We start from the raw sequence: 57,671 nt of genomic DNA, 5'->3' as shown, positions 1-57,671 counted from the left end.
GCTATCGCCCAAGTTCCGGGCCTCAAGGTCACGCTGGACAGTGGAAACGTACTCATGGGCGGGGAGAACCCGGCGGACGGTTACCTCAACTCCTGGGAAAACATCATCCACGCGCATTTCAAGGACTGGGAGCTTGCAGAGGATGGCCGGCCCGGTCTGGATGGCCGCCTGTACCGTCCTGCGCTCATCGGAGAAGGCCTTGTGGACCCGGAGCCAGTGGTGCGCGCCATGGCCTCCAAAGGCTACGCCGGTTTCATCGATTTCGAGTACGAGGGCAACGTCTATTCTCCCGAGGAGGCCATGCGCAAGGGCGTGCCGCCGTTGAAGGACCTGATCGCGCGGGTGATGGAAGAAGCGGCGTAGACGACTCAACCCAACTCGCGCAGAACCCTCTGGAGGCGCTGGGCCTGCCTGGCCAGCGCCTCCCGCTCTGCCAACAGCACCAGGGGGTCCTGTGTGAAGTCAGTCAGGTCGCGCAGCACGGTCTCCCGCACACTGGTGAGTACCCGCGCCTCATCGACAAGATACTGATACCGCCCCCCCTGGCGATGGGCCTTGAGCTGGGCGGCCAGATCGTCCAGCAGCGCGAGGAGCTCGTAGTCCTCGATCCCGTCGCGTATGACCTCGAGACGCAGGCTCGGCAATAGTTTCTGACCCGGACCGGGGTAAATGAGCTGCCCGTCGCCGTTGTACCGGCTGAAGGTGTAAGTGTTCCAGGGCACCTCGGGCCAACGCTTACCGTTCCGGAGGGCAGCGAGGGCGTCCGGGTCGTCGTGCAGCACCAGGGAGCTTCCCCCCGTGTCCATGGTCAGCATGTTCGAGGCCCACATAGCGACTTCATAGTAGAAGAAGCCCGTTACCCGGTAGCGGTAGGCAGCCCAGAAGAGAGCGCGCGCATCGATGGCCGGATAGTCGATGAAGAAGTTCCCATATGGATGCCGCGGACCGCAGCAGACGTACCACCACACTTCATCTCCCAGGCGCATGCGCTTGCCTGCGGCGAAGCTGCTGAACTCCGAGGTCAGCGTCCCCCAGATGTTCGCGAGCCCGAAGAGTTCCGATGTGGGCTTCACCGGCGCTGCTCGCCGTAAGCCCGGCGCCAGATCCTTCAACTGCTCCAGTGCCCAGCGCGCCCGCTCCAGGTCTTCGGGGGAATCAAGCCCGAACCCGTACACGTAGCCCATCCCCAGTCTTTGCTTGCCCTGCAGCCACAGGGCCAGGCGGGCTATCTCCCGCAGGCGGTCCGGGCTTGCGGTGTCTAGATTCCCGAGGCAAAGGGCGTTCATCCCCCGTTCATAGCACCAGTCAAAGTCTTCCGGGAGGGGCCAGGTCTCCGGGATATACAGCCCTGCAGGGTTGACGCGATTGTTCAGGAGAAGCTGGTAGAACTGCTTTCGGAAATCTTCCGGCGGGGTGCGCGGCAGGCCGTACCACTGTACCAGGTCTCCATAGTAAGCATTGCCGAAACCGGTCTGGAACCGGCCATGCAGGGGCAGTTCCAGGTCCCACACATCGACCTGCAGGGCGACTCTTTGCGCGGGTTCCTTCTCAGTGGTGACGGTGATCTCCCCCGAATACTGCCCTGGACGTGCATCGGGCGGGATACTCACCGTCACCCACAGTGGCTGGATGCGCCCGGCAGAGACGGACAATGGCTCGACCGGCAGAAGCGGGTCAGGCCATTCGCCGACATACTCCACTTCATATACCGGAGGCCGTGTCTTCACATACCCGACGCGGCTTACGTGAACTGCATCCCGACCGATCCGGGCTCCCTTCGGTCCGATCAGGTCAGTCCAGTCGACCTTCAGACCGTCGATGGTCTGTCCCAGGGAGACGATGACCACCTGGCCGGATGTGCGCTCTCGTCGCCCGCCGGACAGGGCGAGGTTCTGCGCGATGCGATAAGACGCGTCGTCAGGCCTCAGCTTGCGCAGTGCGTGTTCGACCCCCAACGCAAAGCCTGGCAACCGCCCATTTCCCTGCGCCGCCAGCCGGCTCTTGTACTGGGCAATCCGAAGGCGCGGTCCCAGCCCCACGGCCCTCTCATGCAGCGCGTTCCATGCGGTCGGCGAGACGGTGCCGGCGTCGATCAGCGCTTCCGCATCGTCCATTATCGCCGAGGCGTCGCGCCTGGTGGATCGCACCTCGCGCAGGATCTCACGCCTGAGAAGGTCGTTGGCGGCGGTGCGCACGGTCTGGGCTATGTTGTCCAGCGTGGTCACGGCTCGTTCCACCAGCTCCCGCACAGGACGCACCTCGAACCACACGGGCGGGGTAGCGAACCGCAGGCTCCCGTCAGCGGCATCCCGGACCGCGAGCCTGACCGCCGCCCGCCCTTCATCGCGGATCTCGTAACTCATCGCCGCCGCGGAGCCTGACCGAAGAGGGACCCGCGCTTTCGTGTGCGCCCGGCCGTCTCGTATTACCTCGACATCCGCGTGCTGTCCAGGGCTAGCAGAGGTAACGGCGACCCGGAAGTCATTGCGGCCAAGGAAGGGTCTGCCGATGTCGGCCGTGCGGATCACGGGGCTGCCGGCTGGAACCAACCGGCCAAAGTGCTGGAACTCGTGGAGGCTGGCGTTCAGCGGTCCCCAGCTGGTCCACTCACTGGAGGGCGTCTCGGTTCGCGCGAGATTGAAGCGCCAGGGCCTCCCCGCACTTTCGGCCGGCGGCAGGGCGACGGAGATCTCGCACGTCCAGCGATCACTCAGGCGTTGCACGGCGGTCTCGATGTCCGCGTTCCAGCGGACATCGCGCTCCTGCCCCGCATCATAGACGCGTTCGTCGAGTACCGAATTGCCGACAGTGACCACCAGGTGATAGTACTCAACAGCTGGATTACCAGTGGCGATGAAAACGTGCACGCAGTCGTCGGTCCAGGCGCGCGGGTGGTCGCGCCCTTCCGCGTTCGCCGCGACGCAGGACATGCGCCCTTCAAAGCAGGTTATGCCCAGCCACAGCCGGTTGTCTGCCAGCATAACCTGACAAGCGGTGGCTTCAGCGGGCAAGTCATACGTGCCGACCTTTGTCAACGGACCGACGTAGCCCGCGGCGTCCCAGGCGGTCTCGTTCAGGTCGCCATCCAGCAACGGAGGCCAGTCCACGGTAGGACAGACAGCCACGGGCAGCAAATCGACGGCCGGGTCGTCGGCTGCTGCAGTCAGGCATAGCGCCACCAGGAGCACGGCGGCCCAGGCGGTATTCAGCGGAGTATAGCGACGGAATTGTGGTATCATGTAGGTCTTGCCGGACGAGACCGGCGGTCGGTCGCCGCGCACCGGACCAAACAAAACACGCCGTTGGCCCGTGTGGTCAGAAGTGAGTGATTCGAGTGCAGTCTGATATACGCGTTCTCGAGCTTGAGCCGGTTTTCACTGATGAGCAGTTCCGGGTACCCCTCAAATTCGGAACCGGGGTCATCCGGGCAATTACGTCGCTTACCGTACGTGCGCGGGTGGAGACCCGTTCAGGTAAGATTGCCGACGGCTACGGCAATATCCTCCTGAGCGACATATGGGCGTTCCCCAGTGCAGTCTTGCCTCACGAAGTCCGTGATCAGGCCATGCGCGAAATTGCCATTCGCTTCTGTGACTTGTTGGTTACCGATTCCCACTTCGGCCATCCCGTAGACTTGTACATGGAGGCAAAGCCCGGGCTCCTGCAGATCGGCGAGGCGGTGGGCGCTGACCTGGAACTCGGCGAACCCGTGCCGGCTCTGGCCTCTCTCGTCTGCTCAAGCCCGGCGGACGCGGCGATCCACGATGCTTTCGGCAGAGCCAACGGTGTGTGCTGCTACGATGCCTACGGGCCGGAGTTCATGGAGTACGATCTATCGCGCTGGTGCGGCCCTGACTTCGCCGGGCGCTATATCAGTGAGTATATCCTGAACGCGTACAAACCCCAACTTCCGGTGTTCCACCTGGTCGGCGGAATGGACAAGCTGACGGCAGCCGAGATTACCGACGATGACCCGGATGATGGGGTGCCCGTGAGTCTCGATCAGTGGATCGCACGTGACGGGCTTCGCTGTTTCAAGGTCAAGTTGAGGGGCACGGACATCGACTGGGACGTGGCGCGGACGAAGGAAGTCGCCGATGTTATCCAGGCCACTTACAAGCAATTGGGCATGAACGGAAGCTTCTCGCTGTCCACTGACTCAAATGAGATGAACGAGAGCCCTGCCACCGTCCTGGAGTATCTCGACAAACTCAGGAGCGCCTCACCGCTTGCCTTCGATAGTCTTCTGTACCTGGAGCAGCCTACCGAGCGAGATTTAGCGGTGCACCATTTCGACATGTCTGAAGTGGCCTCCATCAAGCCTGTGGTCGTGGACGAGGGGGTCACCGACGTCAGCAAAGTGGACCTTGCCCGGGAGCTCGGGTGGTCTGGTGTTGGCATCAAGACTTGCAAAGGTCATTCATCCTCGTTATTATACGTCGCCAAGGCCCTGGAAGCAGGCATGGTGCTGACCGTTCAAGACTTGACGAACCCCGGTCGCTCTCTACTGCACTCGGTGGGCTTCGCTGCCCGAATCGACACGCTGATGGGTGTCGAGTATAACTCGCGGCAATTCATCCCATGGTCGGAGCCGGATTTCCGCAGCCGCCACCAGCCGCTGTTCAGTGTCATCAACGGGAACGTGTCTACGGAGACCATAGGCGCGTCAGGGCTGGGCTATGACTGAGCCGACCGGTCCCGGCTTCGCAGGATGAGGCTGCGGTGACTTGGCGGGGGGATCCCGCAGAACCTGAATGCTAAGGAGATGGGCGATGTCGGCTCCTACCCGTCACGCCAGGCTGATTGCCTGGGTCGAAGAAGTCGCTGCGATGACCAAGCCGGATCGGATCGTATGGTGCGATGGTTCCCGTGAGGAATACGACCGCTTGATGGCGATGATGATAGAGTCGGGCGCGGCGATACCCCTCAACCCTGAACTGCGCCCAAACTCAGTCCTGTTCCGGTCAGACCCCAGCGACGTAGCGCGAGTGGAGAACCGCACATTCATCGGCTCACTCACCGAAGAGGCTGCCGGCCCCACGAACAATTGGGTTGACCCGACTGAGCTCAAGGACATCATGCGGCGGCTGTATGACGGCTGCATGAAGGGACGCACGATGTACGTGATCCCTTTCAGCATGGGGCCGGTGGGGTCGGACATCGCAAAGATCGGCGTGGAACTGACAGACAGCCCGTACGTCGTGGTCAACATGCACATCATGACCCGCGTGGGCGGGGCGGTCCTGGAAGTTCTTGGCGACGACGGGGAGTTCATCCCGTCCCTGCATTCCGTAGGCAAGCCTCTCGCCGAAGGTGAACTGGACGTTGCGTGGCCGTGCGCGCCCATGGAGAAGAAATACATCTCGCATTTCCCTGAGGAACGACTGATCTGGAGTTACGGGTCTGGCTACGGCGGCAATGCACTCTTGGGCAAGAAAACCCTGGCCTTGCGCATCGCATCGGTGATCGCCCGGGACGAAGGCTGGCTCGCTGAGCACATGCTCATCCTCAAGCTCACCAACCCAGAGGGCGAGAGCAAGTACTTCGCTGCGGCATTCCCCAGCGCCTGCGGCAAGACGAACCTCGCGATGGTCGTCCCCACGCTGCCCGGCTGGAAAGTGGAGACCGTCGGCGACGACATTGCCTGGATGAAGTTCGGTCAGGATGGTCAGCTCTACGCGATCAGCCCTGAAGCCGGCTTCTTCGGGGTCGCCCCGGGTACTTCCATGGACTCCAATCCCAACGCCATGAGGACCATCGCCCGAAACACCATCTACACCAACGTGGCCCTGACCGAAGAGGGCGACGTCTGGTGGGAGGGCATTGACGGCGCGCCGCCGCCCCGGCTGATCGACTGGAAGGGCAACCCGTGGCACCCCGGCATGGAAAGCACCGCAGCCCACCCGAACGCTCGTTTCACCGTCCCCGCCGCGCAATGCCCCGTGATCGCCCCGGAGTGGGAGAACCCTGAAGGGGTGCCGATCAGCGCCATTGTGTTTGGAGGCCGGCGTCCAAGCACTGTCCCGCTGGCATATGAGGCATTCGACTGGAATCACGGCGTCTTCCTGGGGTCGGTCGTCGGCTCGGAAGTGACCGCCGCCGCTCTCGACCTGCAGGCCGGAACCATCCGGCGCGACCCCATGGCGATGCTCCCCTTCTGCGGGTACCACATGGGCGACTACTTCCAGCACTGGCTGAACCTCGGCGCGACCCATGACCGCAGCAAATTGCCCGCGATCTTTTTCGTGAACTGGTTCCGGAAGGGCGATGACGGCCGCTGGCTGTGGCCTGGTTACGGTGAAAACAGCCGTGTCCTTGCGTGGATCTTCGACCGCTGTGCAGGACGCGCCGAGGGCATCGAAACACCCATCGGCATCCTGCCCACTCTCGAGGCGATTGAGCGTCCCGAGAGCGTCTCGGAAGAGGATATGTTGGAGTTGCTGTCAGTGGACATTGAGGGCTGGCTGCACGAGGTGAATCTGATCCGCGAACACTACGCACAGTTCGGCGCGAAGCTTCCGAAGGAACTCACCCGGCAACTGGAGAATCTGGAACAGAGACTGCGCGGGAGTTAGCCTGTAACCCCGCTCCTACGACGTCGTGCCGGGGGGTCTGCGTCGGGCATTGCTCTCGCGGACCCACTGCGACCCACCCGACAAGGAGAGTGCCACATGCCCGATACACAGCGCCCAGTACACGGTCTTGAGCACCACGGAATAAGGAATGTCGGCAGGGTCTACTGGACTCTACCCACAGCCCAGCTCTATGAGCAGGTCATCCGCCGCCGCGAGGGTCTGCTCGCCCACCTTGGTCCCATCGTTGTGCGCACCGGCCACACCACAGGAAGGTCGCCTAACGACAAGTTCATCGTGCAAGAAGAAGTCAGCGGGGACAAGATCAACTGGGACGGAGAGGTCAACCGGCCCATCTCCGAGGAGCATTACCAGAAGCTGTACAACCATATGTTGTCATACATCCAGGGCCGAGACCTTTTCGTACAGGACTGCTACGTCGGCGCCGACCCCCAGTACCGCCTTCCGATTCGGGTCATTACTGAGGACGCGTGGCAGAGCCTGTTCGCCCGGAACATGTTCATTCAGATCAAGGACCGCGAGGAACTGCTCAACCACGTGCCACAGTTCCGGATCATCTCCCTCCCCGGCCTGCACGCCCAGCCCCCCGAAGACTACGGCGTTGCGTCAGAGACATTCATCATCGTGAACTTCAAGGAGCGCACTGTTCTCATCGGCGCCACTCGTTACGGGGGCGAGATCAAGAAGTCGGTTTTCACGATCATGAACTACCTGCTGCCGCAGAGCGAAGTGCTGTCGATGCACTGCTCCGCGAACGTGGGGAACCAGGGCGACGTGGCGCTCTTCTTCGGTCTGTCTGGCACAGGGAAGACAACCCTCTCGGCCGATCCACGCCGTGCTCTCATCGGCGACGACGAACACGGCTGGAGCGAGAATGGGATCTTCAACTTCGAGGGCGGTTGCTACGCCAAGGTTATTCACCTGTCGCGCGAGGCCGAGCCGCAGATCTACGAGTGCACCCGGAAGTTCGGCACCATCATGGAAAACGTGATGGTGGATTTCGAGACACGGCGGGTTGACCTCGACGATGACTCCTTCACCGAGAACACCCGGGCGGCATACCCGTTGACCCACCTGGACAACATCGTCCGCGGGGGTGTGGCCGGGCATCCCAGGAATATCGTCTTTCTGACCTGCGATGCATTCGGCGTCATGCCGCCCGTAGCTCGCCTGAACCCTGATCAGGCCATGTACCACTTCCTGTCGGGCTATACCGCGAAGGTCGCGGGCACTGTTGTCGGCATAAACGAGCCCAAGCCCGCTTTCAGCGCCTGTTTCGGCTCGCCATTCATGGCTCTGCACCCAGGCGTCTACGCGAATATGCTAGGGGAGCGCATCCGCAAACACAAGGTCAATGTCTGGCTGGTGAACACAGGCTGGACAGGCGGCCCGTATGGCGTCGGCCACCGGATCAACATCGGGCTGACGCGCACGATCCTCAACGCCGCCATCAACGGAGACCTCGACGACGTGCCGATGCGCCAGGATCCGTTCTTCGGCTTCGACGTCCCGACACACTGCCCGGATGTGGAGACCCGGCTTCTCGACCCCAAGAACACCTGGGGCGATCCAACGGGGTACGACGAAGCCGCGCGGAAGCTCTGCGCTGCGTTCCGCAAGAACTTCTCCAGTTTCGAAAGCGGCGTCTCGCCCGAAGTGATCGCAGCGGCCCCGCCGGGATAGCTAACCAGTCGGCAAGCTACGCACACAAGAACGCCCGGCCGGAAAACCCAGCCGGGCGTTTGGCGTGCGCCGGTCTGTCGAGGTACTACACGATGCGGGGCATCGCACACCATGCAACGCGGCGCCGATTTACGCCATGGCGGCGCAGATCGCATCGGCCATGTCGCTGGTGCCGACTGCAGTGGGGTCGTCACGGTCGGGCTTGAGGTCGTAGGTGACGGACTTCCCTTCTTTGAGGACCGCCGCAACCGCGTCCTCGAGACGCTGGGCGGCTTCCGTTTCCCCAAGATACCTCAGCATCATAACCCCGGACAGAATCGTGGCGACGGGATTGACCTTGTTCTGGCCGGCGTACTTGGGCGCGCTGCCATGGGTGGGCTCGAACACCGCGCAGTCCGCTCCTATGTTGGCGCCCGGAGCAACCCCGAGACCGCCCACGAGCCCGGATGCAAGGTCGCTGATGATGTCCCCGTAGAGGTTAGGCAGCACCAGCACGTCGTACAGATCCGGCTTTTGAACCAGCTGCATGCACATGTTGTCCACGATGCGATCTTCGAATTCGATGCCGCTGTCTGCGTATTCCTCTTCGGCAACGCGCCGCGCCACATTCAGGAAAAGCCCGTCCGAGAACTTCATAATGTTTGCCTTGTGGACGGCCGTCACCTTGCGACGGTTGTTCTTGATGGCATAGTCGAAGGCAAACCGCACGATGCGCTCTGTGGCAAAGACGGAGATGGGCTTGATGCTGATGCCGGAGTCCTCGCGAAGGCGCACTCCTTCGATGTCCGCGATGGTGTCGATCATCTTCGCAGCTTCGAGAGAGCCCATCTCGAACTCGATGCCGGCGTAGAGGTCCTCAGTGTTCTCGCGTACCACGACCAGGTCGGTCTCCGGGTAGCGAGAACGGACGCCCTCGTAGTATCGGCACGGGCGCAGGCAGGCGTACAGATCCAACTTCTTGCGCAGGGCCACGTTGACGCTGCGGAATCCCCCCGCGACTGGAGTGGTGACCGGGCCTTTGATAGCGACTTTCGTGCGCCGGATCGACTCGATCACATCGTCGGGCAGGGGCGTGCCCTTTTCCTCCAGCACATCAACCCCCGCATGCACGACTTCCCACTCGATCGCGACGCCCGTGGCCTCAACGCACTGCTTCATAGCCGCGCTAACCTCAGGCCCAGTACCGTCGCCGGGGATGAGAGTAACCTTATACATGAGCGAACCACCCTTCGCGGACCGGCTTCAGCCGGCTCAGACTTCGGAGAACCGCATAGTACCAAGGGACACGGGAATCTGCAAGGATTCCGCCAAATGGACGAAGAAGTGTGTATCTGTGCAGTCGTCACCAGACCAGCACTGGAGGCAGACAGTGACCTATTACGACAATGCTTTCGAGGCTCCGCGCGGACTCATCGAGCGCGCTCAGAATGACCGCCAGAGCCTGATGCGCAAGGAGACTGAAGACTTTTTCCGTATCCTGCATGAACACTACGCCGACCGGCAAGCTGCTCACTGGGATCGTGACTACTCATCCGAAGCGGCGTTTCTGCAATCGGTGGACGGCAACCGGCGGCGGTGGCTGGAAGCCGTGGGTGATTACGGCGAGTGTGTCGAGGATATGAACCCGCTGGTGGAGCCGTGGCTGGAAGATGATAGTATGATCGGCTACTGGGTCACCATCGACCTGTACCCCGGTCTGCGCGGACGCGGCACCCTGGTTCTGCCGAAGAACGCCGAAGGACCGGTCCCTCTGGTTATCTGCCAGCATGGTATCGGAAGTTCACCCGAGCGCGTTTTCGGGTTCCTGGATGACGCGATGCTGTACCACGAATACGGACGACGCGTTGTCGAGGCGGGTTTCGCGGTCCTCGCGCCGTGCAATATCACGGAAGGCCCCCCGAGAGCCCGCCAGACGCGACTTGCCAGCCTCCTTGGCAAGACCCTCTGGGGCCTGGAGATCGCGAAAATCAGACGCCTGCTGGACTACGCAGCGACCCGCGAAGAGGTGGACGCCGAGCGTGTCGGCATGTGGGGCATCAGCCTTGGCGGCGCCTACACCCTCTTCACGATGCCCCTGGAAATGCGCATCAAGGCCGGTGTATGCTGCGCCTGGTTCAATCACCGCGTCCGGAAGATGGTCTTTGACGACCCGCGCTACAGCTGCTTCCTGTCGGTGCAGGAAGAACACATCTGGATTCCGGGGTGGTTGCGGGAGTTCACTGACAGCGACCTCGTTTCCCTCATCTGCCCCCGGGCCTTCATGTCGCAGACAGGTAAAGCCGACGGCATCGCCTGGTGGCCCTTCGTCCAGGAGGAGTTCGCCCACGCCCGCAATCACTATGCGAGATTGGGCATCGCCGAACGCATTGAGCTGGATCTGCACGAGGGCGGTCATGAGATCCGGGTGGAGACCGGTCTGCGGTTCCTGCGCAGATGGCTGGTCGAGCACCGATGGTAGGCTGGATGCGAGCCTGAAGGTGCGGCCTGCTCGGTGAGAGCCAGTGCCCTGGGACGGCGCGCCGCGTGCCCCGTCAAACCTCATTTTGTGCGCGAGGACGTCATGAACTACGGAATTGGCGTGATCGGCGTCGGTGTGCGCGGGCAACACTCGTACGAGCTTGCATTGAAGGCTCATCCTTCATGCCGTCTGAGGGCGGTCAGCCAGTACCCGGGAATTTCCGATGCCATGCTGGAGGGCAAGGATCCGAAGGTCCAGGCGACCCAGTATGCCCGGGAGCACGATGCTGTGTACTATGCCGACTACCGTGATCTCCTGGCCCGCGACGACGTGCAGATCATCAGCCTTATGTGCGAGCCCTCCGCCGCGCCTGAACTGGTGGAGGCTTGCTGTGCAGCAGGCAAGCATATCGTTCGGGACAAGCCGATCTGCCTGGACATGGACGGGGCGCGGCGCATTGTGCGAGCCGTCGACGATGCCGGAGTGCGGATGCTGGTCACGCTGGGCACCCGCTTCTCCCCCACTCTGCGGACCATGCGCGAACACGTTGTCAGCGGCGCCGTAGGCGACATCCTGGTCGCGAACTTCACCTTCATCCAGGGTGGCGGGCCGTTGGAGGGTTTCATCGCAAGCCCGGGGTACTTGGAGAGCGTGGGCGGCGGGGAGGTCACCAATTTCGGATACTACGCCCTCGACTACCTGCATTGGATAACGGGCTCCGAAGTGGAATCCGTCTACGCCTCCATGGGCAGTGCGTTCTATCCAGACTACCAGTACGCGGGTCTAGAGGACATGGGCTCATTGAGCCTGCGGTTCGAAAGCGGCGCTGTGGGGCACATGACCACGGGCCGGACAACCACCCAGTCCCCACCGGAAAGCTATTTCCGAGCCGACGTGACCGGGACGGCGGGAACGATCAGCTGCTATTCCGCGGCAGAGCAGGTCACGCTGCACAATGGCGGTGCGCGCAACCTGAGTTTCGCGCCCGAGGCAATTCCAGCCATGATCTCCGCGTTCATCCGCGCCCTGGACGAGGGGTCAGAGTCGCCCATCACAGCACGAGACGGGGCGAGAGTGCTGCGGGTGCTGAAAGCCGCTTATCTCTCGGCGCGGGAAGGACGCGAAGTGCGGCTCCGAGAGATCCCGGGGTTTTGAGCCGCGATGGTCGGTCAAGGAACCTTCTGCAACCTCAGAGCATTCTAGTTTCTGGCTGAGTCTGTCCCACCCTACGGGAGTCCCTCACGTGCCCAACCAGGATGCCACGCGTTTCAATCCCACGTGCCCCCTCACACTCGTGTATGGCACCGCTTCCAGTCTGCGCCAGCGGGTCGTCGACCAGATTGTGGCTGCCAACCTGCCGGAGGCTGAGCGTGAGTGGGGCCTGGTAGCGGTTTCCGCGCCGGATGCGGGCCCGGAGGGCATTGTCAGCATTCTGGGATCCGGCTCGCTCATGGCAGATACCCGGGTTATCGTGGTTCGCGACCTGGACAAGCTCACCAACGCGGCCCAGAAATCCCTGGCGCAAGGCGTAGGCAGCATCCCGCCGGACACCATTCTCGTTCTGGACGCCCAGTCCAGCACCGAGTATTCCCGCAAAGGCCCCCCTGTTGCGGCCGATCTGCGCAAAGCCATCGAGGCAGCCGGTCAGATCATCGAGGCCGGCGCTCCTGCCGACCGCGAGCTTCCCGCGTGGGTCGCCGATGAGGTCGCGGCAAGAGGCAAGTCGATCGAGCCGCCGGCTGCGAAAGCCCTCGTGGAGACTGTCGGCAGCAGTCTCGAACTGATCCTCGGCGAGATTGACAAATTGATTACCTACGTGGGACCGGGCCAGGCGCGGATCAGCCTGGCAGACGTGCAGAACATCGTGGTGGGCGAGCGCGAGAACACGGTTTTCGACCTCGTTGATGCTATCGGAAGGCGGGACGCGCAGACTGCGCTCACCACTCTCCCCGACCTCCTCCCAGCCAGCGGCGCGCAGGGAGCGGCAATGCCGATCCTGGCGATGATCGCTCGACAACTGCGGCTCGTGTGGCAGGCACGGGTTCTCGGGGCGGCCGGCGTGAACCTGGAGCGGCCTGGGGATGCCGTCGAGCGGTGGGCCGACCGGCTGCCTTCGGAACACAACTTCTTCGAGGCCACCAAAGGCCGGCGATTCCTGATTGCAAAGTACCAGCAGCAGGCCCGAAATTTCAGCGACGTGCAGCTGGTCCGCGCCTTCGTGAAGGTTCACGAGACCGACCTTGCTCTCAAAGGGCAGGGCGCGCAGCGCATGGATGACCGGCTGGCTCTGGAGACTCTGATCATTTCCCTCTGCAGGCTGTAGTATGACCCTCCTGACCGCGCCCCTGCTTTTCGCAGCGATCTCCTCCGCCGCATGTCTCGCCGGAAACCGCCTGCTCGCGTGGATGTTCCCGCGCGAAGCAAGCACTCGTGGCGGCCTGCTGTACTCCCTTGCTCTCGGGTTCGGTCTCATCGCCTATCTGCTGGCGCTGGCGGGCATCTTCGGGAAGCTAAATGTGCTCTCCGCGGTGCTCATCCTTCTCTTTTCCGCTCTAATGGGTCTCGGAAGAGCGCGCGTCCTCGCTGAGCTCGTCAGAGGCACCGTCCGCACTGCGACGAACACCTTAGCCTCACCGGGACGGCAGATTGTGCTGCTTGCGGTGCTTGCCTGCATGGCAGTTGTCTTGCCCCTCTCCCTGCTCATTACAGGGGTTGGCGGCAGCTCGGTGCTGTGGATCGCAGCCATTGCGTTGGCGTCTATCGCGGGACTTGCACTGGTGAATCCGAGCTCGGGCATTCCGTGGCTTTTGGTGGTCTGGCTCCTGGTCACGTTCCTTGCCGCGCTGGCCCCGCCTGCGGACAACGACTGGGACGGTCTTGCCGAACACCTGGCCCAGGCGAAGATATACGCCCGCACGGGGCACTACGCGCCGCTTTGGTATGACCACCATTCCCACTTCCCGGCGGTGCCCCAGTTGCTGTTTAGCCTGGGCATGCTGTTCCAGGGCCCGGGCCTCGCGAAACTGTTCCACTGGGCCTTCGGGTGCGTCGCTCTCGGGTCGGCGTGGCTCATCGCCCGGCGTCACCTGGGCCGCGAGTCAGGCCCCTTTGCGGCTCTCACCTTCGCCGGAACGCCGCTCGTGGGCTGGCTGATGCAGGTCGGATACGTAGACCTGAGCACCACCGCGCTCGGCTTGCTGGCTCTGAGTGCCTTCCTGGACTGGCGGAGCAGTCGCGAGACCCGGACACTCGTCCTGGCCGGGGTGCTCTGCGGGCTGATGATGGCTACAAAAATGCAGGGCATCCCGCAGTTCGGGATAGTGCTCATCGCCGTGACCATTTTGGCCTTGCGCGGCGCGGATGGCCCCGGACGGGCACTCAGACCTGTGCTCCTGTTCGGGTTGCTCGCCGGCACAATCGCCTCGCCGTGGTACATCAAGACCTGGGTGCTCACCGGCAATCCCGTGTACCCTTTCGCCTATAGTGTCTTCGGGGGGAAGTACTGGGGGCCTGATGAAGCAAAGGCGTATGAGTACCACCAGCGCGAGTTCGGCGTGGGGAGCCTGCCGCCATCGAAGGAGTACTTCAAACTCAGCCCGTCCAAACGCCGGTTTCTGGGTCCGCGCGCGCCGCTCAATATGCTGCTGGCGCCGCTAAATCTCACCGTCAACCCGGTGCCTTTCGAGGTCCACCGGCGTCAGGGCAGCCGCGCGGCATTGCCCACCTTTCTGCAGTACTGGATCGGCCCACTGTACCTCCTGGGTCTGGGCGCGTGGTTCCTTCTGGCGCTGGCGAAGTCGCCCCCGCCCGAAACGCGCCGAACCGGGGCCGTGATCCTGTGGATGGTACTCCCCTTGTGGCTGTGGTGGGTGTGGTCGATGCAGCTTTCGCGTTACGCGCTGCCGACGGTGGCTTTGCTGGCTCCGGTGATCGGGGCCGCCTGGGCGAACCTGCGCCCCGCGATCTTGCGCGCGGTGCCCACCCTCTGGCTGGCGGTGGCCGTGGGGATGGCCGCCTACATCGCCGCGCCGGCGCTCTCCGTCACTCTCGGGCTGTTTCCCGAGGATGCCTACCTGCGGGCAATGTGTCAACCGTACCAGGCGTCGCGGGTGCTCAGTGAACTTGTGCCCGAAGGGAAGAGGGCGATTCTGTACGGAGAACCACGAGGGTACTACATCGACTGCGACTACCTTTGGGGCGACGCCGGACATCACCGGCTGATTCCATATGATCGACTGACCACCGCACAAACGCTCATCGACCACCTGCGCAGCCGCGGAATCACCCATGTCCTGCTGAACCTTGCACAGCTGGGCGTCTGGGGGCCTGAGGCCGGGCCTCCGGTGAGCCTTCTACATGAGGCGTGGAAAGATGGACTCGCCAGGACCGCCGCACCGGACCGGGTTCCGGAGCCATACCTGATCCTGGAGATCCAATGAGGGGTTGCAGGCATTCGGTAAAGCCGCCGAGTTCGTCTCAGCGCGAACGCAAAGGCCGTTCCCCCGGTGGCCACCGACAATCGGCTCCGCAGGGCACCGTCTCAGCCACACAGACCGGTGCCCCGCGAGTGAACTGAAACCCCGGCTCTGTCCTCTTATATGTCCATGCTCATAGACTTTGCACGCACTCCGTCCACTGCGTTGAGGTCATTGACGATCTCGCCGACCTCCTCCTCAGACCCGCAGCAGTGCAGCACGATCAGCCCGTAGTTGGCGCAGTAGTCCTGCGATGTCTCGTGCAGTCCAAGGCGCACCTTGATCTTGCAGCCGTGCTTGGTGAGGATATCTTGCACCTTCACCGCATTGTCGACCCGCGAGTCGACTCTCAGTGCAACGATCCAGCCGCATGCATTTGCCATTCGATTTCCTCCCTTAGTTACCGATCGCCTGGCTCCTCGAGGTCGTGTATGATGCGCGGCGTTACGAACAGCGCGGGATGAGATTCAACCCGGGCGTTGATCATCTTCAGCGCGCCGCTGAATCGAGTGTTGTATTCGTCGAGTCCGCGCTCGAATCCTGCAATCTGTAGCGTGGCGCCGTCAGGGACGGTGACCAATGTCTCCGTGCCCACGGTCTGGGTTATCGGGACCGCTACTCCGTTGGGCCCAATGATGCTCCCTGCGCCTTCGATGAAGGTGGGCCGGATCAGCATGGTCACGGTGTCGTTATTGTTGATACGCGGCTGGACGAAAAGTTCGGTGCCGATGAAGATGGCGTCCACGCGCGTCTGTACAAACCGGCGGCCGGCCTCGTCGTAGGTGACTTCGGACGTGAAGTACGGCAGCATCCGGCCCATGGTAATGATAGCCGGGATGTTGTTGGTTGCGGTGATTGACGCGCCGGTCACGGCCTGTCCGGTGGTCTCGCGACGGTCAACTCCCGCGGCCGTCCAGCCATCCCTGTCACGCTGTACCACCTGAAGGCCGCCGCCGGGCAGGTTCCCGCTGGTGCTGATCACCATGTCCGCGAAGCGCCGGCCGAAGTCGATGCCCCACTCGTCAGTGCGCGAAGCGGGAGCATCCACAAGGCGCGCTTCGATGTTGACCATTCGCGGCTTCACATCGAGCAGGTGGATGATTTCGCGCAACTGGTCGATGGCCGCAGGGGTGCCTCGCGCGAGGATTGCGTTCTGGTCGGCCAAGGCCACCGGTGGACCGTACAGGCCGGCAGGCAGCAAAGCGGACACCCCTTGCTGCTGTCCCTGGCGGACCTGCTCCGACGCCGATACGAATGCGGTGGCCCCATATTGCCAGCGGGGCTCGATGGAGTCGATCTCTTCCGGCAGACCGCGAACCAGGGTGCGCGCGAAGTGGTTCACCCACTCCTGGCGGCTACTGGTGAGCTGCTCCTGCGTGGGCGCCTCCCCGCCGAGCATCGCGGCGAGTGTTGTGGCGTCCATCCATTTCAAGGGAATGACGACCATCCCGTCGATCTGTGCGAAAATCGGGGCGCTTAGTGCCAGCGTGACTGCCACTACCAGGCTTTTCACGGGCCCAGCCTCCTGCGGAACACGCAAACGATGCCCCGCGTTTACAAGGACGTTGGAATGATACCCACAGTTCCAGGCGCTTCGCAAGCGGGCTGCCTGACGGCCGGAAGCTTGCCCGCCTGCTTTCAGGCTGCTACCATTGCTGGTGCGGTTCCACGCGTTCTGTCCGAAGGAGTGTTGCTTGTGCGTCTCACATGGGCGGTTCTGATGCTCGTCCTGCCAACAGCATCGCAGTGTGCGTCCCTGCCGGACTTCAGCGTCATGCCGGCTGATTACACGGTGGATGTCTGTGTGCTGGGTGGAGGACCAGCGGGGACCGCCGCTGCCATCGCCGCCGCGCGCAATGGATCGGACACGCTGCTCATCGAGCAGTACGGCTACCTCGGCGGCATGGGCACGGCAGCCAGCGTGAATATATTCATGCCCTACCGCTACTCGGGCGGCATTTTCCGTGAAGTCCTGCACAGATTGGATACCCTCTCGGCCCGCAAAGGCGCGGCTTTTGACCCGAACCTGATGCGCGTCGCGCTTGATGAACTGGTGGCGGAATCCGGCGCTAAAGTGCTCTTCCATACCCGGGGCGTGGCGTGCATCACGGGCCCGGGCCGGCCCTGGCAAGGGAAAGAGCGCCGGAGCATTGAGGGGCTTATTATCCACAACAAAACAGGCCTGCAGCGCGTCAATGCGAAAGTGTTCATCGACTGCACCGGCGATGCGGATCTTGCGGCTTGGTCTGGTGTGCCCTTCGAGGTGGGTTCGGACGAGACCGGAGAGCCCCAGCCGATGACCATGATCTTCCGCATGGGCGGCGTCACCTACAAGGGTGGTTCGCTCATGCAGTGGCCAGGGATGGAGAACTACTGGGCCAGCTTCTGCTGGAACCCGAACCCTGGCGAGGTCACGCTGAATATGACCCGCATCCAGGGCTACAGCGGGATCAACGGCGAGGACCTCACCGCGGCCACCATAGCCGGGCGCCAAGCGGTGCTGCAGGCGGTGGCTGACCTGCGCAAGAACGTGCCGGGGTTCGAGAACGCTTATCTCGTGGCCATGCCGGAACAGATCGGGGTGCGCGAGACACGACGCATCCACGGGGCGACGGTGCTCACTGGCGACCAGATCATCAACCCAGGGCGCATGTATGCTCGCCGTGTGGACGTGATCGCGCGTAACGACTACGACGTGGACATCCATGATCCGAAGGGCACGAAAGCCACGATCATCCGGCTGAAGCAGCCGTACGACATCCCCTACCGGTGCCTGCTGCCGCAAGGCGTTGACAACCTGTTGGTCGCCGGCAGGCCGATCTCAGCCGACCACGTGGCCCACTCGTCACTTCGCATCCAGCCCACCTGCTATGCTCTGGGTCACGCCGCGGGCACTGCAGCGGCCATCGCGGTGCGAGATTCCCTGGGCCCGTGGGAAGTCGGCCAGGGGAACGACCCGTCGCTGGGCCAGCCGCGGCTGCGAGAGCTTCAGGCAACTCTCATCAAGCAGGGGGCCGACCTCGGCGGTGTGCGTGCGCGTGAACTGGGCCTATACGACGAATGGCGGCGATGGCAACTCAAGTTCCGGCTGGAAGCATTCCCCATGAACCGGGATTTCGACGATGTCCCCCCGGACCACGTGGCCTATGACGCTGTGCGCGGACTCGTGCGCATGGGGATTTTCAGGGGGATCAGCGAAACCGAGTTTGGCGCAGCCAACACCGCCACCGTCGCCGAAGGTGCCGTGGTGATCGCCCGGGCACTGGCCATTCTCCCTGCCCCTGAAGGCGCTCCGGAAGTTCAGTTCACCATGCCCGAACGTCTCAAAGGCAAGTGGTGGTCGGCAGGCATACAGGAGTGCATCACGCGGGGCATCATTCCGCTGGAGGATGTGGAGACCCTGAACCCGGATGGCCCACTTCAGGCCGAAAAGCTGTGGGAGTACATCGGCCGCGCGCTGCCCGAAGGTTCTGCGCTGCCCGATTGCCCTCCCGAACTGGTGCGGGACGGGATTATCACTCGCGCCGGCCTTGCTTTCGCGCTGTCTCAAATGGTCCAGGGCTGGCCGTTCTAGTCTGCCCAGCGCCGGTTATTGGAACAAAGATTCCATAGGATAATTGCCAATCCTGACCGCGAAAGGTTGCGGGGGCATGCCACGTCTGTTATACTTCGTCCCTGTGGGCGCAATGATTGCAGCTTTCATCGCAGGAATTGCTGAAGGACGTAACAGATGATTCACCTCGAGGGCGTTAGCGTCGTCTACCCGTCTGGCGTGCAGGCCTTGAACGATGTGACCCTGCATGTCGGCCGAGGTGAGTTCTGCTTCATCGTGGGGAGCTCGGGCAGCGGGAAGTCGACGCTGCTGCAGCTGATCTACCGCGAGCTTGCACCCACTTCCGGCCGCGTGGTCTTCGACGGCCAGGACGTGGCGCAGCTACCCGCTACCAAAGTCCCCTTCCTGCGCCGCAAGATCGGCATCGTTTTCCAGGATTTTCGCCTTCTGCCGGACATGACGGTGTGGGAGAACGTGGGCTTTGCGCTGGACGTGCTGGGTGCAACCCGCCGTGAGAAACATCGCAAAGTGCCAATAAGCCTGGAGCTTGTGGGGCTTGGAGAGAAAGCGGCATCTTTCCCAACCGAACTGTCGGGGGGCGAACAGCAGCGGGTCTGCATCGCCCGGGCTCTCGTCAACGGCCCGCCAGTTCTGCTGTGTGACGAACCCACCGGCAATCTCGACCCAGACACGTCCTGGGACATCGTCGAACTCCTGTCGCATATTTCCGAGACAGGCACAACAGTGCTCATGGCAACGCACGACAAATACATCGTTGATCGCCTGCGCAAGCGCGTTGTGAACCTGGTACGCGGCACACTGGTCCGCGACGATCAGACTGGGACTTACGATGTCTCTTAATACCTTCGAATTCCTGGCAAGCCAGGCATCATCGGCAATTCGGCGCAATCCGCTGGTCACCATGGCGGCGATTACCAACGTGGCGGTGGCGCTCGCGATCCTCGGCTCGTTCGCTCTGGTGGCAATAAACCTGCATCACATGGCGGCCCTCGAGGCCCAGTCCGCCGTGATCACTTGCGAACTGGATGAGGGCGCAGATCCGGCTGACGTGGAGGCCGCGCTCCTGCTGGATATGCGGGTGAAGGACACAAAGTTCGTCACCCGTGAGGAGGCACTGGAGAACCTGGCGAAGAAGTGGAACTTCGACCTTGATATGCTCAAGGCCATGGGAAATCCGCTGCCTGACACCATTCTGGTCTACGTGTCAGACCCCGAAGAGATCGGCGCTGTTGCCGAAGCAGCGGGTAAGGTGGAGGGCATCGGGAAGGCCTGGTATCCCGAACAGATCACCGAGAAAATCCTGACCGTCGCACGTGGGGTGAAAATCTCCGGTCTGGTAGTGGGCGCTATACTCATCTTGGCCACCCTGACCGTGATCAGCACAACGATCCGGTTGACGATCTACGCTCGCCGGCGTGAGATCAGGATCATGCAGCTTGTGGGCGCCACGCGGTGGTTCATCCGCCTGCCCTTCCTGCTCGAAGGCCTGTTCCAGGGGGTCATGGGAGGCCTCGTGGCCGCGATTGGCGTTATGACTGGTTATATCTATCTTGAAGCCTATGCTGAGCAGAATCTACAGTTTGTTTCGCTTTACACCACCACCGACTTCCTGGTGCTCTTCGGTGCAGGGGTCGTGTTGACGGGAGCGGTCTTCGGGGCAGTGGGCAGTCTGGCGGGCATTCGCCAGTACCTGCGCACCGTCTAGATGTCCGAGGTGATTGCCTTGAACACCACACAACCTGCCCGCATTCGGCGCATCTCGGCCGCTCTCATGTCGATCGTGCTCGCATGCCTGATCGCCGCATCCCATGGCTTCGCAGCCAATCGGAGCACACTCAAAGGTCGCCTGGAGGGTGCCAAGAAGAAGGTCGCCGCCGCGAAGCAGGAGATTGTCCGGAAGCGCGAGGCGGCACACGAGGCGAAGAACGAACTGATCGACGCACAGCAGGAACTGGCTGCCGCCGAGTCCCGCCTCAGCCGGGCACGGCGACGCCTCGAACAGACTCGCGAGGAACTCATCGTCGTGCGCCGGGAGCTTGCCGAGGCGCGTGCGCGGCTCGCCAAGCATCAGAAAGCCATGTCCGAACGCATTCTGTCCCTGTTCCGGCAGCAGGAACCGTGCTATCTGGAGGTCGTCCTGCGGTCCACGAGCTTCGAGGACTTCGCCAGCCGCACAGAATTCACCAAACAACTGTGTGCCTGGGATGAGCAGACCCTGACGGTGTTCGCTTCCGACCGGGCGAAAATCGAGCGGCAACAGGCGCTCCTGGAGAAGAAAGAGGCGGAGCAGAAGGAACTGGAGGCCAAGGTGGCGCGCGAGAGGAAACTGGTGGCGGCCAAGGCGGCCGAGGCCAAGGTGCTGCGGGACCGCGCGCTGAATGACCTTGCCGAGGCAGAGCGCCAGTACCAGGCCCAGGTGGCTGCTTCCAGGGCCATCGAGGCGCAGCTGGCCGCCATTGCACGCGGGGTTGGTCGCTACCGCCACGAAGGCGCCTGGAGCGGAAGTCTGCTCAAGCCAGTTGCGGGACCGATCACGAGCTCCTTCGGATACCGCATCCACCCGATCCTGCGAACGCGCAGGTTCCACAATGGCATAGACATCAGTGCGCCCGGGGGCTCAACGATCCGGGCCGCTGACAGCGGGACCGTGATTTCGGCAGGCTGGCAGCCGGCCTACGGTCTCACGGTGGTCATCGACCACGGCAGCGGCGTTTCCACCATGTACGCCCACTGCCAGCGGGGCAGCATCCAGGTCTCACCGGGTCAGCGCGTGTCACGCGGCCAGCCCATCGCCGCCGTGGACAGCACTGGCTGGAGCACCGGCAACCACCTGCACTGGACCGTCTACAGGAACGGCAGTGCGGTCAACCCCGTGGGTTTCTGACCTTCTGCGGCGAACTAACGCGGGTTGGATGCCGTCTGAAAAGCAGCGCAGAGTTTGGCGTGCAATCATTTTGTGAGATCACAGTTACCTGCGCCGGTCGCCGGTGCAGACTACTACAAAGGCAGGACAGCAACGTGCTGAAAGCATCAGGCAAGTATCAAATCGGCATCGTTTTCCTGATAGCGCTCCTCTCTTTCGCAGGCGGGATGCTGGTCCGTCACGCCATGGGAGTGGACGGTGTATTGACGGTCGCGGCGCGGATCGTTCAAGCAATTCCGGGAGTGTTGCAGATCGAGGACGCCTCCCTGGTGCCCGCGGCTTCCGACCTGCGCCCACTCCAGACATTCTGGGAGGTCCGTGAGCGGGTCAAGAAGCAGTTCGTGTACGAGGTGGAGGACGACAAGAAGCTGACCTACGGCGCAATCCGGGGCATGCTTGGCTCTCTGGATGACCCGTATACCCGCTTCTATACTCCCGAGGAGTACCAAGAATTCCAGGAGGAGACTTCCGGGCATTTCGACGGCATCGGGGCAGTACTCGAGAGCCGCACCGTGGGTGAAGAAGGAGCCACGGAGGTCTTCATCAGCTCCATCTTACCCGAAGGCCCGGCATCCAAGGCCGATCTGCATCCCGAAGACGTTATCCTGACTGTCGATGGCGTTCCCACCAAAGGCATGTCGCTGCAGGCGGTGGTAAACCGGATTCGGGGCAAGCGTGGGACCGAAGTCAAGCTGGGCCTGCGCCGCAACGGGGTGGACAAGCTGCTGGAGGTCACCCTGACCCGCGCTGAGATCAAGGTGCCCGTGGTGGAGCACCGCATGTTGGAGAATCAGATCGGCTACGTCTGGCTCAGGAGCTTCAACAAGCAGTCCGAACCCGCCTTGCGCGACGCCCTGAACGACCTCAAAGCCCAGGGCATGCGCGGACTGGTGTTCGACCTGTCCATTGACGGGGGAGGACTGCTGGACGTCGCCGTCTCGGTGGCTAGCATGTTCATGGACGGCGGACCGGTGGTCTATGTGAAGGAGCGCGGTCGCGAGCCTCAGCCGCTCAATGCGCGCCCCGGCACGCTGGTGGATCCCTCGCTTCCCATGGTTGTCCTCGTAGACCGCGGCAGCGCTTCAGCCTCGGAGATCGTCGCCGCATGCCTGCAGGACCGCAAACGGGCGCTTGTCGTCGGGCAGAACACTTTCGGCAAGTCCAAGGTTCAGACGGTGGCGGAACTCAATGACGGCTCCGCGCTGGTGCTCTCAACCGCCGTGTACCTGACGCCGAATCACCGTGATATCAGTCTAGAGTACGAGGAGGGCAAGCGCGGGGTCAAACCGGATCGTTTCTTCCCGGAACCCGAGCTGGTGGACGGCGAGCGGATCAAGTACAAAGACTGGCACGAGCAACAGATAAAGCTGGCCGTGGAGGTCCTTGAGGAGCAGATCAAGGCAGCCAAAGGCTAGCTTCGGAGGTAGACCGCAGAGCGAGCACGGCCTTGCTTCCCGCGAGGCCGTGCTGCTGTTGCGGCAGAAGACGCGACTATGCCCGGGGCTGCCCAAACGCTCTTCAAGTACCTTCCATCAGCGCGGCCACAGGCGCATCCCCGCCGCGCACGGGGGTAGAAGGCAATGAACGAAGCACGCGCACGCAACCGCCGCGACGCCCGGCTTGAAAAACTCTATGCAGCCGCCGTTTTCTACCGCGCCACCACCTTCATCCTGCTGGTTATTGTCGCCGTGGAAACGGGCGTCATCATCTGGCAGGCGAACAGCGCCCGGTTCGCCCGGGCGATCCGGGTGAATGACAAGATCGTTTGCTTCGTCCGAAGCGAGAAAGCTGCGGAGGAAGTGCGTTCTCGCATCATCGCCGAGGAGAAAGGCAACCTTCCCGGCGCGGCTGTCCTGGACCAGCGTTGGGAAGACCTCAACTGGCCGATGGACAAGGACGACAAGGTCCTCACCATCGCCGAGGCGGTCAAACTGCTGCGGCCGAAACTAACGGTGAAGGTCGCAGCCGCGGCGATCACCCTCAAAGGCAAGGAGCTGGTCGTCCTCGCTGACAAGGAGCTGGCCGACATGGCCCTCACCATGCTGAAGAAGGAGTTCTCCGAGGGCCCTGGAAAGCTCATCGAAGCCAGCATTCTGCCCGAGGGCGTGAAGATCGCCGATACGAAAGCCCAACCCAAAGAAATCCTGACCGACATCCACGCCGCCGTAGAGAAGCTGAAGACCCCCGGCGAGGGGATCGAGCGATACGTGGTGCGGCGCGGCGATTCATGGCGGCGCATCTCGGACATCTACAAGATGACCATCAAAGAGCTTCGCGCCATGAACCCGAAGGTCAAGGACCCACTGCAAGTTGGCGTGAGCCTGACAGTCTCGGTGCCCAGCCCACCCCTCACAGTAGTGACAATCAAAGAAGAGAAACACGAGGAAGAGTACCGCAAGCCGCCACAGAGGATCGAGACAAACACACTTCCCAAGGGCGAGACCCGCAATATCCCGAACACCGGTTCTCCGGGGATCCGCAGGATCACTGAGAAGGTCACGTACCACAATGGCAAGGAAGTCAAGCGGGTCAAAGTGGACGAGACGATTATCAAGGAAGCGGTGCCGGAGCGGATCATGGTGGGTACCGCCGTCGCGGATGATGGGCCCACGGGCGACTGAGTGCAGAGTCTGTTGTTTTCCGCATCGCCGGCCACAGACACAGAAGAGGTGGTCTCGTGATCTTCTCCGTTTTTCTGCTGCCTCTCGTTGCGCTGATATGCCTCCCCTCCTCGGCTGAGACCGTCCTTCTGCACAGCTTCGAGGACCCCGATTGCACCACGAATCTCCGTGCCAACAACACCCAGGTCGCGCTGGTGCCGGAACACGCCACCGAGGGGGGTAAGGCGCTGAGAATTGACTTCCGAGTTACCGACTGGCCCAACGTCTTTTTCGCCGCGCCGCGGGCCTATGAGTTGACCGACTGGCGCGGGTATGGCGCTTTCCTTTTCGACGCCTACAACCCGGACGCCACTCCACTGCGGATCAATGTACGGATCGACGATTCGCCCCAGGCCAATGGCGCGGTCCACTGCAGGCAGGTGGGCGTTGATCTGCCCCCGGGCAAGCCCGTTACTGTTGCTCTTGCTATCCAGATGGGAGACATCGGCATGCGTGGCGGGCCGCCTTCGAAACTGGGGGACGTGAATGGGGACCTCGGGTCTCGGGAACTGGACCTGGGCAATATCATTGCATTCCAGTTCTTCCTGGCACGCCCCACTGAGGCCCGGACTGTCTATATCGATAATGTGCGCCTGAACAAGGGCTCATCACTCGAAGGAATCGTCGATCGCTTCGGCCAGTACGTCGGAGCGGACTGGCCCGGGAAAGTGTATGACGAGAAGGACCTGACGGACCGGCGCGAAGAGGAGGCCCGAGCTCTGGCCGAGGCGCCACTGCCGCCCGATCGGGACAAGTGGGGTGGCTGGGCAGACGGTCCGAAGCTGGAGGCTACCGGGTGGTTCCGCGTCGAACAAGTCGACGGAAAGTGGTGGCTGGTCACCCCCGACGGCAGCCTCTTCTGGTCTGTGGGGCTCGATTGCGTGCGCCCCGACAACAATGGGCCCATCAAGAACCGCGAGTTCATGTTCACCTGGTTGCCCGATAAGGATGATCCACTCTATGCCTTCGGCGGCCGAGACAAGGGTTGGGCGAACTTCTACGGGATGAACCTCTATCGTAAGTACGGTCCAGACTGGTTGGAGCCCTGGCTGGATATGACCCGCAAGCGAATGCTCGCCTGGGGGTTCAACACGGTGGCAAACTGGTCGGACAATCGGGCTTACGCCAAGCTGCGCCTGCCCTTCACTGTACCGATCCACTATGGAGCCAACCGACAGTTCCCCGGAGGCTGGAAAGACATCCCTGACGTCTACACTGACCAGTGGGCCGAGGCCGTAGCCGGAGCGATTGAGAAAACGGCGGAGCTCTGGGCGCAGGACCCGTACTGCATCGGGTATTTCGTGGACAATGAGCTTTCCTGGGGCGCGTGGGGGGAGACAGGGCAGTTCCAGCTCGCCATCAATGCCCTGGCGCTGAGAGGCGACTGGCAGGTCAAACAGCGGTTCACCGCGCTGCTTCGGGAGAAGTACGCAACCATCGACGCGCTCAACGCGGCCTGGAAAATGGAGATTGGTTCGTGGGAGCAATTTGAGGCAGAACCGGTCGAGATCAAGATCCCTGTCACGGACGCACTGAAGCAAGACCTGGCTTACCTGTTACGCGATTTCGCAACACGGTACTTCACGGTTGTCCGCGATCTGATGAAGCGACACATGCCGCACCAGCTCTACCTCGGACCACGATTTGCCATCGCACCCGATGACGTGGTAATGGTCGCGAAGGATTACTGCGACGTGGTTTCCTACAATATTTACGGTCGGGCGCCGTCAATCATCTCCCGGAGCAGGCAGATCGAGCAGCTGGGCAAGCCCGTGGTCATCGGGGAGTTCCACTTCGGTGCGCTGGACCGGGGCATGTTCCACACTGGGCTCGGACCGGTGGCCAGCCAGGAGGAGCGCGGCGAGCAGTATTCGGAATACATCCGCACCGCGCTTGAGCAGCCCTGGTGTGTGGGCGCGCACTGGTTCATCTATGCAGACCAATCGCTGACGGGGCGGTTCGACGGAGAGAACTACAACATCGGGATGGTCAGCGGCACCGACACGCCGTACCCGGAGCTGACCAGCGCGGCCACGCGAATCAACTTCGCGGCGTACAAGATCCGCTCCGGGCAAGTAGAGTAGGAATAGCACGTCTGCATGGGCGTTGGCGGCGCTTGCGTTAGGGCACCAACGCCAGCTCCGCAAGTTCAATGAACCCCGGGCCGCCGTCGCCGCTCGGGGTTCCATGCGTTCCCACCCAGATCGTCACCGCTTCGGCCAGGTTCAGGCTCTCGGCACCGCGCGGGGTCCATTCGGCACGCACAAAACGCTTCAGTGGGAGTTCGAGCGTGGTCCAGTCGGCCGCCGGAGCGGGCATTGGGTCCGCGCGGTAGCAAGTCCCGTCCACGGTTGAGAGCAGGACCAGGAGCCCCGAAAGCCCCAACGGCAGCGCGGCCCGGTAGGTCATGCGAAGTTCGCCGTAACCTTCCAGGTCCTCAGGAGGAAGGGCGCGGCTGTTGGTACAGAACATGTGGCGCCCGCCAGGGAAGGTGAAGTCGATGCGCAGCGTGCTTCCCGCGGGCCCCTCCCCCACTCCCAGCGAGCCCTGGGCAGCGGCGTCCTTGTGCTGGGTCCAGTCTCCAGGTGATAGCCCGATCTTGACCGGTTCTGTTGGCCGAGCGGGCTCGCTGGTCAGGTGTGGGTTCGCCACTTCGAGCGTCCCTTCGCCCATGCCGTCAACGACCAGCCCGAACCAGAGCTTTCTGACCCCCGCCCAGTCCAGCGTATCGCCTCCTGCCAGCGCGTACTCGACGCGCCTCGGTGCCGCGACGGAAATCCGAACAGGCTGCAGGGCGCCATCCGCCACCGCGTCTGACCCGATCTTCACCCATTCACCCCCATCTTCCCCGAAGAACACGAGTGCCCATCGGCAGGTCAGTCCCGCGTCAGCGCTGAGACGGCACTGCGCTTCGAATGCCTTCACAGGCTCCGGATGGCTCTGCACCTGGAACGCAAGCGCGAGCATGCGGCGCTCGGGGGTGCCCTTGCTGAAGGACACGGTCTGATCCGGGCCCCCCGCCGTGCGCACAACGAACCCGCTCGCAAGTCCAATGCCCCTGAACGTCAGTTCGCCCTGGGACAGACACGCGGACGGTGCCAAACTAAGCAGCGCAACCACCAGGAGCGTGGTCTTCAAATCTCAGCCCTCCAGTCCAATCAGCCACCGGGGTGCCTGCGTCTGAGTTCCGCCACATGCTGCCCGCGGCCGGTGGCCGCGAGGCGCTCACAGTAAGCATCGAGGTGGCCCCGCGAGTGCAGCGGCCCACCCTCGCGCATCACGGTCCAGAGCGGGTCGATGGCATCAGGCATCTGCATCATCATGTCCTCATGCCAGTTGAGCATGATGCGCGCGGCCTGATCGCAGACGTCAGGCCGCTTCTGCGCGAGATCGTTGACCTCGTGCGGGTCATCCTCGATGTTGAACAGCATCTCCCGCGGGTACAAGTGCATGAAGTCATGAATGACACGGATGTAGATCCATGGGCCGAACCGGACGCTGCGCATGGCGCCGTGGCAACATTGGCTCAGCACCAGGTGATCCCGTCCGCAGTCGATGCCGTCGCGCAGTGCAGCGGCGTAGCTTGCGCCCTGCCAGCCTGCAGGCGCCTGGGATCCGTACAGGTCGGCCAGGGTTGGCGCCAGGTCCAGGTTGTAGTGCAGGCCGCGGTCAACATGCCCGGCTCTGCAGCCGGGCCAGCGCACGATCATGGGGATGCGGTGGGTGATCTGGTCCGAGGTACCGTGTTCGCCGTAACAGTTGAGTTCGCCCAGGTTCTCGCCGTGATCTGACGTGACAATGATAGCGGTTTCCTCAAGCACCCCGAGATCATCCAGGCGGCTTAGCAGTTGACCAACGTGGCCGTCTACGTAGCGAATCCCGCAGTCATAGCCGTCTATCATGCGGCGCCAGTCGCGCATTGACGCGATCTCCCCCATGTGCCGTGGGTATTGGGATGGGGTGCGATCGTCCCACATGTTCACCTCGCGCGCACTGTGCCCCCCCGGTTGAGCACGATGCTCCTGGAGCAGTTCTTCTGTGAGCCAAGAGGGCAGGGGATCCTCAGAGAACGGATTGCCAAACTGCTCGGGAGCCCGGTACGGTGTGTGCGGGTCCCAGTAGTTTACATGCAGCATCCAGTTGTCGCTTGCCGCGTTGCGGTCCATCCAGTCCAGGACGAAAGGCGTAATCTCCTCCGCTGACTCCATGCCGCCCTTGCCGGTGTTCACCATCTCCAGGAACCCAGCATTGAACCACCAGGCTGAATGACGCTCAGCGAAGGGCGAGATCGATACGGTGCGCAGTCCCTGGTTGCGGAAGCACTGCCAGAGGCTGGTACTCGCAAAAGCGCTGCGAAAACCGCGGTCGCGGCCTTCGAGGCGCATGTCGGCAGCAGTTCCACCATGGCCAACGATGCCCGATCGGATGCCGAACTGTCCTGTCACCAGAGCCCCGCGAGAGGGCAGGCACGGGGCATCCGAACAGTAGTAATTCTCGAAGCGTGTGCCCTGGCCGGCGATCCAGTCGATATTCGGGCTGGTCTCGCGGTTATATCCGTAGCAGCCGAGATGGTCGGGGCGAAGCGTGTCGATGTCGAGAAACAGCACTCGCATGGGCTAACCTGCCTTTCAGTATTCGCGGCTTTGATTCTCTGTTTCCACGTACAGCTGGGCGCGACCTCCACGGCCGCCTCGAGGCTGTGAAGGTCCAGACCCGCGAGGAAGGGAAATTTCACCGGGCGATGTAGTGTGCGAATAAACGGGAGGAGAAGGCAATGGCCACCTGTGACCGCCGCCGCTTCTTGGGGGCCATCGGCCTGGGAGCAACAGCGCTGCTCACTGTCGGTCAGGGATCTGCCCAGGAACCCCGCAGGCGCCCCAATGTCATTTTCATTCTCATCGATGACCTCGGGTACATGGACACCACACCCTACGGCGGCCGCTATTACGAGACGCCCGGCATCGAACGCCTTGCCGCCCGCAGCGTTCGGTTCACCGATGCTTACGCCGCCAGCCCCCTGTGTTCACCCACGCGCGCCAGCATTCTGACGGGGAAGTACCCAGCGCGGCTAGGGATTACGCTTCCTGCCGGGCATCTTCCGCCGCTGGCCGACGATCACCCGATCATGCCCGCACAGGGCCCGCCCTGGCAGAGAGTGCTTATGCCCGAAAGCCGGCGCCACTTGCCGCTGAACGAATACACGCTCGGCGAGGCCTTTCGCGACATCGGTTACCGCACCGCGTTCATCGGCAAGTGGCACCTGGGCCAGTCGGAGAACTTCTGGCCGGACAGGCAGGGCTTCGAGGTGAACATCGGCGGCGGCGGGTACCCGGGGCCACCCAGTTACTTTTCCCCATACCGCATCAAGCCTCTGCCCGACGGTCCACCGGGGGAGTATATCACCGATCGTCTGACCGACGAGGCCATCGGCTACATCGAGCAGCACAAATCCGAACCATTCTTCATGTGCCTGTGGCACTACTCGGTCCATGCCCCATACCAAGCCAAGGAAGAGCTTATCGAGTCGTACCGCGGCCGCATAGACCCCCGCGCGGAGCAGGGCAATCCGGTCATGGCCGCGATGATCAAGAGCATGGACGACAGCATCGGGCGACTGCTGGACAAGCTCGATGAACTGGACCTCTTCGATGACACCATCATCATCTTCTTTTCGGACAACGGCGGCAACGAGTACGACCGGGTTGGCGGTGAACAGATCCCGCCCACAGACAACGCGCCCCTGCGCCTGGGGAAAGGATCTCCGTATGAGGGCGGTGTGCGCGTTCCGATGTTCGTCTCCTGGCCCGGAGTTACGCGCCCCGGTTCCGTATGCAGCGAGGTCGTCTCCAGCGTGGACTTCTACCCCACCCTGGCGGAAATGCTCGGCCTCCAGCTACGTGAGGACCAGATACTCGACGGCGTCAGCATCGCCTCACTCCTGCGCGGCTCCCGGACCCTGGACCGGGAAGCCATCTTCTGTCACTATCCGCACCTGGTAGCGCCGAAAACCGGCATGCTCTCCCAGCCGTGTACCTGGGTGCGCAAGGGCGACTACAAGCTGATGCGGTTCTACGATACCAGCGAGGAGTTCCCCAACGAGCTTGAGCTCTACAATGTGCGCGAGGATATGGGCGAGACGCGGAACCTTGCTGCAGAGATGCCGGATAAGGTCCGTGAGCTCAATGCGCTCATCGACCAGTTCCTGACGGACACTGGCGCCATCGTCCCCGTGCCCAACCCGGCGTATGACCCCAGGGCCATACGCGCGCTGGACGGTTGGCGTCCGTCAGGGCAGACCGTAATCTTCGCGGGTGCGGGCACACTGGGGATGAAGTCCATCGGCGGCGACCCCTTTGTGATGTGCGAAGACGTGCCGCCTGCGCAAGGCACTCTGAAGGCGCGCTTCCGCCTGAAGTCAGACAGTAGTGGCCTCGGGCAGTTCTTCTATGCGGACGCGAAGACACCGGAATTCGGGCCCGCCGTACGCCTGGATTTTCACCCCGTCCATGACGGTGACTGGCACGAGTACGAGGTGCCTTTCACGACAACCGGAGCCCTGCGAAAGATCCGGATTGATCCCTGCACCGCGCCGGGAAACCTGGAGCTGGACTGGGTCGAGATTGCTGACGAAGCGGGTACGGTACTGAAGCGCTGGGACTTCGAACAGACGCCCCCCAAGCGTTGACGCAGCCGCCCTCAACCTGCTACCATCGATACAGTTCGGACACAGACGCCATTTGTGTCTTCTCCGGGATGTGCTCCCCGGTGATCAGCAGGACCACGAGGTTAGCCGCTCATGGGTCACACCCCAGGGGGTGAACAGGAAACCTACATGCGCATCGGCGCGGTGGCGAGGCTGCTGGGCGTGCACCCGCGCACGCTACGCCTGTATGAAGAGCGCGGACTTGTCCTTCCCGAACGCGTCAGGGGCCAAAGGCGCTATACCGCCGCTGATGTACGTTGGCTGAACTGCGTGCGCAGTCTGATCCATGAGCACGGCTACAGCATTGACGCGATCATCAAACTTCTCGACTTCGCGCCCTGCTGGGAGCTCAAGGATTGCCCGGAGGAAGTGCGCATCAGCTGTCAGGCAGCGACGGACCGGCGTCTCCCTTGCTGGCAGATCGCCCGCCTCACCTGCCGGCTCGGAGGCAAGTCCTGCAATGACTGTCCCGTCTTCCTCAGGACAGAGGGGCTGAGAGAACCCAATCAGACACCGAAGGCAGGGGAATAGCAGCCGTCCGTCGAATGATTGGTTGGTGAAGCAAATCAGGCAGCCGTCCATTGTCGGGCGGCGAGTGATACCAGCGGGGTCCTCTGGAGTTCCGTGAGACACGCAATAATCTCTGACATTCACAGCAATCTACCCGCCCTGGAATCGGTTCTCGCGCGCCTGAACCGGGAGGGGATTGACCACTACATCTGCCTTGGCGATCTGGTCGGGTACGGCGCTTCACCCAACGAGTGCTGCGATATCGTGCGCGCGCTCGAACCCTCAATCGTCCGCGGCAACCACGACTACGCCGCCGTTCAGCCTGGCGGAGAGCGGTGGTTCACCCCGGCGGCCAGGGCGTGCATCCTGTGGACCCGCGACCAATTGACCGATGTGAATCGGGACTTTCTCGGATCCCTGAAGCCCTTTGTGGACATTCCGGGGGCCCACCTGTGTCACGGCTCCCTATTCGATGCGGACTACTACACGACGACTCCATTCGAAGCCGCCGCATCGCTGCGTGTCATGACACAGCAGCTGTGTTTCTTCGGTCACACCCACTACGCCGAATGGTTTTCATCCCGTGCCGGGCAGGAGCGGCCGGACCAATTCGCAGCCCCGGATGGCGCCACACTCAGGCTTGAAGACGGGGCGAAGTACATGGTCAACCCGGGTGCTGTGGGGCAGCCACGAGATGGCAACTCACAGGCGGGATACGCAATCTGGGACGACGTGACACATGAGATCATATTGTGTCGCGTCCCCTACAACATCCGCGCAGCCCAGGAGAAGATGGAGCAGGCTGGCCTGCCTTGGAACATGGCCGAGCGGCTGAATATCGGGGTATAGTATGGACGGGGATGACGGCACGCCTGCCGCGTTGCGGCAGCGTTCCGCTGACGCACATAGGTGGGCAAACGCTGGCCAGGTGAATGCCCACCACCCGCAGCCGAGGTGAATCACGTGCCTCTCGAAGACAAGGCGACGAGACGAATGGTTGAGCGGGAAGTTGCCAAACACCCCATCGACGCGAACCTCATGACTGTCACTGTCCTCAACAAGGTGGCGACCTTCAAAGGACGCGTCAGGCCCCTGCAGGGCGGCGCGGGACGTAACGTGGACATCCGCGACGAACTGCGGAAGCTGGAGAACGCGCTCCTGCTCTTGAAGGGCGTCAACGAGGTCGTGTTCGATGTGGCCATCGACGACCACTGATAACGCGTGAGGGAGCCCGGAGCATTGCGCCCGGGCTCCCTCAGTCGTACACCACACCGCCCCCGGCACAGACCCGAGCTGGGCCTTGGCCGGGTGCCTGCTATGATTCCCCGCTGGCGCCCTGCTTCTTCAGCGCTTCCACCCACTGATTCGCTGTGTCCCTGTACTGCTCTGCCGGGTGATGCTTCGCGATGAACTCCAGCGCCTTGATGTCGCGCTGATCCGAGAATCCCTTGAAGAACTTTCCCATCTCCTTCGCGAAAGTCACTGAGACGGCCTCGAGCAGCGCCATACGGGCGACGTCCAGGATGTCATCGGTGCGCAGCTGTCGGCACAGACGCGTCACGGATATTTCATCATTGGCCACCTTGAGCGCCGCAGTGCGCCGGGTCTCCTCCCATGCAGAGGCCCGGGCGATGACAACCACTGCATTCATGGCTTCTTCATTGGTGGCCATGAGGGGTGCCAACTGCTCGATGATGTACTGGCGGATCGGGTCGCGGTCCACGGCCGCATCCTTGGACAGGGCCGTGGCGCGCGTGGCCGCTGCGCTCTTGGCCATTTCCTCAATATCGGTTCGGATATAGTCAGGAATACCTGCGGCGTCGTTGTCGGCATCGATGTCTCGGAACACACGGCTGGCCACCACACCACCGCCGCCCGAGGCTCCTTCGCCCGGCCTGCGCGGCTGCCTGCGCAGACAAGCGGCGACCACAAGGGGCTCGAAGGCGCGCGCATCCAGCAGTTTCTTCGCGAGCTGCCGCGCCGGGATTTCGCTGGCCGATACGAGAAGACGCCCGGCAAGGTCCCAGTCTCCTGACGCCACCAACTCGTCGATGGTCTCGTCCAGCCGCCAGCCGGGCTTCTCAACGATAGTCTCGATCGTCACAGCATGCGCTACCAGTTTCTGCAAGTCCATCGCGTCACCTCGAGTATTTGCGCCATTCCCGGCGTCTGTCAGCGGCCCGAACTCAGGTCATCGATGTGGTGCTGAATGGCGTCGAAGGGGCTGCCGAAGAGCCCATCCGCCCTGAACTCCTGCAGCTGCCGGTAGATCCCGTCCTCCGACCCGAACAAGCGGATCGAGTACTTGTGCGGCGCCGCGTGTGCCTCGTTGCCCATGATCGGTTCGGCCAGGACCAGTTCGACGCCGGGATAGTAGTCAACGACATCCTGGATGAGCATGCCCGCATCGCTGGTGGTGTCCAGGGCTTCCCCCTCGATCCCGGGTTCGAGCCCATCATCGACAACCTGCCACAAATAGAGGGTCTCCGGCCGGCTGGACACACCAAAACCGTAGAACTGAATGCCGAGTTCGGGAATCCCGTCGTCGTTCATATCTCCGGCAACCACCAGGCTGTCGGCATCGAGCATTGTCTCGCCCCCAGGGGCAGGGATGCCGAACCACTCCTCCCATTCCTGCCCGGTCCAGCGAGCCAGCTCAACGAATGCCGGGGAGACCGGCTCGTCCAGTTCGTCGGTCTGGGAAGCCCGGTAGCCCATGATCGCGTCCAGGACTCCATCGCCGTCAAGGTCCGCGTATTTCGTGAAGACCGCAGTGGTCCCCTCCGTGCCGAAATCCTCGGCGGTGCAAGGGGGCAGATCACCGGCCGAATCGACGGCATCAAGCTGGTAGACGGTCTCGTCACCATCGGGCTGGGAAGAGGCCGTAGGCCCGGCAGGCACCCCGGGCGCTCCCACGGTTCGACCCTCCGTCTGCGGCACATCCGGAGGGCAGCCACAGATAGCCAGCACAAAGCACATAACCAGCGGCAATGCTTTCCGCTCCATTGCGCACCTCCCTGTTCCGAGTAGCGGCACGGCTCAAGAGAGCCCGTGAACGCTCGCGCCCCGGTTCGCGAGGGTCTGGCGCAATTCGTCGACACTGATACCTCGGATATCCGCTCTGTCGCGCACGGCGAGACCTGCGGCCACACCGGCTGCTTCACCGTTGCAGAAGGCGATGGGCATGACGCGGTGTGATGAGTGGGCGGCATGGTCGGAGGAAATCGGCCTGCCCGCGACGAGCATATTGCTGAAGCCCAGGGGACACAGGCAGCGGTAAGGAATGTCGTACGCTTCGCCCGGTGGCAGATGCTTGATGACAGTGCCGGTTCCGGCTGGATTGTGGATGTCCACCGGGTACGATCCACGGGCAATGCCGTCCTCGAACTTCCGCGCCTGCAAGACGTCGTCTTCCGTGAGCACGTAGTCACCCATGACGCGGCGTGACTCGCGAATGCCGATCTGGGTGGCCACGGTGGATAGCCAGGCGTTCTCAAAGCCCGGCACCTTCGCACGCAGCCAGGACACCATCTGTCCCACCTGCCGCCTGCCCTCAATCTCGGCTGCAGTCAAGTCCGCGGCATTGGTGGAGTCGTGCTTGACGACGCGCGTAGTGTTGAAGTGGATTTCGCCGGACCGAGTGGTGAAGAACCACAGACAGTTCTCGCGGGGATTGTCGATTTCCCCCGCGTTCTTGGCGGCCACGTAGAGTTCGTTGATGGCGGCACGGTCAGGCATTCGTGACTCGTCCACCCCAGCCATGCGGAACTTCGTGGTCATCGGCTGGGCGAAACCGTCCTCGGGGCGCCCCTTCTCGATGGTCGCCCCGGCGTACCAGGACAGATCGGCATCGCCGGTGGCATCCACGAAGAGCCCGCCTTCGACCGCTTCAATGCCCGACTTTCCGCAGATCGCCACGCGCTGCACCACACCGTCTTCCACCAGCGCGCCGCAGACCGTGCTGTGCAGGCGCAGGCGCACGCCGGCAGCGAGGACCATCTCATCCAGCACCAGCTTCGCCACTTCCGGGTCGAAGGCGGTCTTGCCGTGAGGGTGCAGGCCGTAGGCTCCGCGCTCGGTCATTGTGTCGGTGAACCGCTGGAACAAACCGGCATTGATCCGCTCGCCGCCCGCGTGGTAGTTCATGAAGGGGTTCACGAGGCCGGCGGTCATCATCCCGCCAAGGAACCCGTAGTGTTCGATCAGGAGAGTATCCGCGCCGGATTCGGCGGCAGCGACCGCTGCGGCGAAACCACCGGGGCCCGATCCGCAGACCACGACATCCGCTTTGAGCGCAACGGGCAGAGCGGCGACATCAAGAGGGCTGGTCATCAGTGGGCATCTCCGTGTCGTTCGGTTCGACTAGAGCCTTCACCGTTCAGCGGTTCGAAGGGCGGTCACGTCTCTCCCCTACTCCCCCAGCGCCTTGAGCAGCAGGTCGTTCACGAGCTGCGGGTTGGCACTCCGGCCCTACACTTCGGCGTCGATATGGATAAGGACCCTGTGCCCTTCTTCCCTGAGGCGCTCGGTCAACTCGTATGCGGCACCGCTGTCCAGGATCTTCTGGAGCAGTGCGCGCAGTTCCGCGGTGCGCTTCTCGAGAAGGTCGGGGTCGGGAGCATCGCCGCCCACAGACAGGACAGACGGCACTCCATACACCGTCACCAACACGTAGGAGTCACGCTGATCGGCGCTGACATGCACCCCGTGGAGCACGTTTCCCTGACCAAAACGCTTGGCTAGCTCTCGTTCGACATGGGATCTTATCGCCTCAACGTACGCAGGCATCATCTGCATGGGATTGGTCGGGATGGGAAGCGCCATGGCTCAACTGTCCTCCTCCGCGATGTACGCTTTGATGGCGCCGACGACCTTCCGGGCCGTCGCAATGGCCGAGCTTGCCTCCGCCGCGAAATCACACGGCTTCTTGCGTGGCTTATCAGTGCCGTAAGGGTGGTAGTCGGCCAAGTGCCGCGCATCCATCAGCCCTGTAAGCTCGTTCATGACGCTCTGGGCCTCGCCGACCCTGGCTCGCAGCCGCGACTTGCTCTTCGCGACTTCTGCGAGGTACTCGATGGCCGCATCGTGCCCGTACCTGTCCTGGCGATCTTTGTGCAGCGACAGAGCTCTGATGGCGTGGTGACAAGCGTAATAGGCGCGCGAAATGCTATTGCGGTAATCAACATCGCGTCGGCCCGAGGAGAGCATCTCTCCCGCGGACGCGAGGAACTCTTCTGCTAGCAGCAGTCTGTCGACGGCCGCCTGTTTGACGGCCAGGTCGATCTCGATCGCGCCTCCAAACCTCTCCCTCTCAGAGCCGGTGGTCAGCGAACACGCAATCAGCAACTCGCGGCTCGGTTCCGACATGGTCGTCCCCCCTCGGCTATCTCGAGCAAGCCAGCTTTTTCCCCTACTCCCCCAGCGCCTTGAGCAGCAGGTCGTTCACGAGCTGCGGGTTGGCCTGGCCCTTGGTCTCGCGCATGACGAAGCCCACGATCGCCCCCAGGGCCTTACCCTTGCCGGCCCGGAAGTCCTCCACCGCGCGGGGATTGGCCTCGATGCCCGCCTGAATAATGGCCTCAAGCTCGCCCGTGTCGCTAATCTGCCGCAGGCCCTCGCGCTCGATGATTGTCGCCGGGTCGTCGCCGGTGTCCAGCATCTTCGCGTAGACATCCTTGGCGATGCTGTTGGAGATCGTTCCGTCGCAGACGGCGCCGATGAGCGCGCCGATATGTCCTGCGGGGATCGGGAAGTCCTCGATGCCGATGCCCCGCTCATTCAGAGTCGCCATGATGTTGCCCATGACCCAGTTGCTCGCGAGTTTTGCGTCGGAACAGGCCCCGGCGACCGCTTCGAAATAGTCGGCGATGGCCCGGGTCTCGCAGAGCACCCCGGCGTCGTACTGGGGCAGACCGAGGACCTCGACGAACCGGCGCTCCCGGTCCCAGGGCAGCTCGGGCATGGACGCCCGGATCTCTTCGACCCATTCGACTGGCGGCGCCATGGGAACCAGGTCGGGCTCCGGGAAGTACATGTAGTCGTCCGCGGATTCCTTCTGGCGCATGGGTGAAGTGATATTGCGCGTCTCGTCCCAGCGCCGGGTCTCGCGATGCGGCGGCAGAGTGCCGTCGGCAAGCTCCTTTCGCTGCCGCTCAATCTCATACCGGATGGCGTTGTAGCAGTTGGTGATTGAGCCTATGTTCTTGATCTCAATGACGGGCGTCTTCTGTCCGGTCTCAAAGTCAATGAAATTGACATTTGCCTCGGCGCGCATGGCGCCTTCTTCCATGTTCGCCGTCGAGACGCCGAGATAGCGCAGGAGTCGGCGCAATTGGAGCAGATACTCGCGGACCTGTTCCGCGGAACGGAAGTCCGGCTTGGTGACCACTTCCATAAGCGGCACGCCGCAGCGGTTGTAGTCCACAAGGGTCTTTCCGTCGGGCAGGTGCAGGTTCTTGCCCGTGTCCTCTTCCAGATGGGCGCGGGCGATGCCGATGGTGACCGCCTCTCCCTCCACATTGAGATGGATCTCGCCGTCGTAGGTCAGGGGCTCATCATACTGGCTGATCTGGTAGTTCTTGCACAGGTCCGGATAGAAGTAATTCTTGCGGTAGAACCGGGCAAGATCCAGGACCTTGCAGTTGAGCGCGAGGCCCGCGAGGATTGTGAGCCTGACGGCTTCGCGGTTGGCGACCGGAAGGGAGCCCGGGAGGCCGATGCAAACCGGGCAACAGCGGCTGTTAGCTTCGCCGCCGAACTCGTTGCGGCAGCCGCAGAACATCTTGGAATCGGTGAGGAGCTCGACGTGCACTTCGACGCCGATGACGGGGGTTAGGGCCATAGGATCACTCCGCAGGATCGAGCGGGACAGGCCAAGAGACGTCGCCCGCTGTGAAGACGGCCAACAAGAGGATTGTAGCAATGCAGGCGAGTGTTCGCAAGGCAACGGGTACGTCGGCGGCTACGCCCCGTGCGCCCGAGCGATCTCGCGCAGCCCGCAGATGAGGACCTTGCCCAGGCGCTTGCCCGCGGCGTGCTGCAGGACAGCGCGGATGCCGAGGCAATCAGGGTCTCTCTCCGCAAGTACGCCCAAGTCCAGGCAAGGCGCGACCATGAGCCCTCCAAGGTCGTAAGCGAAGTCCACGCAGGCCTTCAGGTGCTCGCCCCAGGCATCCACGGGACGCTGCTGAACTTCCAGAAAGTCCCGGGCCGAATACCCTGCGGCGGGCACCTCCATCAGACCGGACGGGTATCTACGCGGCTGTGAATGCTTGATAAGCATAGCCGCGTTCTTGTCTGCAAAACCAGGACTCGCGGGGTTATCGGGCAGCTTTGTGGAGTAATCCGTGCTCACGAATCGTAACCCGTGCCCCTGCAGGACTGTCTGGATTTCCTCGTGTTTTTGGATGCCGATGCGCTGCATGACCGCAGGTCGAAGCCCAACGAAGGCTGCAAGCCCGGCGTCGGTGAAGGCCGCCGCGGCACGGTCCAGCTCTCCTTCGAGTTCGAATGGGCTCATCTCACCCAACGGCAAAGGCGAGTCGATGGACAGATCGATCTCGTGCCCTTGCTCGGACAGACGGTGCAGGAGGTCGGCGCTCGCGATTGCGACCTGGGCCGACACCATCAGGGAAATTGTGCCGCCGTGGGCCTCGACCAGGGCGGTCACGCGGGCTGCATATTCTCTCGCGCCTGCGGTTGGCGCAGTCCAGGTGAGCACGGGTGCGAAGGCGCATCGTACGTCGTCTGGCAGGGCCATCTTCACAGTACCTCTCCAAGAGATCTCGACAAGATCAGAACTGGTTTGACCTTAGCTTCTCAAGATGCTAACATTTTGGTGCTGTAACAACTCGCGCCATTTGGAGGTGACGACGTTGAGGAAAGGTTTCACCCTGATTGAGTTGCTGGTCGTCATTGCCATCATCGCGATCCTCGCTGCCATCCTCTTCCCCGTTTTCGCGAGGGCTCGTGAGAAGGCCAGGCAAGCGTCGTGTCTCAGCAACCTGAAGCAAATCGGCCTTGCGACAATTGCGTATGCCCAAGACTATGACGAGACGTTCTGTGCGGTGCGGTGCGGTGCCAACTGCAACGCATCAGCTCGAACCGGCGGCCTGGCCCAACACGCGATCCTCCCCTACGTGAAGAACCAACAGGTTTTCCTCTGCCCCAGTAACAAGACTCCCCCCGGCTTCTGCGGGAATTGCTCGGCCGAGGCGCTGGCTGCATTGCCGCGTGCAGGCTATGCGCTGGGATGCGGCTTCGCGCGCGACGGCGCTCTCGAGCTGGCGAAAATTCAGAAGCCGGCTGAACTCTACATGTGGGGCGATACCGTGGGCACCAACTACTGGCGCCCTGCCAACGACAAGACTGGTTGCGACACCGGCGTGTCAACCATCCACAATGACGGTATCAATATCGCTTTCGCCGACGGCCATGCCAAGTGGGAGAAGAGTTCACGAGCCCATGCGCCACAGGCCCTGGTGGTCAGTTATCTGCCCTGGATGAACCGCACAAGCTACCCGCCGGGCTGGTAGTCTCCCCTCTTTCTCAAAGGTACCGACGGGCCGGGGCTTCGCTGCTCCCGGCCCGTTTGCGTTGCCGGTGTCGTATGGTGGTTTACATCACGTCCGCAACGTCAATGACCGTGCCGCCGGCCGCCGCGGACTTGTTCACAGCGTCGGTGACTGCGAGTGTCTTGTAGGCATCCGCGTAGTCCGAATAGATTCCGCTGCGATCTCCGGTTTTTACCGCATTGATGAAGGCCACGTCCTCACCGGTATAGCCGTCCTGCTGCATCTGGTACTCGCCACTGTCCTCCGGGGAGTTCCAGGTGAGCGTGCCCCACAGGATGTTGAGCGTGAATGCCTCGGCCATCACGCGGCACGAGCTCTGTCCCCAGCCCTCGAGCATGCAGGTGTTACTGATGTTTCCAACGGCGCCATTCTCGAACACGAGGTTGGCGGTGGCAGCGTCAGCAACGTCGCAGTTTTCCACCTTCTCATGCATCACCTGATGAGTATCGAAAGCCTGCACCTTCACCACGTCACCGGCGAGATACCGGGCCATGTCCACGATGTGGGTGGTCTGCTCAACCATCTGCCCGCCGGACTGGGCCTGAACCCGCCACCAGGGAACCCCCGGCAGACCGCCCCAGAAGTTGCCGAAGACCAGGCCAATCTTCCGCCCCTTCAGCATCTCGCGCGCTTTGATGACATGGTCGTCCCAGCGGTACTTGTAGGCTACCACAGTGATGATGCCGCTGTCCTCGACGGCTTTGAGTATCGGACGAGCCATATCGCAATTCAGCGCGATAGGCTTCTCGATGAGCATATGCAGGCCTTTCTCGCAGCAGGCCAACTCGATATCGCCGTGGGCGAAGGGAGGAGTGCCCACGAAAACGGCCGTGAGGTCTTCGCTATCGAGCATCTTCTCAAAGCTGTCGTAGGCGGCGCCCCCAAACTTTTCCGCCGCAGCCTTCGCTCGGTCTATCTGTACGTCACAGAACGCAGCCAACTCAACGCCCTCGATGGCCGAAATGCGGTCCATGTGTCCTTGCGCGATCCCGCCGGTCCCGATGAAGCCCATCCTGACAGACATGCCATGTCCTCCGAATCGTGTTTTGCATGAGCAGCGAGGCACAATTCTATCCCGCGGACGCCGGCTTTTCCATGCTTTTTTCCACGTCATCTGCGGCCTGTGGTATCATTGTAGCGCACCTGAAAACAGCAAGGCTGCGCCGTCAGCGCAACCCGGAGGGATTAGCGATGGAAATCGGCTTCTGCGGCCTCGGACGAATGGGAATGAACATGGTGGCGCGCATCCAACAGGGCGGCCACAATGTGATCGCGTGGAACCGCAGCAAGTCCAAGAAAGACGAGCTGCTGGCTACGGGCGCCGAATGGGCCGAGACGCTGGAAGAGCTTGCAGCCGCACTTCAGCCCCCGCGAGCAGTCTGGATTATGGTGCCCGAAGACGCGGTCGACGACATGCTTTCCCAGGTGTATCCACTCCTTGAGGCAGGCGATATCGTGGTCGACGGAGGCAATTGCCGCTACACAGACACGATCAACCGCGCGAAAGCCGCCGCGGAACTCGGCCTGCGCTTCATGGACGCGGGAACCAGCGGTGGTATCTGGGGCCTGCAGATCGGCTACTGCATGATGGTCGGCGGCGAGCGATCGGCATTCGACCACATGGAGCCGATCTTCAAGGCACTGGCCCCCGAGAACGGCTACCTCCACTGCGGCCCCAGTGGCGCGGGGCACTTCGTGAAGATGGTTCACAATGGCATCGAGTACGGGATTATGCAGGCTTACGCCGAAGGCTTCGAACTGCTGGAGAAGTCCCGGTATGACCTGGACCTGCCCGCCATCGCGAACCTGTGGAACCAGGGCAGCGTGATACGGAGCTGGCTTCTGGAACTGGGCGCATCCGCCCTCGCGAAGGACCCGAACCTGGAGACGGTGCGCGGATATGTGCAGGATTCCGGCGAAGGCCGCTGGACTGTGCATGAGGCGGTGGACCTGGGCGTGCCGGCCAGCGTAATCGCCGCTTCACTCTTTGCCAGGTTTGCCTCTCGCGATGACAACTCCTTCGGCAACCGCATGCTGGCGGTGCTGCGCCGGGAGTTTGGCGGCCATGCAGTGCAGAAGGCCGATGAATGACGTCTCCGGAAGAGACTGGTTACCAACAGGGACGGTGACCCCGAGGCATGATACCGGACAGCGGTTCGCCCGACATTGAGATTTCCGACCTTGCAGAAGACGGTCCCTGGACGCCGGGGGCTTCGTGCCCGCGCTACGCTGAAGTGACGGCCCTGGTGCTGTTCGGAGCCACGGGCGACCTGACCAAACGCAAGCTCATCCCGGCCATCTACTCACTCACCGCCGACGGCCTGCTGCCCTGCGGGCTGCCGATTATCAGCATCGGCAGACGCGCGGAAGACCGGCACCAGCTGCTGGCTGAATTCCGAGAAGCCGCCGAGAGCCATGCCCGCAAACCATTCCGGACGGACCTTTGGGAACGGATGGCCGCCGGCATCCACTATGTTCGCGGCAATCTCGATGATCCGGCCACATACCAATCGGTCAAGGAGATCCTTGCAGAGATCGGCGAACAGGCTCACAGGCCGCTCAACTACCTCTTCTATCTTGCGATACCGCCCCACTACTTCGAGGACACCATAGACAATCTCGAAGCCAGTGGTCTGTCTCGTCCCATCGAAGGCCGCAGCGGTTGGCCACGCATTGTGGTGGAGAAACCTTTCGGGCACGATCTGGAGTCCGCCCGGCACCTCAACAGGCGTCTGCGCAGGCTATTCGACGAGAACCAGATCTACCGGATGGACCATTACCTGGGCAAGGAGACGGTGCAGAATCTTCTCGTTCTGCGCTTCGCCAATAGCATCTTCGAGCCCCTGTGGAACCAGAAGTACGTGGCCAATGTGCAGATCACCATGGCAGAGACGGTGGGGCTCGAAGGGCGCGGCCAGTACTTTGATCGGAGCGGTATGCTGCGCGACGTTGTGCAGAACCACCTACTCGAAATCCTTTCACTTGTGGCGATGGAGCCTCCGGTCAGCATGGACCCTGACGCTGTACGCGACGAGAAAAGCAAGCTGCTGCGCGCTGTGAGACCCTACTCGCGCGAAGACGTTGAGCGCTGGACAGTGCGCGCTCAGTATGTGGGTGGACGAGTGGATGGGAGCGAGGTCCCGGGATACCTGCAGGAGCCCGGAGTCGCCGAAGGATCCCAGACCGAGACCTACGCGGCGATACGCTTATCAGTGGACAACTGGCGATGGGGCTCGGTGCCTTTCTTCATCCGGGCGGGCAAGCGCCTGAAGAACCGGATCACCCAGATCGCGATCCGCTTCAAACAGGCCCCCCACATAGTCTTCGAAGGGCAACGAACCCAGATTGAGCCGAACACGCTCATCCTGCGCATCCAGCCGAACGAGGGAATCCACCTGTGTTTCTCCACGAAGGAGCCTGGGCCGGGCCTGAGCATCCAGAGGGTTCCCATGGACTTCCTATACGCAAGCGCATTCAAGAACGAGCCGCCCGAAGCTTACGAGCGATTGATACTCGACTCTCTGCTGGGCGACAGCACGCTCTTCGCACGCGCGGATGGTATCGAGGAGTCCTGGAGCCTGATGACCCCGATCCTCGAGGCCTGGCAGGAGGGGGCTTCGCCACCGGTGCAGTACAACGCGGGCTCCTGGGGTCCGGTGGAGGCAGACCGGCTGATGGACGAAACCGGCGACACGTGGCAGGTTCCCCTCATCTCATCGCAAAGGTGCCCTACGGATTGAGCGAGTGCCCTCCAGTTATGAGTGTCCGATATGCGGTATGAGATCTTCGACGACATCCACAGTCTCTCCCAGCGCGCGGCGCTGCTTGTCGCCAACGCTGCCCGGCAGGCAGCTTCAGAGCGCGGCTGGTTCAGCATTGCGCTGTCCGGAGGATCTACTCCCGCGAAACTCTTCCAGCTGCTGGCGCAGCCCGAATGGTGCGAACGTGTACCCTGGCAGTCCACCCATGTCTTCTGGGCCGACGAGCGCTGCGTGCCGCCCGATCACCTGGACAGCAACTATCGAATGGCGCATGCGCTCCTGATCTCGCGGCTGGTTCCTCCGCCGGCTGGAGTACACAGAATGGAGGGTGAGATCGAGCCCCATCTCGCCGCAGATCATTACGAGGCCGCTTTGCACGCGGCCCTGGGCAGCCCTCCGGTTCTGGACCTGGTGCTGCTGGGCATGGGCGCGGACGGACATACGGCATCGCTGTTTCCAGGCACCGAAGCCCTACGCGAGTTCGGGCGGTCGGTGGTCGCGAACTTCGTGCCCCGGCTGGACGCCTGGCGGTTGACCCTGACACTGCCTGCGATTAACTCTGCGCGCCAGGCTGTCTTTCTCGTGGCGGGCGCGGACAAAGCCGAGAAGGTGGCGGAGATCGCGCACCTCGGAGATGCGGTTGATGGCTGCGGCGACGTTCCTCCAGCGGCGCTGGTAAAGGGCGCAATCTGGCTCCTGGACAGCAAGGCCGCCCGGGCCATCGTGACGAAATGAGTCCAAACCAAGTTTCACAACGGGTATGGTGCCCTGTTTGCATGGAAGGACGTGGTTCATCATGAGACGAATTGGACCCCTGCTTGCCACCGGCGTGCTGCTGGTGTCGGCCCTGAGCGTTTTCGCCGATCCACCAGCGACCACGGCTGTTCGCGCGAAGTCAGCCCCGGTCATTGACGGAGCCCTGGATGACGCCTGCTGGCAGGATGCCCCGCTGGTCGGCGACTTCCGGACACCGAGAGACGGCGCTCCCGCACAGGCTGCGACGCTGTTCCGCGTGGCCTATGATGACCGTGCGGTGTACTTCGCAATCGTCTGCATGGACCCGACGATGGATGCCCTGGTGGCCAGGTTCAGTGGGCACGACGACACGCTCTGGACGGACGACTGCGTGGAACTGCTCATCGATACCGGGCGCGCCCGGCAGAGCTACGCCCACATCATCGTGAACCCTCTGGGCGCGATCTATGACGCCTGGATGACAAACGCCGGCGCGAGCATCGACACTGATTTCGAGACCGGAGCGATAGCCGCGACCCAGAAGAACCCGGACTCGTGGCAGGTGGAGCTGAGTATCCCGTACGTCGGCCTGCGCATGGAGAGCGACGCCGGATCGCAGTGGGGGATCAACGTCTGCCGCGAGAAGAAGACACCGCCGGCCGAGCTGTCCTGCTGGTCGCCGCCCATGACAGACGGCTTCCACCATCCGGAGGCTTTCGGGCTCCTTCAGGGCCTAGACGCCAACTTCCGGGCGCATATGGTGACCGTTTCGGCGCCTGTGCTGGAGAATCCGTTTTTCGAGAACGGCCGGCTCAATGGCGACCTGGTCGTGCCGTTCTCAAACCAGACCGGGCGCCCGGTGGGTGTGAGGGCGCTGGTCACCCTAATCACCAGCGAAGGGGGGCGCTCGGAGAGCGATGCCGTCTCGGTGCTCGCCACGGGCTCCGGACAGCTTCGCATTCCCGTGAGCGTGCAGCCGGCCGACTATGCGCGCGTCAATGTCGAGATCACCCGGCGCGCCAATGGCGACCTCCTCAACCGCTCCGAGCATGTGGTCATGCTCGACCACCAGCCCGTCGACATAACCTTCCTGAAGCCCGCGTATCGGGGAACCATTTACGCAAGTCTGCCATCGAACGAAGTAGTTTGTGCCCTTCAGGTGAACGTGCCACGGAAGCAACTGGTCGGAGCGGAACTCCAAGCCTCCCTCTGCCTGGGCGAAACGGAACTGGCCACCCGTAACGTGGCGCGCATCCCTCTGACTGGGTCGCTGGAAGTGGCCTTCTCCAGCGCTATGCTGCCCGCGGGTGAGTACACCGTGCGTGCCCGGGCCATCTCGGCCGGGAAGGTGATCGCCGAGGGAACCGCTCCACTTCGCAAACTCAAGCCTGCCCCGCACGAGGTCATTATCGACGATAGCGGCCGGCTTCGCGTAGATGGCCGCCTGTTTTTCCCCCACGGCTTCATGGGCGCCGGTCCTGACGCGCGCCTTGCCGAAGCGGGCTTCAACACGATCCACACCTACACCGCCTGGTACACTCACCGCGACGCGGATCTCAAGGCCTGGCTGGACCGGGCGCAGAGCATGGGTCTGCATGTGATCATGGAACCGTACCCGGGGGCGGTGAGCTTTTTCGGGTTCCGCGACCGAGCGGAGCTGACCGAACAGGACCTCGCGGATATCCGCCAGTATGTGAACACCTACAAGGATCACCCGGCGCTGCTGGCGTGGTACCTGTGCGACGAACCGCGCGGGGCAGTCTGGCGCGCGAACATCAAGCGCGTTTACCAGACTGTTGCTGATGCCGACCCGTACCACCCGTGCGTGGTGCTGGACAACCACGCTTCCACGCTGCTGAAGCTTCAGGAAGCCGCAGACATCCTCTGGATCGACCCCTACCCCGGGTTCGCGCGCGGTGGAGGCCCGAAGGAACCGCTGAGCATGGTCCGGCAGGCGCTCCTGGATGTGAAGGCCGGCGTGCGCGGTAACAAGCCGGTCTGGGTCGCGCCGCAGGCGTTCAGCTACAGCGAGTGGGACAAGGCCAAGGAAGCCTCGGAGCGCGCTCCGAACCTCACCGAGATCCGCGCCATGCACTACATGGCCCTGCTCAACGGTGCTGATGGGATCATCCCCTTTGCATGGGCCTACACACAGAAGCACCCCAGCCTGCTGAACACTTATCTGTCCAACATCGGGCCGGAGATGGCGCTCCTGATGCCGGTCATGCTTGGCGGCGAGCCGCTGCAGCATGCCCGCATTCTCGGCGTGCGTCCCGATGAGGCGCAGATCATGGCCTGGCGCTACAACGGCGCGGTGTACGTCGCCGTCGTGAACGCCACCGACAAGGAGATACCCGCGCGAATCCTGGTTCCGGGGCTGGGTGATGGTTGGGTGAAGGTATTGTCCGCTGAGAGGCGAATCCAGGCTGCCGGTGGAATCATCGAAGACAAGCTGCCCGCCTGGGCCGCCCGCATTTACACGGATGCGCGAGTGCCCACGGGCATCGCGTTGGATCAGATCCAGCGGCGCATAGAAAACGACGAAGCCGCCATGGAGACCACCTGGTAGCTCGATGGCTCTGTCTCGGGCCGCCATGACGTACGAATCGGTCGATCACACGGAGGACACAATGTCACAGGTCAGAGTCGGTCTGTTCGGATGCGGGGGCATGGGCAAGGCGCTGGTCAATCAGCTGAAGACCCTCGACGACGCGGTCCTGGTCGCCGGGGCGGATGTTGCCGAGGCGTCGCGCGAGGCCTTCGCTCGGGAGTACGGCGTGCCGGTATTCGCGAGCCTCACAGACATGCTCAATGGCGTGGAGCTAGACGCCACCATCATCGCCGTGCCCAACAGCTTCCACGCGCCGGGCACCATCGAGTCCGCTCAGGCGGGCAAGCACGTGTTCTGTGAAAAGCCCATGGCGCTGACACTCGCCGACTGCCGCGCGATGATCGATGCCTGCAAAGACGCAGGCGTGAAGCTGCAGATCGGCCAGGTGCTGCGCTATCTGCCGGATTTCAAGAAGGCTATCGACCTGGTGGTCGGCGGCGAAATCGGCGTGCCCCTGCACGGTCATATCTGCCGCTATGGCCCGCCCAAGGCGCGCTGGGCGGACAACCACTGGCGCGATGACGTCTCTGTGGTCGGCCACAATCTGTTCGAGGTCTCCGTGCACGAAATCGACTTCGCACGCTGCATCTTCGGCAAGCCTGTTGCTGTCAGCGGCTGGGATATCTCCTTCGACCCGAAGAGCCCACTCTGGGCCAATGCTACCACCGGCGTGATTGAGTTCGAGAACGGCGGCATCTGCATCTTGACCGAGGGCAATTTCAACGCCCTCGGGCGCACTGAGGTGGAGCTCTCCGGCAGCGGTGGCTCGATCCGCTTCAGTTGGGGCAAGGAGTTCACATTCAAGTCCCTGACCGCCGACACAAGCTTCACGGTCCCGAGTTCCGAACTCGCCGAGGGCGTGGAGAACGGCAACCGGCGCGAGATTCGCGAGTGGATCGAGGCGATCCAGACAGACGGACCGTGCACGATTCCGGGCGAAGAGGGCATGGCGAACATCGAGCTGGCCCTGGCGATCCTGGAATCCAGCAAGCTCAAGAAGCGCATCGAACTTCCGCTGGAAGGCTGAGCGAGGCTCAACTCGCCGAGCCATCCAGCACCGATGAGAGGGGCAGTACCGGGTCCCACCACGGGCTTGCCGGTACTGCCCCGCGATCGAACACACCCGGCGAGCCGCGGCGGAGTGCACGCATCGGCATCAGGCGGCGTAATCGTTCACAGTCGGAGCTGGAGGCAATACCATGTCCATCGAAGGCAAAGTCATTCTCATCACAGGGGCGACCTCGGGAATTGGCGAGGGCTGCGCGCGGTACTTCGCCCAGTCCGGCGCCAGAGTCATCATGGCCTCCAACCAGCCCGAACGCGGCGCTGAACTGGAGAGAGAACTCACCAGCCAGGGCCTCTGCGCGCGGTTCATCGAGGTGGACATGGCGGATGGAGACAGTGTTCGTGCCATGGTGGAGCAGGCCGTATCGTTTCACGGCCGGATCGACGCCGTGCACAGCAATGCGGGCGTCTGGCGCAAAGGCCGTGCCACCGACTTCAACCTCAACGACTGGAACCTGGTCATGGGTGTCAACGTGATGGGCAACTTCTGGCTCGCCAAGCACGTGATCCCCGTGATGGAGGCCCAGGGCAAGGGCGTTCTCGTCATCACCACCTCAGTGGCCGCGTTCGTTGGTTTCCCGGAACACGCTCTGTACTGCGCATCCAAAGGGGCTCTGGAGTCGATGATCCGCGCGCTTGCCACGGACCACGCGGGCAAGGTTCGCGTTGTCGGTGTCTGCCCGGGCACTATCGACACGCCGATGCTCGCGGCCAGTGCTGAGGGGTGGACCCAACCCCTCGAGGAACTCTATGCCGACGTCGCGCGGCGCATCCCGGTGCGCCGGTTGGGCACTCCGGAAGATGTTGCTAAGGCGGTTGCGTTCCTGATCAGCGACGATGCGGAGTACATCAACGCGGTCTCCCTGCCGGTCGAAGGCGGAACCATGGCCCTGCCTCCCTGGTAGACCGCGCTTCCCTCGCCGGAAGCCGTTACCACTGCCGGAGGGTGTTCACGATGGCATCCAACAACGCGCACGTGTATCTGGATCTGTCTGTCATGCCCCCCGCACCAAAAGCAACCTACCGCATCGGCGCCATCGGCTCGGGGTTCATCATGCGGGACGTCCAGATCGTCTCGTACAACGACGCGGGCTTCGAGACCCTGGCCATCGCCTCCCGCACTCCTGCCCACGCCCGTGAGGCGGCGGCACTTCGCGGAATCCCTCGAGTCTACGATACGTGGCAGGAGCTGATCGCGGATACCGACATCGAGGTGCTGGACCTAGCTTTCCCGCCCGACCAGCAACGGGAGATCGTTCAGGCGGCCTGCGGCTACTCCGGCCACATCAAGGGCATCCTGGCCCAGAAGCCACTCGCGATGAACTACCCCGAGGCCTGCGAAGTCGTGCGCGCGTGCGAGGCCGCTGGAATCGTCCTCGGTGTCAACCAGAACATGCGTTACGACCAGTCCATCCGCGCGCTCAAGACGCTCCTCGACCGCGGCTATCTTGGCGAACCGGTGCTGGGGACCATTGAGATGCGCGCCATCCCCCACTGGCAGCCGTTCCTGGAAGAGTACGACCGCCTCACGCTGCTCAACATGAGCATCCACCACCTCGACTGCTTCCGGTTCCTGTTCGGCGATCCGCAGAGCGTCTATGTGAGTTGCAGGCCTGACCCGCGTACGAAGTTCCCACACCGAGACGGCATCTGTCTCTATATCCTGGAGTACGAGAACGGAATGCGCGCCAGTTCGTGGGATGACGTGTGGGCGGGCCCGGCGCGGGAAGGCGCCGCGGGAGACTGCTACATCAAATGGCGCGTCGAGGGCACTGAGGGCCTTGCACAGGGGACCATAGGTTGGCCGGGTTATCCCAACCGGCAGCCGAGTACAATCGAGTTCTCCACGGCGAGACAACCGGGCGTCTGGTTCCGCCCCCAATGGTCGGAAGTGTGGTTTCCGGACGCCTTCTCGGGCACCATGGGGATGCTGTTTGACGCCATCGCCACCGGCAGTGAGCCCGCAATCAGCGGCCGGGACAATCTCCGGACCATGGCACTGGTGGACGCGTGCTACCTGTCCATCGATGAGCATCGCCCGGTGGCCATCAGCGAGGTGACGGGGGAGGACGGGTGAGGTCAATACCGGCCATGTGATGCTGGGCGAAACTGGTGGAAGACCAATGCATCTGAGGGGGAACCGATGTGCTGAGAACGCTGACGCCGATAGACAAGATCAGGGACACTATCGAAGCCCAGCGCCAATCTGTGCGTGAAGATCTTCGAGCCCACGTTGGGGAAATGGAGCCGTACGAATTCGAGCATCTCGTACGCGACCTGCTGGAGAGAATCAGCTTCACTGACTGCGAGGTGACCCAGCGGACTCGCGACGGTGGCATCGATATCCGTGCCAACTTCTCCATCGGCATCAGCGAAATCAGGACAATCGGTCAGGTGAAGCGGCAGAGAGCGAGTGTTGGACAGGAACCTGCTTCGCGCCAAAGCGTGGAGCGGCGTACACCGCGTTTACCCGGCCAAAGTCTATGGGAAATAGCCGAACAGTGACGGGACGCTTCTCGCGTCGGACCGGCTAAGAGGAGGCCTCACAATGAAACTCGGTCTCATCAACTCAGCATGGGCGCAGACCAAAATGCCGACGCCTGAGGGCATCCGGCACACCAAAGCCATCGGATTTGACACCGTCGATATCCACACCGACCCCTTCGACATCGACATCAAAGAGCGCAAGCTGATCCGCGATTCGTGCTGCGATGCCGGTCTGCCCATCGTCTCCGTCTGTTGCGTTGCGGTGGGGCTCATCGACTTCAACATGCCCGTACAGCGGTTCCACATGGAGCGCTGCGAGGCATATCTCGACCTAGTCTACGAGCTTGAAGGCCGCAATCTTCTGCTGGTCCTCGGCGAGTACATCTGGCAGCAGGAGGTCATCCCGCCCGGGCAGCAATGGCAGTGGGGCGTGGAGAACGTACGGGAACTGGGAGAGTACGCTGAGGACCTCGGTCTCGAGATCGCCATCGAACTGGAGCCCTTCCACCAGTCACTCATCAACAACGTGGACAAGATGGTGCGGTTCCTGGATGACGTTGATCACCCTGCGGTGCGGGCCAATGTGGACGTATCCCATCTCGCGCTGGCCCACGATCCGCCCGAGGCGATCCAGAGGTTGAAGGGCCGCATCGCGCACGTGCATTTCTCGGACTGCGACGGGAAGGTGCACGGAGACCTGCCCCCGGGCCGCGGAGTGGTGGACCTGAAGCCGTATCTCGCGGCACTGAGAGACGTGGGCTTCGATGGTGTGGTCAGCATCGAACTGGAGTACTCACCCGAGCCGGACAAGATCGTGGACTGGGTTACGGAGGCGTACCGGAGCACTGCGGGGATGATGGATGAACTGGGGATCAGGGGGTAGTAGCGAGGGGGCTGCTCGGTCCGTCGGCATGCCCTCAGCTTCTATGCGCCAGTTCGATTAGTTCGTACACCAGGCGGTCCACGGTGGTTGAAGGGTTGCGGTCTGGAGGGTCGGCCGCACGCTTGTGATATGCGCGCAGTCGTTCCGCATGGGTGCGCGCGGTCTCCTGGTGCGGCACAAGCAGGTCATACACATCTTGCGACTTGCCGTACCCCGGAATGAACTTCGCAAGCCGCATTCGCACCTCGCGCCCGGACAGTTCTGCCGAGGAATACGCGAAGTGCAGCAGAAACCAGAGTTCAAAGCACGGGTTCGAGAACGCCACCTTGAAACCGAGGCTCGCGGCGCGTCCGATCGCATCCTTGACCTTTGGATGCTGGTCGCAATCAAATACGCACCAGACACTGTCATACGGGCTGATGTCAAGCTCCAGCGTCCGCATCACGCGCCTGACCCGTCGCTGTGCGCAAGTCACGACACTCAGGGGGTGTGAGCCGCTCTCATCTCCGAGTATCTCCACTTCGTCACCCGCAAGGCCCAAGTCCCGGCAGAGGGAATCGAAGTAGATGGGCTCGGTCGCGGAGCCCTCGCAGGCAATCAGGACGCGCCCGCGCAAGGGACCGTCAGCAGGCGGGCGACCTGGCGGAAGTACGCGGCCATTGTGATTGCGACGGGGGACGAGTCGGGCCAAGCTACTGCTCCGCAGGTGGCTGCGTGAGGCTGTGTTCACTGGCCAGATGGCAGGCGACGAAATGTCCCGGACCCAACTCTCGCCATTCCGGGTTCTCTGTCCGGCAGATCGGCTCCGCCATCGGACAGCGTGGATGGAACCTGCAGCCCGACGGTGGGCGCGCTGCGCTGGGGACCTCCCCGGGCAGCGGCTTGGGCTTCAAGGGGATGGTGGGGTCGGGTTCGGGCACCGCTGACAGGAGCGCCTGAGTGTACGGATGTGCAGGGAAGTCGTAAATGATGTTACGTGGCGCCAACTCGCAGAGTTGCCCCAGGTACATGACAGCCACACGGTCGCTGATGTGCCTCACCACCGCAAGGTCGTGGGCAACAAAGAGATACGACAGTCCCAAGTCGGATTGCAGCGCCTTGAGGAGTTCCACAATCTGGGCCTGGATGGACACATCCAGCGCGCTGACGGGCTCATCACACACGATAAAGTCCGGTTCGACCGCAAGCGCGCGGGCGATGCCGAGACGCTGTCTTTGGCCGCCGCTAAACTCGTGGGGATATCGCACGAAATCGGACCGGTCCAGGCCAACGCGTTCCAGAAGGTCGGATACGCGATCCCGCACCTCGTTGCGCGGCACAAGCCGGTGAATACGCAGGCCTTCGCCGATGATGCCACCCGCGGTCATGCGAGGGTTGAGCGACGAATACGGGTCCTGGAAGATAATCTGAGCGCGGCGACGGAACTCCGCCAACGCCTTGCCGCGGACATGGCAGACGTCTTGTCCGGAGTAGTAAACGCTCCCCCGAGTCGGTTCTAGAAGCTTCACGGCCATGCGGCCCAGGGTGGACTTGCCGCACCCGCTCTCTCCCACCAGCCCCAGGGTCTCGCCGCGCATCACCGACAAAGTCACCCCGTCCACAGCGCGCACATATCCGACGGTCATCTGCATGAGGCCCGCGGTGATCGGGAACCACTTGCGCACATCGCGCATTTCGAGGATGGCCTCGCTCATGCCCGGGCCTCCTTTTCGTCCAGCTGCCCGGCGAAATGGCACAAGGAACGGTGGCCAGGCCCGGTCTCGATGAAGTCCGGCAAGACGGTAGCACAGATCTCTTCGGCGTACTTGCAGCGCGGATGGAACGGGCAGCCCGAGGGCATTGCGGAGATACTCGGCACGCTGCCCGGGATCGGCTCCAGCTTCTGTGGGGCGCCCTGGGGAGGTCTCAGGCGCGGCACCGAATGCATGAGACCGCGAGTGTATGGGTGCTCTGGCCGGGCGAAGATCTCCAGCGCCGTGCCTTCTTCTGCGATGCGCCCGGCATACATCACCGAGACCCGATCGCAAATCTGAGCGACCACGCCGAGATTGTGTGTGACCAGGAGGATCGCCGCACCGGTCTCATCACGCAGCCGCTTCATGAGCTCCAGGATCTGCGCCTGCACGGTGACATCCAGCGCGGTGGTGGGCTCGTCGGCAAGGAGCAGCCGCGGCTCGCAGATCAGCGCCATGGCGATCATGGCGCGCTGCCGCATGCCTCCCGAAAGCTGGTGGGGGTATTCGTGGTAGCGCTGTGCGGCGTCAGAGATGCCGACGCGCGACAGCATCTCCACCACTCGCTCCTTGGCCTCGCCCCACGTGGCGTTACGGTGGAGCACAAGAGGCTCGGACAATTGCTCACCTACCGTCAGGCACGGGTTGAGCGATGTCATCGGCTCCTGAAAGATCATGCTGATCTTGTTCCCGCGCAGGGAGCGCATTCGGCGCTCGGGCCACGAGGTGAGTTCCTCGCCATCGAAACGAATGCTTTTCGCGCGCACTGTACCGGACGGATGAACGAGCCTTGGAATCGCCAGACACGTCTGGCTTTTTCCGCAACCGGACTCACCTACGAGGCCGCGCACCTCGCCGGGCTCGATGCTGAGATCCACCCCATGCAGCGCGCGCACGGTGCCGTCGAGTGAGCGGAAATCAATGGTCAGGTCCTGAATCTCGAGCAACGCCACGTAGGCAGACTCCTGTGGACGGATTCTAAGGCTGACGGCGGACGACAACTGCGACAAGCGGACGGCTCGCAGAGTGCAAGCCCCAGCTCAGGGACGGCGAGGGACTCCCGGCGTCAGACATTTTCATGCCGCGGGTCGAAGGCATCCCGCAAGCCGTCTGCGAGAAGATTGAACGCGAAAACCGCCAGCAGGGTCGCGACTGCAGGGCAGACAATCATCCACCAGTTGGCTTGCAGGTACGAACGGCCCTCACTGATCATCACGCCCCAGCTCGGGTCGGGCGGGGCGACGCCGAAACCCAGGAAGCTGATACCCGCCTCCGCTGCGATGGCCCCGGCGATGCCACCCGAGACGGCAACCACGATGAACCCGGTCATATTCGGGACCATATGCATGAAGATGATACGCAGCGGTCCCGCGCCCAATGCGCGGGCAGCAAGCACGTACTCCTGTTCCCGGAAAGAGCGGAACAGGTTGCGGGTCAGCCGGCACATGCCTACCCATGAGGACAGGCCGATTGCGAGGTAGACCTTGAACAGCCGCGGCTCGCCCACAGGCGGAAGAGCGTTGGTCAGTGCGAGGATGAATAGCAGGCTCGGGAATGTCGCTACCACGCTGTAGACGAAGATCACTGTCTGGTCGATAAACCCGCCAAAGTAGCCGGATATGCCCCCCAGTATCACCCCGAGAACGATGGCCACAGCCGTGGCGATGATCCCGACGATCAGCGCAATGCGGGTTCCGTGGACCACGCGGCTGTAGATGTCGCGCCCATACAGGTCGGTGCCGAAAAAGTGCTCCACTGACGGCGGCTTCTTCGCGTTATCAAGGTCCTGGACGATAGGGTCATAGCGCTGGATATACGGCGCTGAAACCGCCACGAGCACCAAGGCGACTACGTAGACAAGGCTCGCCATGGCCAGCCGGTTGCGGCGCAGGCGCAGCCACACGTCTCGCCAGTATGTGCGGTGCCGGGGTTTGGGCGCAGAATGTGCCAGACCTTCCGATGCCACTGTGAGCCGCCTACTTGAGAGTGATTCGCGGGTCCATATACGCGGTGAGCAGGTCGCCGACGATATCGGCCAGGACGAACAAAATCGCGCCGAACATGACCGTTCCCATGATTGTGGGGAAGTCACGATTGTTTATGGCATCCACGGCCAAAAGGCCAACGCCGGGCCATGCGAAGACGGTCTCCACGAAAAACGCGCCGGTAAGGGCCCCCGCGACCGCAACCGAGAGGTTGGTCACCAGCGGGATCATGGCGTTTTTCAGGGCGTGGCGCACAACCACAACCACTTCGGGCAGACCCTTGGCTTTCGCAGTGCGGATATAATCCTCCGTGAGAACCTCGAGCACAGCGGTACGGGTGAGACGCGTGAGGCCGGCGAAGGAGCCCAGGGTCATCACAAACACCGGAAGCACGAGGTGCAGCCAGCCTGCCGGCCCGTTGACATACCCGGCGATTGGCAGGAAGTCCCATCGCTGGGCCAGTGCCTGAAGCGCGATGGCTAGAAGGAAGAAAGGTATCGAAACAAGACAGAAAGTGATGAAGCGGATCACATTGTCCGCAGCCTTGTTGGCCCGCATCGCCGCCCAGAGTCCCGCGGCTATGCCCAGGAACATCCCCAAGGTGAGCGACGGGATGCCCAGGGCGGCAGTGGCCGGGAGGCGCTGGAGTATGCAATCGGTCACATCCCGCTTTGTGGTGAAGGACTGGCCGAAGTCAAGCACCGCAACGCGCTTAAGGAAGTTCCAGTACTGCACGTGCAGCGGTTTGTCCAGGCCCCACTGTTTCGCCATCGCGGCTTCCATGGCGGCGTCGCGGTGCTGCCCCATGAGCAGCCGCGCGGGGTCTCCAGGCACGATGAAGAAAAGTATGAACGTGACCGTGAAGACTCCCCAGAGAATGGGGATCGCGAACAGGAGCCGCCGAATGGTGTAGTTCAGGTAGGAGCTCATCCGCGCCCCCCTGATGCCGCGCCACTGGAGCCACGAGTGAGTATGATATTCTTGAAGTACGCGATGCCCAGGGCGTTCAGCGGATAGTTGGTGACCCAGGGCTGGCGAAGGGAAATAGTCTCGTCATATGTTGTGAACAGCCACGGGCAGTCCTCCACGATGATGTCGGCCATGCGCCTGTACAGCACTGCGCGCTTCGCCTCCACCGGTTCCAGCATGGCTTCGTCGTAAAGGCGGTCATACTCCGGGTTGGAATATAGAGTGCTGTTAGGGCCGGGATTGTGGTTCCGAGTGATGAACAGGGCCAGGAAGTTCTCGGCGTCAGGATAGTCGGCAACCCAGCCCAGTCGGAAGAAGACAGCCTCCCCGCGGTCGATGGATTCCAGATGAAGCGGCCACGGTTGGGATTTCAGACGTACCTTCACGTTGATGAGCCGCAGTTGCTCCATCACGGCCACGCTGGTGCGATCCGGCGCGTCGGCCGCGCCGGAGACGTGCAGGACGATTTCATCGAGACCCTTGCCGTCTGGGTATCCGGCTTCAGCCAACAGCTTCTTTGCCTTCGCCACATCATACTCGTATCGCTTATTGTTCGGATCATGCCCGGGCAGACCGGGCGGTATTGGCCCGTATGCCGGAAAACCCACCCCCCGGTAGATCTTGTCAATGATCGCGGCCCGGTCGATGGCATAGTTGAATGCCTGGCGTAGCGCTTTGTTGCCCTTGAAGGGCTCCTTCGTCATGTTGAAACCATAGTAGAACGTGGTGAGCGTGGGCGCGGTCTCCATGACGAACCGGCTGGCATAGGGCTCCTTGAGGGTCTTGTCGGGGTTCATGACCCGGTCCCAGTCCTGGTCGGGAACACCGGCGATGTCCGAGTTGCCCTCTTCGAACTCCATGAAAGCCGTATGAGGGTCGCGGCGACTTACCATATAGGCGGCGTCGATGTACGGGAGCTTGCGTCCTTGCTTGTCTCGGCCCCAATAGTCGGGGTTCGCGCGCAGGATAATCTCAACGTCAGGCTCCCAGCGCTCGAGGATAAAGGGACCGGTGCCCACGGGATGTTTGAAAAACGTGTCGCGCCCCGGAGGATTATTGGTCGGCCCATACTTGCGCACCGCTTCGGGCGGGGTCACGAAGAAGTATGACATCGCGAGAACTTTCAGGAAAGGTGCGAAGGGCCGAACAAGCTCAATCTGGAACACGTACCGTGACAGCGCCCGGAACCCGGTGACGCCCTCCCCCTGTCCCTCTTCATCACCCAGTTCCCAGAAGTTCGGGTGCTTCTCGAGAAATGCCTGCCGGGCCCGATTGTACTCCGTTGCCCCC

Annotated in this window: 49 protein-coding genes (2 of these 49 running past the window's edge); 29 read left to right on the top strand and 20 right to left on the bottom strand. The window is 62.5% G+C overall.

Annotated features, from left to right (window positions below; genetic code table 11):
* Positions 1–363, top strand: partial view of a sugar phosphate isomerase/epimerase gene (locus HPY44_08220; GenBank protein ID NSW55983.1) — the 3' end only. It extends 468 nt beyond the left edge of the window; 363 of the gene's 831 nt are visible here — the last part of the coding sequence; its start codon lies off the left edge, out of view; its stop codon occupies positions 361–363.
* Positions 364–368: 5 nt separating this feature from the next.
* On the opposite strand, the gene HPY44_08215 is transcribed toward HPY44_08220, so the two are convergent.
* Positions 369–3,239 carry a DUF4091 domain-containing protein gene (locus HPY44_08215; protein NSW55982.1) on the bottom strand — a complete coding sequence of 957 codons (2,871 nt, stop codon included), beginning with the start codon at positions 3,237–3,239 and terminating at the stop codon, positions 369–371.
* A gap of 95 nt (positions 3,240–3,334) precedes the next feature.
* On the opposite strand from HPY44_08215, the gene HPY44_08210 reads away from it, so the two are divergent.
* The 3 genes from HPY44_08210 to pckA all read left to right on the top strand — a co-directional run bounded on the left by HPY44_08210 (position 3,335) and on the right by pckA (position 8,276).
* Positions 3,335–4,687, top strand: coding sequence for a hypothetical protein (locus HPY44_08210; protein ID NSW55981.1), 1,353 nt, complete (start codon positions 3,335–3,337; stop codon positions 4,685–4,687).
* An 85-nt stretch (positions 4,688–4,772) separates the two neighbouring features.
* A complete protein-coding gene (locus HPY44_08205) occupies positions 4,773–6,575 on the top strand; it encodes a phosphoenolpyruvate carboxykinase (GTP) (protein NSW55980.1) in 1,803 nt (600 codons plus the stop codon).
* A 96-nt stretch (positions 6,576–6,671) separates the two neighbouring features.
* Entirely contained in the window at positions 6,672–8,276 is a 1,605-nt protein-coding gene (gene pckA / locus HPY44_08200) for a phosphoenolpyruvate carboxykinase (ATP) (GenBank protein NSW55979.1), read from the top strand.
* 129 nt (positions 8,277–8,405) lie between these two features.
* Here the strand turns inward: pckA and HPY44_08195 are convergent, their stop codons facing one another.
* A complete protein-coding gene (locus tag HPY44_08195; GenBank protein NSW55978.1) occupies positions 8,406–9,491 on the bottom strand; it encodes an isocitrate/isopropylmalate dehydrogenase family protein in 1,086 nt (361 codons plus the stop codon).
* A 154-nt stretch (positions 9,492–9,645) separates the two neighbouring features.
* Here HPY44_08195 and HPY44_08190 point away from each other — a divergent pair, with 154 nt between their 5' ends.
* The 4 genes from HPY44_08190 (at position 9,646) to HPY44_08175 (ending at position 15,173) form a co-directional block, all read left to right on the top strand.
* A complete protein-coding gene (locus tag HPY44_08190) occupies positions 9,646–10,734 on the top strand; it encodes a hypothetical protein (protein NSW55977.1) in 1,089 nt (362 codons plus the stop codon).
* Between the two features lie 102 nt (positions 10,735–10,836).
* Entirely contained in the window at positions 10,837–11,889 is a 1,053-nt protein-coding gene (locus HPY44_08185; GenBank protein ID NSW55976.1) for a Gfo/Idh/MocA family oxidoreductase, read from the top strand.
* A gap of 88 nt (positions 11,890–11,977) precedes the next feature.
* Positions 11,978–13,057, top strand: a complete 1,080-nt coding sequence (holA, locus tag HPY44_08180) for a DNA polymerase III subunit delta (GenBank protein ID NSW55975.1) — start codon at positions 11,978–11,980, stop codon at positions 13,055–13,057.
* 1 nt (position 13,058) lies between these two features.
* Positions 13,059–15,173 (top strand): glycosyltransferase family 39 protein, encoded by a 2,115-nt coding sequence (locus HPY44_08175; GenBank protein NSW55974.1) that lies wholly within the window; start codon positions 13,059–13,061, stop codon positions 15,171–15,173.
* 155 nt (positions 15,174–15,328) lie between these two features.
* Here HPY44_08175 and HPY44_08170 read toward each other — a convergent pair whose 3' ends face one another.
* Both HPY44_08170 and HPY44_08165 read right to left on the bottom strand, forming a co-directional pair.
* A complete protein-coding gene (locus HPY44_08170) occupies positions 15,329–15,592 on the bottom strand; it encodes a hypothetical protein (GenBank protein ID NSW55973.1) in 264 nt (87 codons plus the stop codon).
* Between the two features lie 17 nt (positions 15,593–15,609).
* On the bottom strand, positions 15,610–16,722 hold the full coding sequence (locus HPY44_08165; GenBank protein NSW55972.1) for a hypothetical protein: 1,113 nt from the start codon (positions 16,720–16,722) through the stop codon (positions 15,610–15,612).
* A gap of 183 nt (positions 16,723–16,905) precedes the next feature.
* On the opposite strand from HPY44_08165, the gene HPY44_08160 reads away from it, so the two are divergent.
* From HPY44_08160 to HPY44_08130, 7 genes are all read left to right on the top strand, one after another.
* The gene (locus HPY44_08160) at positions 16,906–18,783 is read left to right on the top strand and encodes an FAD-dependent oxidoreductase (GenBank protein NSW55971.1); all 1,878 of its coding nucleotides are present in this window, start codon (positions 16,906–16,908) and stop codon (positions 18,781–18,783) included.
* 156 nt (positions 18,784–18,939) lie between these two features.
* Positions 18,940–19,623 carry a cell division ATP-binding protein FtsE gene (gene ftsE / locus HPY44_08155; GenBank protein ID NSW55970.1) on the top strand — a complete coding sequence of 228 codons (684 nt, stop codon included), beginning with the start codon at positions 18,940–18,942 and terminating at the stop codon, positions 19,621–19,623.
* Complete coding sequence (locus HPY44_08150; GenBank protein NSW55969.1) at positions 19,613–20,488, top strand: ABC transporter permease; 876 nt, start codon at positions 19,613–19,615, stop codon at positions 20,486–20,488. Before ftsE ends, HPY44_08150 begins: the two co-directional genes overlap by 11 nt.
* An 18-nt stretch (positions 20,489–20,506) precedes the next feature.
* Positions 20,507–21,667 (top strand): peptidoglycan DD-metalloendopeptidase family protein, encoded by a 1,161-nt coding sequence (locus HPY44_08145; GenBank protein ID NSW55968.1) that lies wholly within the window; start codon positions 20,507–20,509, stop codon positions 21,665–21,667.
* Positions 21,668–21,801: 134 nt separating this feature from the next.
* On the top strand, positions 21,802–23,121 hold the full coding sequence (locus tag HPY44_08140) for a S41 family peptidase (protein ID NSW55967.1): 1,320 nt from the start codon (positions 21,802–21,804) through the stop codon (positions 23,119–23,121).
* Positions 23,122–23,286: 165 nt separating this feature from the next.
* Positions 23,287–24,327: a G5 domain-containing protein gene (locus HPY44_08135; GenBank protein NSW55966.1), complete on the top strand. Its 1,041-nt coding sequence runs from the start codon at positions 23,287–23,289 to the stop codon at positions 24,325–24,327.
* Positions 24,328–24,383: 56 nt separating this feature from the next.
* Positions 24,384–26,450, top strand: a complete 2,067-nt coding sequence (locus tag HPY44_08130) for a beta-galactosidase (protein ID NSW55965.1) — start codon at positions 24,384–24,386, stop codon at positions 26,448–26,450.
* Positions 26,451–26,487: 37 nt separating this feature from the next.
* Here the strand turns inward: HPY44_08130 and HPY44_08125 are convergent, their stop codons facing one another.
* A complete protein-coding gene (locus tag HPY44_08125) occupies positions 26,488–27,504 on the bottom strand; it encodes a hypothetical protein (GenBank protein ID NSW55964.1) in 1,017 nt (338 codons plus the stop codon).
* Positions 27,505–27,524: 20 nt separating this feature from the next.
* Positions 27,525–28,979, bottom strand: a complete 1,455-nt coding sequence (locus tag HPY44_08120; GenBank protein NSW55963.1) for a sulfatase — start codon at positions 28,977–28,979, stop codon at positions 27,525–27,527.
* 161 nt (positions 28,980–29,140) lie between these two features.
* Here HPY44_08120 and HPY44_08115 point away from each other — a divergent pair, with 161 nt between their 5' ends.
* From HPY44_08115 to HPY44_08100, 4 genes are all read left to right on the top strand, one after another.
* Positions 29,141–31,051 carry a sulfatase gene (locus HPY44_08115; protein NSW55962.1) on the top strand — a complete coding sequence of 637 codons (1,911 nt, stop codon included), beginning with the start codon at positions 29,141–29,143 and terminating at the stop codon, positions 31,049–31,051.
* A gap of 147 nt (positions 31,052–31,198) precedes the next feature.
* Positions 31,199–31,600, top strand: a complete 402-nt coding sequence (locus HPY44_08110) for a MerR family transcriptional regulator (protein ID NSW55961.1) — start codon at positions 31,199–31,201, stop codon at positions 31,598–31,600.
* Positions 31,601–31,693: 93 nt separating this feature from the next.
* Positions 31,694–32,428 carry a metallophosphoesterase family protein gene (locus HPY44_08105; GenBank protein NSW55960.1) on the top strand — a complete coding sequence of 245 codons (735 nt, stop codon included), beginning with the start codon at positions 31,694–31,696 and terminating at the stop codon, positions 32,426–32,428.
* A gap of 114 nt (positions 32,429–32,542) precedes the next feature.
* Positions 32,543–32,794, top strand: a complete 252-nt coding sequence (locus HPY44_08100; protein ID NSW55959.1) for a hypothetical protein — start codon at positions 32,543–32,545, stop codon at positions 32,792–32,794.
* Positions 32,795–32,894: 100 nt separating this feature from the next.
* Here HPY44_08100 and HPY44_08095 read toward each other — a convergent pair whose 3' ends face one another.
* The 7 genes from HPY44_08095 to HPY44_08065 form a co-directional block, all read right to left on the bottom strand.
* A complete protein-coding gene (locus HPY44_08095; GenBank protein ID NSW55958.1) occupies positions 32,895–33,713 on the bottom strand; it encodes a hypothetical protein in 819 nt (272 codons plus the stop codon).
* Positions 33,714–33,751: 38 nt separating this feature from the next.
* A complete protein-coding gene (locus HPY44_08090; protein NSW55957.1) occupies positions 33,752–34,585 on the bottom strand; it encodes a hypothetical protein in 834 nt (277 codons plus the stop codon).
* A 33-nt stretch (positions 34,586–34,618) separates the two neighbouring features.
* Positions 34,619–35,911 (bottom strand): FAD-dependent oxidoreductase, encoded by a 1,293-nt coding sequence (locus tag HPY44_08085; GenBank protein ID NSW55956.1) that lies wholly within the window; start codon positions 35,909–35,911, stop codon positions 34,619–34,621.
* 138 nt (positions 35,912–36,049) lie between these two features.
* A complete protein-coding gene (locus HPY44_08080; protein NSW55955.1) occupies positions 36,050–36,403 on the bottom strand; it encodes a hypothetical protein in 354 nt (117 codons plus the stop codon).
* Positions 36,404–36,406: 3 nt separating this feature from the next.
* Positions 36,407–36,946 carry a HEPN domain-containing protein gene (locus tag HPY44_08075; protein ID NSW55954.1) on the bottom strand — a complete coding sequence of 180 codons (540 nt, stop codon included), beginning with the start codon at positions 36,944–36,946 and terminating at the stop codon, positions 36,407–36,409.
* 43 nt (positions 36,947–36,989) lie between these two features.
* On the bottom strand, positions 36,990–38,420 hold the full coding sequence (gene gatB, locus HPY44_08070; protein ID NSW55953.1) for an Asp-tRNA(Asn)/Glu-tRNA(Gln) amidotransferase subunit GatB: 1,431 nt from the start codon (positions 38,418–38,420) through the stop codon (positions 36,990–36,992).
* Between the two features lie 120 nt (positions 38,421–38,540).
* Positions 38,541–39,344, bottom strand: a complete 804-nt coding sequence (locus HPY44_08065) for a hypothetical protein (GenBank protein ID NSW55952.1) — start codon at positions 39,342–39,344, stop codon at positions 38,541–38,543.
* Between the two features lie 58 nt (positions 39,345–39,402).
* Here HPY44_08065 and HPY44_08060 point away from each other — a divergent pair, with 58 nt between their 5' ends.
* A complete protein-coding gene (locus HPY44_08060; GenBank protein ID NSW55951.1) occupies positions 39,403–40,113 on the top strand; it encodes a DUF1559 domain-containing protein in 711 nt (236 codons plus the stop codon).
* Between the two features lie 82 nt (positions 40,114–40,195).
* On the opposite strand, the gene HPY44_08055 is transcribed toward HPY44_08060, so the two are convergent.
* On the bottom strand, positions 40,196–41,176 hold the full coding sequence (locus tag HPY44_08055; protein ID NSW55950.1) for a Gfo/Idh/MocA family oxidoreductase: 981 nt from the start codon (positions 41,174–41,176) through the stop codon (positions 40,196–40,198).
* 167 nt (positions 41,177–41,343) lie between these two features.
* Between HPY44_08055 and gnd the strand changes: the two genes are divergently transcribed.
* The 9 genes from gnd (at position 41,344) to HPY44_08010 (ending at position 51,694) form a co-directional block, all read left to right on the top strand.
* Entirely contained in the window at positions 41,344–42,243 is a 900-nt protein-coding gene (gnd, locus tag HPY44_08050; protein ID NSW55949.1) for a decarboxylating 6-phosphogluconate dehydrogenase, read from the top strand.
* A gap of 47 nt (positions 42,244–42,290) precedes the next feature.
* On the top strand, positions 42,291–43,892 hold the full coding sequence (zwf, locus tag HPY44_08045; GenBank protein ID NSW55948.1) for a glucose-6-phosphate dehydrogenase: 1,602 nt from the start codon (positions 42,291–42,293) through the stop codon (positions 43,890–43,892).
* Positions 43,893–43,922: 30 nt separating this feature from the next.
* Complete coding sequence (pgl, locus tag HPY44_08040; protein ID NSW55947.1) at positions 43,923–44,648, top strand: 6-phosphogluconolactonase; 726 nt, start codon at positions 43,923–43,925, stop codon at positions 44,646–44,648.
* A gap of 61 nt (positions 44,649–44,709) precedes the next feature.
* Positions 44,710–47,217, top strand: coding sequence for a hypothetical protein (locus tag HPY44_08035; protein NSW55946.1), 2,508 nt, complete (start codon positions 44,710–44,712; stop codon positions 47,215–47,217).
* Positions 47,218–47,278: 61 nt separating this feature from the next.
* A complete protein-coding gene (locus HPY44_08030; GenBank protein NSW55945.1) occupies positions 47,279–48,286 on the top strand; it encodes a Gfo/Idh/MocA family oxidoreductase in 1,008 nt (335 codons plus the stop codon).
* Between the two features lie 172 nt (positions 48,287–48,458).
* Complete coding sequence (locus HPY44_08025) at positions 48,459–49,229, top strand: SDR family oxidoreductase (protein NSW55944.1); 771 nt, start codon at positions 48,459–48,461, stop codon at positions 49,227–49,229.
* 50 nt (positions 49,230–49,279) lie between these two features.
* Entirely contained in the window at positions 49,280–50,401 is a 1,122-nt protein-coding gene (locus tag HPY44_08020; GenBank protein NSW55943.1) for a Gfo/Idh/MocA family oxidoreductase, read from the top strand.
* A gap of 68 nt (positions 50,402–50,469) precedes the next feature.
* A complete protein-coding gene (locus HPY44_08015) occupies positions 50,470–50,829 on the top strand; it encodes a restriction endonuclease (GenBank protein NSW55942.1) in 360 nt (119 codons plus the stop codon).
* 43 nt (positions 50,830–50,872) lie between these two features.
* On the top strand, positions 50,873–51,694 hold the full coding sequence (locus tag HPY44_08010; protein NSW55941.1) for a sugar phosphate isomerase/epimerase: 822 nt from the start codon (positions 50,873–50,875) through the stop codon (positions 51,692–51,694).
* Positions 51,695–51,728: 34 nt separating this feature from the next.
* On the opposite strand, the gene HPY44_08005 is transcribed toward HPY44_08010, so the two are convergent.
* The 6 genes from HPY44_08005 to HPY44_07980 all read right to left on the bottom strand — a co-directional run.
* Positions 51,729–52,385 carry an RloB domain-containing protein gene (locus HPY44_08005; protein ID NSW55940.1) on the bottom strand — a complete coding sequence of 219 codons (657 nt, stop codon included), beginning with the start codon at positions 52,383–52,385 and terminating at the stop codon, positions 51,729–51,731.
* A gap of 1 nt (position 52,386) precedes the next feature.
* The gene (locus tag HPY44_08000; protein NSW55939.1) at positions 52,387–53,388 is read right to left on the bottom strand and encodes an ABC transporter ATP-binding protein; all 1,002 of its coding nucleotides are present in this window, start codon (positions 53,386–53,388) and stop codon (positions 52,387–52,389) included.
* Positions 53,385–54,380, bottom strand: a complete 996-nt coding sequence (locus HPY44_07995) for an ABC transporter ATP-binding protein (GenBank protein NSW55938.1) — start codon at positions 54,378–54,380, stop codon at positions 53,385–53,387. Before HPY44_07995 ends, HPY44_08000 begins: the two co-directional genes overlap by 4 nt.
* A gap of 113 nt (positions 54,381–54,493) precedes the next feature.
* Positions 54,494–55,393 carry an ABC transporter permease gene (locus HPY44_07990; protein NSW55937.1) on the bottom strand — a complete coding sequence of 300 codons (900 nt, stop codon included), beginning with the start codon at positions 55,391–55,393 and terminating at the stop codon, positions 54,494–54,496.
* A 10-nt stretch (positions 55,394–55,403) separates the two neighbouring features.
* Entirely contained in the window at positions 55,404–56,342 is a 939-nt protein-coding gene (locus HPY44_07985) for an ABC transporter permease (GenBank protein ID NSW55936.1), read from the bottom strand.
* Positions 56,339–57,671 carry the 3' portion of an ABC transporter substrate-binding protein gene (locus HPY44_07980; protein NSW55935.1) on the bottom strand. It continues 467 nt past the right edge of the window, so the window shows 1,333 of its 1,800 coding nt (coding positions 468–1,800); the start codon falls outside the window, past its right edge — the gene reads right to left on this strand; its stop codon occupies positions 56,339–56,341. The genes HPY44_07985 and HPY44_07980 overlap by 4 nt, the downstream gene beginning before the upstream one ends.

Source organism: Armatimonadota bacterium, from assembly GCA_013314775.1.
GTDB lineage: Bacteria > Armatimonadota > Zipacnadia > Zipacnadales > JABUFB01 > JABUFB01.
This window is presented reverse-complemented; position numbering and strand designations above follow the sequence as displayed.

Excerpts from the sequence above, each read along its gene's own strand:
- gnd (NSW55949.1), top strand. The coding sequence starts at position 41,344 with ATGGAAATCGGCTTCTGCGGCCTCGGACGAATGGGAATGAACATGGTG.
- pckA (NSW55979.1), top strand. The coding sequence starts at position 6,672 with ATGCCCGATACACAGCGCCCAGTACACGGTCTTGAGCACCACGGAATA.
- zwf (NSW55948.1), top strand. The coding sequence starts at position 42,291 with ATGATACCGGACAGCGGTTCGCCCGACATTGAGATTTCCGACCTTGCA.
- HPY44_08085 (NSW55956.1), bottom strand. The coding sequence starts at position 35,911 with ATGACCAGCCCTCTTGATGTCGCCGCTCTGCCCGTTGCGCTCAAAGCG.
- HPY44_08055 (NSW55950.1), bottom strand. The coding sequence starts at position 41,176 with ATGTCTGTCAGGATGGGCTTCATCGGGACCGGCGGGATCGCGCAAGGA.
- HPY44_08120 (NSW55963.1), bottom strand. The coding sequence starts at position 28,979 with ATGCGAGTGCTGTTTCTCGACATCGACACGCTTCGCCCCGACCATCTC.
- HPY44_08025 (NSW55944.1), top strand. The coding sequence starts at position 48,459 with ATGTCCATCGAAGGCAAAGTCATTCTCATCACAGGGGCGACCTCGGGA.
- HPY44_08035 (NSW55946.1), top strand. The coding sequence starts at position 44,710 with ATGAGACGAATTGGACCCCTGCTTGCCACCGGCGTGCTGCTGGTGTCG.
- HPY44_08115 (NSW55962.1), top strand. The coding sequence starts at position 29,141 with ATGGCCACCTGTGACCGCCGCCGCTTCTTGGGGGCCATCGGCCTGGGA.
- HPY44_08205 (NSW55980.1), top strand. The coding sequence starts at position 4,773 with ATGTCGGCTCCTACCCGTCACGCCAGGCTGATTGCCTGGGTCGAAGAA.
- HPY44_08135 (NSW55966.1), top strand. The coding sequence starts at position 23,287 with ATGAACGAAGCACGCGCACGCAACCGCCGCGACGCCCGGCTTGAAAAA.
- HPY44_08030 (NSW55945.1), top strand. The coding sequence starts at position 47,279 with ATGTCACAGGTCAGAGTCGGTCTGTTCGGATGCGGGGGCATGGGCAAG.
- HPY44_08020 (NSW55943.1), top strand. The coding sequence starts at position 49,280 with ATGGCATCCAACAACGCGCACGTGTATCTGGATCTGTCTGTCATGCCC.
- HPY44_08175 (NSW55974.1), top strand. The coding sequence starts at position 13,059 with ATGACCCTCCTGACCGCGCCCCTGCTTTTCGCAGCGATCTCCTCCGCC.
- HPY44_08150 (NSW55969.1), top strand. The coding sequence starts at position 19,613 with ATGTCTCTTAATACCTTCGAATTCCTGGCAAGCCAGGCATCATCGGCA.
- HPY44_08095 (NSW55958.1), bottom strand. The coding sequence starts at position 33,713 with ATGGACTTGCAGAAACTGGTAGCGCATGCTGTGACGATCGAGACTATC.
- HPY44_08010 (NSW55941.1), top strand. The coding sequence starts at position 50,873 with ATGAAACTCGGTCTCATCAACTCAGCATGGGCGCAGACCAAAATGCCG.
- HPY44_08110 (NSW55961.1), top strand. The coding sequence starts at position 31,199 with ATGCGCATCGGCGCGGTGGCGAGGCTGCTGGGCGTGCACCCGCGCACG.
- HPY44_08000 (NSW55939.1), bottom strand. The coding sequence starts at position 53,388 with ATGAGCGAGGCCATCCTCGAAATGCGCGATGTGCGCAAGTGGTTCCCG.
- pgl (NSW55947.1), top strand. The coding sequence starts at position 43,923 with ATGCGGTATGAGATCTTCGACGACATCCACAGTCTCTCCCAGCGCGCG.
- HPY44_08185 (NSW55976.1), top strand. The coding sequence starts at position 10,837 with ATGAACTACGGAATTGGCGTGATCGGCGTCGGTGTGCGCGGGCAACAC.
- HPY44_08080 (NSW55955.1), bottom strand. The coding sequence starts at position 36,403 with ATGGCGCTTCCCATCCCGACCAATCCCATGCAGATGATGCCTGCGTAC.
- HPY44_08215 (NSW55982.1), bottom strand. The coding sequence starts at position 3,239 with ATGATACCACAATTCCGTCGCTATACTCCGCTGAATACCGCCTGGGCC.
- HPY44_08195 (NSW55978.1), bottom strand. The coding sequence starts at position 9,491 with ATGTATAAGGTTACTCTCATCCCCGGCGACGGTACTGGGCCTGAGGTT.
- ftsE (NSW55970.1), top strand. The coding sequence starts at position 18,940 with ATGATTCACCTCGAGGGCGTTAGCGTCGTCTACCCGTCTGGCGTGCAG.
- HPY44_08060 (NSW55951.1), top strand. The coding sequence starts at position 39,403 with ATGCTAACATTTTGGTGCTGTAACAACTCGCGCCATTTGGAGGTGACG.
- HPY44_08075 (NSW55954.1), bottom strand. The coding sequence starts at position 36,946 with ATGTCGGAACCGAGCCGCGAGTTGCTGATTGCGTGTTCGCTGACCACC.
- HPY44_08090 (NSW55957.1), bottom strand. The coding sequence starts at position 34,585 with ATGGAGCGGAAAGCATTGCCGCTGGTTATGTGCTTTGTGCTGGCTATC.
- gatB (NSW55953.1), bottom strand. The coding sequence starts at position 38,420 with ATGGCCCTAACCCCCGTCATCGGCGTCGAAGTGCACGTCGAGCTCCTC.
- HPY44_08170 (NSW55973.1), bottom strand. The coding sequence starts at position 15,592 with ATGGCAAATGCATGCGGCTGGATCGTTGCACTGAGAGTCGACTCGCGG.
- HPY44_07985 (NSW55936.1), bottom strand. The coding sequence starts at position 56,342 with ATGAGCTCCTACCTGAACTACACCATTCGGCGGCTCCTGTTCGCGATC.